This is a genomic window from Flocculibacter collagenilyticus (assembly GCF_016469335.1).
In the GTDB taxonomy this organism is placed as follows: Bacteria; Pseudomonadota; Gammaproteobacteria; order Enterobacterales; family Alteromonadaceae; genus Flocculibacter; species Flocculibacter collagenilyticus.
In genome coordinates this window covers 3,344,731-3,402,401 of sequence record NZ_CP059888.1, presented here as the reverse complement: position 1 = coordinate 3,402,401, position 57,671 = coordinate 3,344,731, and the positions used below count along the sequence as shown (strand labels likewise).

The following is a 57,671-nucleotide window of genomic DNA, read 5'->3' as shown; positions in this document are numbered from 1 at the left end:
CTAAGTAATCAAACAAGCAGGAATGTCGCTTTAAGGACAGCTTGTTATCATGGCTTTAAGGAAGATTTAAAACAAGCAAGTGGAGTGATTTGCAATACAGGGTTTGAGCTAATTAGCGAGTGTTTACATCTTGGCTTACCTATACTTACACGGCCACTGGCAGGACAAATAGAGCAATTATCTAATGCTGAAGCTTTGAATCGGCTAGACGTTGCTAATACAACAACCAACATTAATAGCCAGATTATTGGTGCTTGGCTACGTGAACATGCTTTGAAACAACCTAAACAGTCTGGGAATTTCAACGGAAACAAGAGGGCTCGTCACCATATGCTTTGGCCAAATGTGGCTTATGAAGTAGTTCATTGGCTACAAGAAGGTGATTGGGACAAAGCGGAACACTTAAGTAATCGATTATGGCAACGGTATCAAGATGCTCAATATACCGATCAAGCAGCTCATAAGACGGTGACGAATGACACGGTTCAACCCTTCCATCAGAGTAATAATTCCTTTAGCATCAAACGAGTAATATAAATACAGCTTGTGAGAAGGACTAATCATGCGTGGACAATGTCTATGTGGTGAAGTTGCATTTGAAATAGATGAAAATACAACGACAACAACCAATATATATCAATGCCATTGTAGCTTATGCCGTAAAGTTACTGGCTCTGCGTGCAATTCAGGTGTTTTGGTTACCACTGGTGGGTTTCAATGGCTGAGTGGGCAAGGGGCTGTCTCTTCATATATCAAAGACTCTGGCTATCGCTCAGACTTTTGTAAATATTGCGGTAGCCCAACCCCGAATGAAATGCGTGACGGCAGCGGTTACTGGATCCCAGCTGGTGCATTGGAAGATACCACCACATTAAAGGTAACAGCTCATTTATGCACGCAATCAAAAGCAGGTTGGGATCACTTTACATCTTCAAATGAGAATTATGATTCCATGCCTTCTTTGCAACAGCTAAAAGATGCAATAGCACGCCCAAATAAAATCAAATAGGTAAAAGTCGCAATAAATGAGACTGGGCGCTAAACACAGCCACATTGCGACTTGATACATCTAGTGAGTTGTTGAATAGTTGAGCTCAAACTAATCGAGAAACGCCGAAAAACTATCTTGGAACGACAAATCGATATTGTTTTTAAACTTAGTTAAGCTCAGTTTTTCCTTATCTATAGCGACATCCTGCTCAGTCATTACTTGCTCGCCAAACTGGTAAACAACTTCAATGCCTTCATTTATTGCCTTTTCATCATATTGCTTTGCGGTAGCGGATACATGCTGATTTTTCTGTTGCCACTCTGCCATGGCTTTCTCACCGTGTTTGCGCGTAAGCATGGTTTCGGTTTGTGCAGGAGAAAGTACAAGTGCCGAAGCATTATTACCGCCAAACCCTTTCGAGTTAACAATTGCGGCAAGCATTTCACTGCCTTTCTCACCCACATAATGATGATCGATTAAGATGTTAAGGTTATCTTGAATTACATCATCAGCGACATATTCAATGGTTTTGATGCCAGGAATATAACCGTGTTGCCATACCCCTAATGTGGGTGCTAACTGGTCAGCAGCAGCCGGGCCTAATGAATGGCCGACATAGGCTTTCATTGCAGTCACACTCCAATTTTTAATGCCGTACGTTTCAGCTACTTGGTTAAGAATGTGAGACTCACTTACGCGGTTTTGAGGGGTGCCAGTACCGTGCGCTTGAACAAACGTACGTTGTAAGCCATCTTCACCCAGAATGCGTTTGGCTAACCCTGTGGCTTTTGCCATCGTAATATAGTTACCCACACCAGGGCCTGAAATAGACTTCTTATTTGCATCAGCATTTACAAATACATCAGGCACTGAGCCAAGAATATTTGCTCCTAATTTAACGGCCAGTTCGTCATCCATTAAAATAAAGAACTGTGCAGACTCGGCCATTGTAAAGCCTGCGTTATCTGAAAATGGGCGACATGCACGACGATTATTCACATTGTCAGTGCCATCTAGCTTATTCAAGTTTTTATCAGTGGCTAATGCGCCCATGACTGAAAAGCCTTCCATAATCTCAGGCACGACAGGCGCTTCTGAACTACCAACTATAGCAACGCGAGCGCGGCCACTTTGTATGTCGTTTACACCTTGGCGTAGGTTATATAAAAATGTGGCACATGCACCAACATTAGTTCCCGTGTTACCAACGCTATTTACAATGTAGCTGTTGATAAAATCTGCAGCCATTTCCGGCAGTGAGAGCGGCATCATTTTCGAGCTAATACGGCTACCATTAAGCGGATTTTGATATAAACCACCAGCACCATATTCATCTGCTTGGAATACAGCTGTGCCAGCATAAACAGAGACTAAGTCTGGATTAATGTTATCCATGACGGTATCCCACTCAATCCCCATGCTTTGTAGCGCATCTGACGCGCCAAACACGGTCATGGTCAGTCCACGCGGATGATATTTAGAATGGTAATACTGACTTGGATCAAAGCCGCTAGGTAGCTGTCCTGCACTTGAAACTTCCATTTTGTAATGTCCTGGCAATAACACATCTACGTGTTCTGGGCAGTTCACTGACACCATTCCATCATCTAACTCAGTGATTTGCCATTCGGTTGGAATAACTTCGGGAAGTTGGCGTTTTTTCAAGCTGAATTCGAAACCGTTCTCATGATGTAACGATGCAGATCGTTGATAGTAAACATTAGCAGGGTCGAAGTGTTGAGACTCTATACGACGAATAAGCGTACCGTCTTTAATTTTTTGAATAGTCTCTTGAGTTAATTCAGTTTGTTCAAGCTTCATCAGTCGTGCTAAATCTTGCCAAGTAGATTGCATCGTTTCATCGTCTAATACCTCGTTAACTAAGCGGCGGTAAGCATGATGAAAAGAGGTTCGGCCAGCGGCATTAATACCACCCATAGACACGATGACAGGTAACTTGTTCATTGAAAAATAACTCCATATCTTTTTTATGAAGAGCAGTGTAGAGGAGAAACAGGCAAGCCGCACTGGACATTTCAGCCTTAATCTATGACAATTCAGCCATGTTGACGATTGCTTTTCCTTTATTTGAACAGATGCTGGTCACTGGCGTAAGTGGGCCGACAGAAATGTGGCAAGCTGCTGAAGATCTTGCGCGCAGCCACCGCCAGTCAATTGACCCTTCAAATATTTGCACCTTTTCACAGCAGCAAGGGCTGGTAAAGGGCCATGGCGGTATTAAGTTATATGCAGATCATGCTTATCATGATGACGTGCAATGTGACTTAATTGTAGTCGCACCGATGTGGGGCAACCCGAGGGTTGGGGTAAAACGTAACCCAGAATTAAGAGAATGGCTGAGCAAACAGTACAGTGGTGGCGCAAGAATTGTGGCCACGGGTACAAGTGTATGTTTTTTGGCAGAGTTAGGGTTACTCAATGGCTTAGTGGCAACTACCCATTGGTATTACTTTGAGCACTTTAAACGTTTTTATCCTAACGTTGAATTAAACACCCATCAATTTATTACGCATGCTAAAGGTTTGTACTGTGCTGGGAGTATTAACTCGCTTTCGGATTTAGTACTTTATCTGATTCGTGAGCGTTACGGTCAGCACATAGCAGGCATTGTTGAGCGTCACTTTTCTCACGAGATAAATCGTATCTTCGAGCAGCCTTATTTTACAAAAGGTGGTTTACAGCATCATGATGAAGAAATAATCGCAGCACAAGAGTGGGCGATGTCATGTTGGAATGAAGATTTTTCGCAAAAGCGCTGGAGCGAACAGGTAGGCATGTCTGAGCGCACATTTAGCAGGCGTTTTAAGCAATCGACAGGGATGACACCACTTAACTGGCTTAGAGAAGTGAAAATGCAAAAAGCACGAGAATTATTGCGTGCCACTAACCTCACCATCGAAGCCATCGCAGAACACACCGGCTTTTTAGACGCCGCTTACTTTTCAAGGCTATTCAAAAAACTGGTTAGTATTTCTCCTAAGCAATACCGAAAAATGGTGCGAGATAAGCTGTTTATTGCGCAGCAAGAATATGACGAAGGTTAAATAACAGATATAAAAAAACCTGCCAAAAGGCAGGTTTTTCAAATAGCTAGGCTAAATAGCTGATATTAGAATCTGTATCTAACACCCACTTTTAAGCGCCAAGTAGATTGTTCTGCTTTGAACTCATCCCAGTTAGCTACATTATCAGTACCTAAACCATCATATACATACTTACCAGTGTCAGGGTCGATAGTACCATCGATTAACTGAATATTGCTGTACTGTGAAGTAAATACTTTACCTTTCGAGCTATCAATTAAGTTTAATAAGTTATCGATTGTGAAGTAAATAGTACCTTTATGATCTTCCATGAAACCAGGGATTTCTTGTTGGAAGCTAAAGTCTAATGTATTTGTCCAAGGCGTACGAATAACATTTTTAGGTAAGTAACCGCCAGCGTAACCTGATAAACCTAGGTTCTGTACAGCAGCCAGAATTTCAGCTTCAGCTTCAGGGCTAGAGTAAATCACGTTAGGATCGTTCGCTACAGGAATATAAGGCACTAAATAGTCGCCTGTTAAGCCTGGGCTAACTAAATCATACGGGTCGTTGATACGGTTACCGTCGATAGTTACTCGAGTTCCATCCATTACGTAAGAAATTGGCTTACCTGAACGACGCTCGAAGAATAAGTTCGTAGTGGTTTTATAACCGTCGAACAATTCAGTTTCATAACCTACAGAAAGTACAAAACGGTGCTTAATTTCGTAAGCCGCAGTACCTACTAATGGTTGGTTACGGTCTAAAGCAACGTTGTAACGATAGTTACTTTTCGCTGTAGAACTTGTTCCTGGGTTAGCTTCAGTAATGTCTTGGTGAGTATAAGACATGTTCATGTTGAAGCCATTATCGAAGTTCTTAGCTAATGAAGAACTAAAGATAATAGAACGACCTGAATCTTCAGCGTTAGTCAGCATAATGTCATACGTTCTGCCAGTAGGATCGTTATATAACGAACGACCACCGTCAGCTGTTGTGCCAACTTTAAATTCGTCTTTTAATGATGCATCAACCCAAAACGCTGCGTCTTCTTTTTTCACATAAAGAAGTTCGTTGCTCCAGTTATAACCACTTTCAAAGTTATAATCTGCTGCTAACTGTACACGCCAGTCATTTGGTAAGTTGAAGTCAGGGTCAACAAAGTTTGTGCTACCGTTACCTTGAACAAGTGCATCTTGTGCAGCTTGAGGAATTGAAGTGATATCAACGCCTTCTAAAACAGATGGCGCATCGCGCTCATCCATATCAACGATTGTTACACCGTCATTTGAGTAACCGTTAGATACCCAAACTGTTGGTTGTCCACCAGTGTAACGACCAATACCACCACGTAGTGTTAATTCGTCGTTAAACATATAGTTAAAACCAAAGCGAGGTAAGAAAATACCTAAGCCGTCAAGGTTTTCAGTGTTTGCATAGCCAGTACGATCTAACGCATTTTGGTTGAAAGTAGGGCTGTCGCTAGAGTTAAGCATTTCATAACGCATACCAAACGTTAAAGTAAGGTCGTCAGTAGCTACCCACTCATCTTGTACGTATAGCGCATGCTCTTTACGAGTAAACTCAGCTGCACCATCATTTACTTGGTTAGTGTAAGCATTTTTATAATTGAAATCTGATGCTTTACGGTTTTCAAAGTCTTCAATACTTTCGAATACCCAAACACCTAAAGAACCATCAACAAACAGGTTGAATACTTCTAAGCTCTTAAACTGGTAACCAAAACTAATAGAGTGATCATCTAATAGGTACTCAGCGTCAAAGTTTAATGTCAGTGTATCGTTTTCAAGTGCATTAGCGTGACGGTATTGATCAGGGCCGAAAGATACATCACCACTTTCAGTTTCAACTTTAACATCACCAAAGCCTAAATTACTTGCTGCTTGAACCGTTTCAACACTCTTTAATGTTGCACCGATTTGAGTTGAGAACTCGTCTGTCCAATCTGAATACAATTGTAATGCGAAGTTATTTAACGTTTCTTCTTTATTGTACCAATGTGATGAAAGGCGTAATTCAAATGGCGCAGATGTAACATTACGCGTCATGTTGCCTTTATTATATTGATAAGTGAATGAAGAACGATGGTAATCGTTAATGTTCCAGTCTAACTTAACAAGTAGCTTTTCATCTTCTTCAGATGGCGCTAAGTCCCAGTCGCCAGCATCAACACCATAAACATCACGGGCAATGTTTTGTACTTTTGTTAAATCACTTTCTGTGATATCAGTTTGGTTTGGCGCATTGCTACCAGCAGGGCCCCACTCAACAGCTGTTGGAGATTCGTATGATTCAGCAGATACAAAGAAGAAAAGCTCATCTTTAATTAATGCACCACCTAAAGTACCACCGAAAGTAGTCTCTTCGAAATCAAGCTCAACTTCTTTGTAGATACCTTGGTCGTCATATGTTGCAGTACCAGCTAAGCTGTCATTCATTGTCTCGTAGAACAATGAACCAAACATCTCGTTAGTACCAGATTTAGTAACTGCATTAATCAATGCGCCACTAAAGTTAGATACTTTTGCGTTGAATGGAGATGTTTCAATAGACAGCTGTTCAATTGCATCAATTGAAATAGGAGAGCGCTGAGTAGGATAACCACTCGTATTTAGACCGAAATCATCATTTTGACCAATACCATCAACAGTAATACTGTTATAACGCGGGTTAGTACCTGCTACAGAAAGTTCTTGGTCGTTACCAGGAATTGAAACAGCAAGAGGGTTATTTCTAACAATTTCTTTTAAATCACGGTTAAACGTTGGTGTGTTTTTGATTGCATCTTCACCAAAGTAGCTGCTACCGCCAGCAGAAGCGAAAGAAGGAACTTGTGCAGTTACTTCAATACGCTCAATGTCTATGTGAGCTTCAAGCGTAGTGTTGAGCTTTTTCGTTTTACCTAACGTTAAAAAAACGTCTTGAAATTGCTGATCTTTATAAGTATCCGAGTCAACAGTAATTTGGTAAGGACCACCAACGCGAAGACCTTTCGCCATGAAGCTACCAGAATCATTAGTTTCAAGTTCACGTGTTGTTCCAGAAGGAATGTGCGTGATAATGATTTTAGTATTTGCCGCAGGTTGACCGCTAGGTGTAGAGATCTTACCGCGTAGGGCAGAAGAAGTGTCACTAGCCATAGCGATACTGCTAGAGCCTAAAGCTGCAGCTACTGCTAAGCATAGTGCGCTACGTTTTAGCATTGTTTTCATCAGATTTTTCCTGAGTGTTTATGTAAATAAAATTTTTAGGCATGAATATCATTCATGCCCTTGAAACTTTTTATAATTGTTATTTTTTTAGTGCATTGACTAAAGGCTTTGCCTTAGGGTCAAAAATTTGATTTAACAAGCCACCTAAGCGAATGCCAGCTTGTAATAAACGTTTTTTAACGGTTGGCGTATTCTTATAAATAAAGCCGTATTTAAACTCGCCATCACCGATATCGTAAACTTGTTCGCGAAGATCGAATGATTCTTTAATCCAATCTTCCATACTTGAATTTAAATATTCAGAAATGATTTTTTTGTCATCAGTAATAATAAAGTCTGCAAATTCGGTATATGACAAACTTTGATATTCAACGAGTTTGGTATCCCATACTGAATGTAAGTTTGTCTGTTCACCGAAAAATTCTACTTTAACTGAGTTGCCGCCGCGGTCGTCCGCCCGGCCTACATGAAGAGGTTGGTGCACGTCACCCACTAAGTGAGTTAAAAAGCGTAGGTAGAACTGCTTGTCTTTGTTAGATGCTTTTGGATCTTTTAACACATCAATGCTTTTGCGCATTGCGGTATAAATATTGGTGGCTTTATCGTGGTAGTCGTGAGGATTAAAGTCTTCTAATTTATCAAGACTAATATAATGCCATTTGCTCGACTTTTTACGCCAAAACTCTTCTGGAGAAGAACGCATTTCGTCAGCCCAAGTCGTCACTTCTGCTAACTTATCGCCAGCGAGTAATTCTTGTAATGCCGCTCTAGTTGTTGCAGTTAATTGCTCATCTGCTATTTTACCAACTATACGGTGGCCATTTTGCCCCCATGCGAAAGCGTTGCTTGTAGCCATTGTTGAAAAAGCAATCAAAGCAATACTGAACCACTGCTTAAATTGATTTGTAAGTTTGCTTTTTACAGTTGTTTTCATAGTCAAATGTTGCAACCTCTTAGTGCGTTTAATTTTGTATTTTTACAGATTAAAACGGGTGACAAATTTGGCAGAATTATATTTCATTTTTATGAAAAATAAAGGAATCATTTTTATTCATTTTTGCTAAATAAAAAAACATAAAAAACAATAGCTTAAGTTTAATAAGTAATTTTACCTAATGCATTAAGTAAAAGTAATAGTTACAATGTAGCTTCAATCATTAAGAGAAAACTGTAAATTTTGTTGAATCCGACCATATTTGTTCCAAAGCCCATTTTAGTTGGTGTTTTGATTATTAGCGCAATTTTGTTCTATTTAATGGGGAAAAAAGAGGTGGCCATTGAGCCAATAAATCTCGTACCCGTTTTCAAAGAATACCGTGTGTGTGACACTAACAATCAGTCAAACACAGAGCGCTTTATTATTTATGTGCCGACACAAAACGTGGCAGAGATGGTGCTGGATGAGTTTTGCCAACATTCAATTATTGAAAAGCAATTTGGTAAAGTGATTGCTTACTGGGGAGGCGGTGAGGCTAACTTAATTCAGTTTGTTGGAAAAGGCGTGGCAAATCTGTCGCTTGTTAGAACGAACATTATGTTGGCATTGCAGGCTGAGGCTACTCATGGGTATGTAGATGTGGCAGTTTATCCAGATTATAAAGCCTATTTAATTTCATTAAGAGAAAAGCCCCAACTAACGAAACAATATTTATGGGGAAAAAAGATTGGTTTGGTTGATTACCCGACAAGTCGTTCAGGCCATATCGTGCCAAAACATTTATTTCAAAAGCTTGGTTTGTCAGTTAACGATTTAACTATTATATATGCAAACTCACATACCCGTTTGCGTGAAATGCTGCTGCAAGGTGAGGTGGATATTATTTCATCGTATTGGAAAGAAGATGATAATGACCGCTTTTCAGATAACTATAAAGTTGAGATCAGTGAGCAAGTTAGTGGTAGTAGATGGTATATGCGGATGGACGCTGAAAATACAGATCTATACTGTGCCAGCCAGAAGATTTTAATTGATTCTTCAAGCCAACAATCATCGAGTTACTTTAACCGTATTTACGCAACAAATAGTCGCAATTGTAAGGCGGTCGAATGATATTCTCTGTCGCACTTAATAAAGCGAAAGTACTACAATACACGGCCATATTCTTTGCGTATTACTGTGTTTTTCAATTATTGTTTAGTATTGGCCATCACTTTCAGCTACAGCGCAATATCGATATGCAAGTAACTAATATTTCTACCCGTGTTGCTTTAGATTTGCCATATTTGCATATCGCGAATCCACTTACTCAAATTAGTGGTAATTCACAACGTTTAGCTAATTATATTAATGGATTAAACGAACAGCTAGCTGCTCAAAACGCAAATGTGTTTGTAAGCGCCATCGTCAATAACAGTGACTATTTCAATTTATATAAAACAGATGAAAATGCAAAGACGATTGTCGTTCCATTAGCAGCCCCGCAGCAAACATTGTGGTTAATTGCCACAGTAAATGATGTATCAATATTAGGTAGGGTGAGTTATTTAGCTATTTTTGTTGCCTTATTGCTACTAGATTTAACTAAAGTGCATATTCAAGGATGGCGAGTGTATAACGACGTTAAAGCCAGCAAAGAACCTGTTGTTACTGTATGGATGACGATAGACTTAGCACAGCGCCAAATTATTAATAATGTTACTGGGCAAAACGTTAACATGAGTAATAAGCCCTTTTGCTTTTATGCTGCCTTACTCGAGTTTAGTGGTAAATATCCTGACAACGCATTAAATCCTAATAAAGATTTACCTCAAGAATTAATTGAACTGTCAAATAAGTACTTTTATAGACTTATTGAGTTAGGCCACACCATTCGTAAACGGCCTGACTTTAATAGTAACTTAGATAAGGTGCTAAGTGAGATCCGTGCAGGGCTAGATGAATTATTCGCAGACATGCCTGAAATTAAAACGATGTTTTATCCGCCAAAGGCGATTGGAGAAGGTGCGCGCTCAAAAAGCCACAGTTTTACATTAGCAAATTTAGACGTTGGCACTTACGAAATCATTGGTAAATAACCTCGAAAGGTCAACACGCCCTAGTCTAGCTTGCAATAGCTTTTGATTCTGCGGGTTAAATTAATGATGTTTTCCTCTTGTCCTTCGTCGGCTAATTCTATCCAACAGCTACCGCTATACTCTTCGTAGTTTAAGCTGAACAAACAGTTATCGAAATGAAAGTGGATAATATGTTTATCCATGCCCGATGCCACATCAACCGGCGTTTCGCCGGTTAACTCCACCAATAAAGTTTGCGCGTCGGCGACAAATTGATCCCAATAAGGTAACTGCTTAAAAGTAAGTAGGATGACTTGGTGTTCAGGATCGTACTGGCATTGTTCTAACATTTTACTTTTCGCTTCTTTATTTAACCGTTATGGTTTTGCGTTTAGCTACTACAAGATATTTCGATGTTTTTAGCCCAGTCTGGCGGGCGTTGAGCTAACTTATCATGTTTATTTTGTTCATCATACGGCCGAGATAGCACGTCGTGTAATTGATGAATAAGCGAGTAGTCGCCTTGCTCAGCAGCTTCAATCGCATTTTGTGCTAAATAATTACGCAAAATATACTTAGGATTAGCCGCTAGCATTTGCGCTTTTCTTGCCTTATTACTTATCGATATTACACGATGTTGATACTGTTTAAACCAGCTATAGAATGCTTCTCGGTCAACAAATTCATCGGCAAGAGTAGGGCATTCATCCTCCATATTGAGATGCGAAAACTGCCTAAAAAACCAAGTGTAATCTAATTTGGATTGTAGCATTAAATCTAAGAGCTGTTTTAACAGCGCACCGTCTGACTGTCGCCATTCATCTAAGCCTAGTTTATTTGCCATTAATGATAAATAGTGACTCACTAATATCGGCTCATAATCAGCAAGTGTTTCTGCTATCTCATCTTTAGCAATGAAAGGCGATAATGCATGGCCAAGTGCATTTAAGTTCCACAGCCCAATACTTGGTTGCTCTTCAAACGCATAACGCCCTGTGTGGTCAGAATGATTACATATATAAGCGGGATCGTATTGCTCCATAAAACCATAAGGGCCATAGTCAAAAGTGATACCATGAATCGACATATTGTCGGTATTCATCACCCCATGCGCAAATCCAAAGGCCTGCCACTTAGCGATGAGTTCAGCAGTACTGTGAACCACATGAGCAAAAAAGGCCTGATATGGTGAGCGTTCAGTTAAACACGCTGGAAAATGGCGCGCTATAGTATAATCAAGCAGTTGCTTAAGCTTATCGTGTTGCTGTAAATAGAAATAATTTTCGAAATGCCCAAAACGTAAATGGCTTTGGCAAACTCGGGTTAACATGGCTGCTGTTTCTATACTTTCGCGTTGCACGGCTTCATCAGATGCAACTAAACATAGCGCTCTTGAGCTTGGAATACCTAAATAATGTAATGCTTCGCTGGCAAGAAATTCTCGAATACTTGAACGTAGCACGGCTCTGCCATCACCAAAGCGTGAATAGGGCGTTCTTCCCGCACCTTTAATATGTAAATCCCAATGTCGATTATTATGGCTCACTTCACCAATTAATAGTCCTCTACCGTCACCAAGTTCAGGGTTATAAGACCCAAACTGATGGCCGGCATATTTTTGCGCGATAGGCTGGCTGTTAGGCAGTTTTTTATTAAAAGAAAAATAGTGTGCAGCGTCTTCCTGTGCCAATAACGCAGTGGGAATGTTAAGTAAGCTGGCTACATCTTTACTGTAAATCACCATCTTAGGATTTACTAAAGGTTTAGGCGAGACAACAGAATAGAAAGTTGATAATTGATCAAAGTATGAGTGGGTTAAATCTAGCGAAAATGATTGGTCGTTCAAGGGCTAATCTAATTTTGAAAAGAGAATATTCTTAGTATAAAGCAGGTGCTTATTGTCCTCAATCAAGGTTTTAGTTTGATAATAGCTTATATTACCTTATGCCAGTTGGAGTTCTTGATTTACGAAATGGTGTAGCACTGTCTTATATTTGTATTAAATGTATGTTTTACAATAAGTTGTTATATCCATTATCCAGAGCTCAGCTTTGCTACTATACTTTTAAGCGTTTTAATAAAATTATAAAAAACAAATGTTAATGGCTAAATCGTTTATGCATATGAATTATTTAGGAGAGGTGATGGCTAAAACTGAACTTAGAAACAAATATTACCGTAATATTTTTTAGTCTACTCTATTTTTTATGTCATTTTGATTAAGTGATTGAGTTTACAAGCACATTTATAGAAGAGGTTATTATGAAAAGACTATTGCTAGCAAGCATGTTAATGGTGTCAGCTTCAGTGAGTGCAGGCGATGCTGCTGCAGGTAAAGCTAAAGCTGCAACCTGTGCTGCCTGTCACGGCGCAAAAGGAATTAGTGCAATTCCAATGTATCCTAATCTTGCAGGGCAAAAAGAACAATACCTAGTTTCTCAAATGAAAGCATTTCGAGATGGGCAGCGTAATAATCCAATAATGGCACCTATGGCAAAGACGCTCAGCGATGCAGATATTGATAACTTAGCCGCTTATTTTGCCAGCTTAGATTGCAAATAAGCCTAATCCAAATAACGCTTTACTGCGGTGATAAACGGGGCACCATATTTTTCTAATTTGGTGTACCCAACACCACTTATTTGTAAAAACGCGTGTTCCGACGTTGGCATATCTGACGCTATCTGCGCCAACGTAGCGTCACTGAACACAACGTATGGTGGCACTTCAGCCTCGTCAGCAATTGCTTTGCGTACTTGCCTTAATATAGCGAATAGTTTTTTGTCATAACTTAGCTTGCTCAGCTTATCTTTTACTTTGTAGCTTGCAGAGGCGTTAAGTCGTGGTACTGCTAAGTGCAATGTATGTTCGCTGCGCAGAATGGGGCGTGCCGCTTCCGTTAATTTTAGTACCGAGCTTTGAGTGATATCTTGGTAAAGCAAGCCGTAATGAATTAACTGCCTGAAAATTGATAACCAATACTCATGGGACTCATGTTTCCCTAAGCCGTAGGTAGAAAGTGCTTCGTGGCCATATTCTTTAATGCGTGCATTATTAGAGCCTCGTAACACTTCAATACAGTAACCTAAACCAAAACTTTGGCCTAACCGATATACACAAGACAATGCTTTTTGCGCGTCGAGTGTGCCGTCAAATGACTTGGGAGGATCTAAACAGATATCGCAGTTATTACATTGAGTTAAATTAGGCTCGGCGAAGTAGTTAAGTAATACGATGCGGCGACAGGTTTGCGTTTCGGCAAACGACGCCATTGCATTAAATCGTTGCACTTCTACACGCTGACGATGTTCATCAGGGATGCTATCAAATAAGCGCTTAACACGAGGAATGTCGGCAGGATCAAATAACAGTAAGGCTTCTGATGCTAAGCCATCACGTCCTGCTCGGCCAGTTTCCTGATAATACGATTCAATATTTTTGGGAATATCGTAATGAATAACAAATCGTATATTGAGTTTATTAATGCCCATACCAAAGGCAACCGTAGCAACGATTATTTGAATATCATCTTTACTGAATGCTTCTTGTACCGACTGACGTTCCGCTTCGTCTTTTCCCGCGTGGTATCCAGCAGCGTTGAATCCTTGCGATGTTAACGTATCAGTTAGCTCGTCAACTCTACGTCGACTAGAACAATAAATAATGCCTGCTTGGCTATCTTGCGCCTTTAGATAACGAATAATTTGGGTAACAGGCTTAAACTTTTCTTCCAACATATAGCGTATATTGGGTCGATCAAAGCTACCTATATACACTTCTGGGTTAGCTAAATTGAGCTGTTGCTGAATGTCTGAACGGGTGGCGCGATCGGCTGTTGCCGTTAATGCCATGACTGGAATGGTTGGAAAGTAGTGCTTTAGCACGCCTAATTTAGCATAGTCTGGGCGGAAGTCGTGTCCCCAATGGGATACACAGTGCGCCTCATCAATAGCAAACAGGCTAATCGGCAGCTGGTGCAAACGCTGTATAAATGCGTTGCTAAGTAAACGCTCGGGTGCAACGTATAGCAGCTTTATTTGTCCATTATGCAATTGGTTGAAAATGTCGTTAATACGCTCATAACTCAAACTGCTATTAATATAGGCAGCGTTTACACCACTAGCGAGCAATGCGTCTACTTGATCTTTCATTAATGAAATAAGCGGAGAAACGACCACAGTTACTCCTGAAAAAATCAATGCAGGCACTTGATAGCACAAAGACTTTCCACCGCCGGTAGGCATTAACACTACACTATCTTTATTTTGTAATGCAGCAGCGATAACAAGATCTTGGCCTGGACGAAAAGCATCATAACCAAACACCGACTTTAGTATAGTTTGTGCTTGTTCAATTGACGATGAAGGGGTAGACGAAGCGTCTACAGGCTGCGATACATTGGATACATTCATAATGAGCGCTATTCTAAATGAGTTAGGTTTATTTGTCGTTAGTAAAAGCTTGAATTTTAGCGGTTGACCACAATTGACATTAACTAACCTGAGCTAGGGATAAGCAAAGCCGCACCAAACGGCTATTTTTGAACTTCTTAGTTATTTGCAGCATTCATTATTTCGAGCTCAAGTTAAATAGAGTTAATACACTATTTTTATGATTAACCTGCTACAGTTAGCCTAAATAATAAAAAGCATAGAGTAAAAATATGGACAATATAAACCAAAAGCAATTGTGTGAAACCGCTGCCAAGTTATTTAACGCAATGCCATTTAACCAAATGCTGGGCTTTAACGTAGTTGATGTAAATGCCAGTTATGCCGAAATTCACTTCGACTGGCAAGATAATTTTATCGGTAATCCATTAAAGAAAATCTTACACGGTGGTGTAACCGCGGCCGTTCTGGATACGGTTGGTGGACTCGTGGCAGTGGCAAATGAAATTGAAAAATTTGAGTCATCATCACCTGAATATATCGCTAATCGACTAACCAATATGGGTACAATCGATTTACGCACTGACTATTTAAGGCCCGGTAAAGGAGACAAGTTTATTGCAACGGCGAAAGTCATTCGTAGCGGAAGCAAAGTGGCAGTGTGTAGAATGGAGTTGCACAACAGTGACGGAAAGCATATCGCTTTTGGTACGGGGACTTATATTTTAGGCTAATGTTAATTCAGAAAAATATACAAAACGAATGCCGCGTTTACCTGAGGTGAAACATTAATTAGCGATTAGTTTTTTTAACTTGAGTGTGACAAGGTTAGGCACTAAAATCGCGGCCTCAATAGTTAGGCTGAAAGCCAGTTTAATTACCTAATGTATTAACAGTATTTAATAAAGAGAGCCTTGATGTCGATTAGTGCGGAACAAAAAAAGGGTGCGATATTTGCCATTGCAGCATATGTGATGTGGGGATTGGCGCCAATCTATTTCAAGCTAATTGATAGTATTGATGCAATAGAAATTTTGGTGCATCGCGTTGTTTGGTCAAGTGCACTGTTAGTAGTGTTTATGCTAGTTGCTAAACATTGGTCTAAAGTTCAAGTTATGTTAAGGCAGCCAAAACAATTGGCGGTATTGGCACTAAGCGCTTGTTTGCTTGGCTTTAACTGGGGAATGTTCATTTGGGCCGTTAATAATGAGCATATGTTAGATGCAAGCTTAGGTTATTATATTAACCCCTTATTAAACGTATTATTGGGGATGATGTTCCTTGGGGAGCGTTTAAATGGCTGGCAAAAGTTTGCGGTATTTAGTGCGTTTAGTGGTGTTGTGATTCAGCTAGTTTCTTTTGGATCATTTCCTGTTATTTCATTTGCATTAGCGGGTTCGTTTGCCATTTATGGATTACTGCGTAAAAAAGTGTCTGTTGATGCTGTTACAGGGCTATTATTTGAATCTCTATTCTTACTTCCATTAGCGTTATTTTATTGGTGGGGTTACATCGATAGTAACACGTCTGATATCACTCAAAATAACTGGATTGTGAACGGGCTGCTAATTGCAACGGGGATTGTTACCACCGCACCGTTGCTGTGTTTTATTGGTGGGGCAAGACGTTTGCAATACTCAACCATGGGCTTTTTCCAATATATTGGACCTAGCTTAATGTTTATTTTAGGTGTGTTTGTGTATGGTGAAGTAGTAGGGCAAGATCGCTGGGTGTCGTTTGGCTTTATTTGGTTTGGCTTAATTGTATATAGTTTGGATGCTTACTTTAAATTGAAGCGAAAATAGCAGTTCATCATTGCTGCGCTATGGAGTTAGTCTTCTCCCTGATCGTCGTTGTTATCATCGATGGCAAGGGCGACCACTTGATTACGGCCTGCCTCTTTCGCTTGATAGAGGCACTTGTCTGCTTCTGAAATCAGCAGGTTAATATTCTTATTGCGACTACTGATTAAGCCAATGCTGATAGTTAAACAAATCTGATCTTTTTGGTGGCGTATTTGGCTGTTCGCGATGTCTGTGCGAAATGTGTCTAAGCGTGAATGTGCTTGTTCCATTTGATCTTGTTTAAAACAAACGCAAAACTCCTCTCCGCCAAACCGAGCAATGAACTCCTTATCAAAATGGCTAGCTAAAATATTAGCTACATGCTTTAGAGCCTCATCGCCTGCATCATGCCCAAATGTGTCGTTCACCGCCTTAAAGTGATCGATATCCATAATGGCAGTGCATACGGTGTTCAGCTGAGTATTTTTCATAAATTTTTCAGCTTTCGTAAAAAAGTACCGCCGATTAGGTAAGTCTGTTAAATAATCATAATTGGCTTGTCGTCTAATAGTGCGAATATTTTTGATATAGGTGATGTTTTGAAAAATACGGCAATAAAACTCTTCAGCACAAAACGGTTTGCGCAAATAATCGTTTGCACCATTTTTAATAAAACGAGCTGATAGCGAGTTATTATCTGCGCCAGATACGCCAATGATCACCATTCTTTCAATAGAATATTTTTGACGTATTTCTCTGGTTAATTCTATGCCACTTAACTTAGGCATTTCCTGATCTGTGATCACCACCGAGATATCAGGGTGTTGGCTTAACGCTATTAATGCATCTTCACCATTTTCAGCTTGAAGTACTTGAAAATACTGGCGCTCTAATAAACGTACTATGTGCATACGCGCAGGAAGCGAGTCATCGACCACTAATACTTTTATGTGTTGATTTTCAGGCAGTTGTGTCAACAAATGTTTTAAATAGTCGTAAACTTGTCGGTTTTCTTTTGGAATGTAATCAACAACAGGACGTTTTAAAATATCATCACGAATTTCATTGGATAACATACCTGTCATCACGATGCTGGGTATGTGTTTTTCAATGGTAAAGTCGATGGCCTCACCATTATTGGCATCGGGTAGGGCGTAGTCTACGATAGCAACAAAATAGGGGATGTCTGCTTTTTCATAAAGCTGCCGAGCTTCTTGAAGGCTAATCGCTATGTCGGCTTCAAATCCACATAATTTACAAATATGTTTTTGAATCTTAGCAATAGCGACACTGTCTTCAATAATTAAAACGCGTTTAGCATCCATAGTGTTGATAAAATGGTTCGTATTCGACAATCAGAATGATAAAAAGCATAGCTCAATTTCGGTGAGTTTGCTGAATGTGAATACCTTGAATAATATCTACTTACGAATGAAAATAGCGCTATGCATTACTGTAATGAGTACGGTTGGCAATCCAGCGTTGCATAATCCATTTGGCGTTGTCTGGATAATGTTGCCACAAATGATGCGCCAGTTTTTTTACTTGAGGTAATAAGTGGCCATCTCGCTGTAAATCTGCAATGCGTAATTGTGCTAAGCCCGTTTGTCGGGTGCCTAATACTTCTCCGGGGCCCCGAATCTCTAAATCGCGCTGCGCAATTACAAAGCCATCGTTACTATCGCGTAATACGCCTAAACGTTTTTGTGCAGTCACTGTTAAAGGGGCTTGATAAAGTAAAACACAATGAGAGGCAACTGACCCCCTGCCTACTCGTCCTCGTAGTTGGTGCAGCTGAGCTAAGCCAAGACGCTCTGGATTTTCAATAATCATTAAGCTCGCGTTTGGTACATCGACCCCTACCTCAATTACCGTGGTAGCCACCAATAGGTGTAGCTTTCCAGCTTTAAAGTCTGCCATGATGGCTTGCTTTTCTGCAGCTTTCATACGTCCATGCACTAATCCGATTTTAAGCTCTGGTAACGCTGTTTGTAAGCTTTGTGCAGTATCTTCTGCTGCTTGGCACTGTAAAACGTCTGACTCTTCAATGAGGGTGCATACCCAATATGCTTGTCGACTCTCTGTTAAACAACACTGTTTCACACGCTCAATAATTTGTTGGCGGCGATTGTCTGGCACCGCAACTGTGGTGATAGGTGTGCGCCCGGGTGGTAACTCATCAATAATTGATGTATCTAAGTCGGCATAGGCTGTCATAGCAAGGGTGCGCGGTATGGGGGTGGCGGTCATCACCAGTTGGTGAGGGAAATGTGCGCTAGTGCCTTGGCTTATATCAGTTTTGCCTTTTTCACGTAATGCAAGGCGTTGATGCACACCAAAACGATGTTGCTCATCAATAATAATGAGCGCTAAGTTCTTAAAAATAACGGACTCTTGAAACAATGCATGGGTGCCGACAATCATTTGTGCATCACCACTGGCCATGTCTTGGAGGGTTTGCTCGCGTACTTTTCCTTTGGTCTTACCGGCTAGCCATGCAACGCTAACGTTTAGTGGTGCTAACCATTGTTTAAAGTTATTAGCATGTTGCTCTGCCAGTAATTCCGTTGGGGCCATTAATGCAACTTGGTAGCCTTGTCCGATGGCGGTTAATGCAGCTAGGGCTGCAACCAGTGTTTTTCCAGAGCCCACATCGCCCTGCACCAGTCGCATCATAGGATGAGGCGAGCGCAAATCGTTATGAATTTCTTTTACAACACGGCATTGTGCATCGGTTGGGGTAAATGAAAGTTGTGCTAAAAACTGTTGTTCAAGCTTAGTGTTTATTGTTAGCGATACTGCTTGAAATTGAGTGGTTTGACTTCGCAGTTGCAGCATACTTAGGTTTTGGGCGAGTAGCTCTTCTAAAATTAACCGCTGCTGTGCAGGATGAAGTCCTTGCTCTAACGCTTGTACATTTGCATTTGGCGGTGGTCGATGGATAAAGCGTAAGGCATCGGTGATACTGAGTTGTTTGTCATAGAGTCCATCAGGTAATAACTCAACCAGCATGCCTTGTTGCAAATAATGCAGTGCTTCATCGGTTAGGTTTCGAAGTGATGCTTGTTTAAGGCCATCAGTGGTCGGATAAACCGGAGTGAGTGATTCTTCAGTTGAAGCGTTATCTGACTTAGAGGAAGCGCCAATAAACGAATACTCCGGATGAATAATTTCATATCCGCGTTGTCCTCGTTTAATTTCGCCAAAGCATTTAATGGTTTTACCTAGCGATAAGCTATTTTTTTGTGCAGCAGAAAAGTGAAAGAAACGTAGCTGCATATAACCTGTGTCGTCTTTAATGGTAACCAGCATGGTTCGGCGACGACCCTGCGTAACCTGACAACTTTCTATTTCACCACAAACCGCGACATGTAATCCGGGCAGTAACTTTGCAATATCACAGGTTTGTGTGCGGTCTTCGTAGCGCAACGGTAAATGAAATAGCATGTCCTGCACGTGCTCAATCCCTATTTTACGCAAACGCTCAGCCATTTTGGGGCCAACGCCTTTTAACTGAGTAATAGGAATGGCGGCAAGGCGTGAAGGGGCAACGCGTGGGGTTGATGCTACTTCATTCATAGTGTTCAAACATTAATGTATTACGCTAAATAAGTCTTACGTACCATCGTTTTACTCGTCATCAATATGTTGCCAAGCATCTTTATTCATCTGCATTTTTTTCCACCAGCTGTCATCTGCAATAATTTGTCCGTCATCATCAAGCTCAGGATAAGGAAGGCCTTTTTGGTTACACGCTTTTGCAAAAATGGGGTGACCACCTTCAAATAACACACGATCACGCTCTTTTTTGTCTAGTGTTGGCGTATCGTATAGACCAGCTAGCTGTCTTTGTCGCTGTGCTTCATAAAGAATCGTCGCATTCGCGACAGAAACATTTAGAGATTGCACCATGCCAACCATAGGGATGATGATATCTTGATCAGCCATTGCTAACGCTTCAGGTGTGATCCCAAACTTTTCTTGGCCAAGTAAAATAGCAGTAGGTTTGGTGTAATCAACCTCGCGAAAGTCGACCGCGGTGTCTGATAAGTTGGTTGCAAGAATTTGCATGCCTTGCGCTTTTAATTCAGTGATTGCTTCGATAACTGTGTTATGGCGCACTACATTGACCCAATTTTGACTGCCTGTTGCTGTGCCACCTGACATGCGCATTCTTTCTGTTGGCCATACAGCATGAACCCGATGAATGCCAATTGCATCGGCCGTTCTTACTATGGCAGAAAGGTTATGTGGTTTATGTACTTCTTCAAGACAAATGGTTAAGTCAGTTTGACGTTTGTCGAGCATATTATTCATGCGCTGCAAGCGTTCAGGTGTCATGTTGGTATCTCATCAATGTTAATTATGCGCTAGTTTACTTTTTAAAAAGAAATTTTGCCAAAATTATCTTAGTACCTAAAAAAATGCCGCTACACTGAGGTAATGAATATTTGAACTTATGGTGCTGGCCATATGATTGTCAAAATAATGATATTTTTGATAACACTTATCGGTCTTACTTTTTGCTGGCACTCAGCGAGTGCGCAATCCAATGAGTCATCTTCTAAGAAAATTTTAGTCTATCCAAGGCCTGAAGGTCACTTTGATAGAAGGCATGATTATACCCTTCAGCTTTTAGAATTGGCTATTTCAAAAGCACAACATGCATATGTATTGATCCCAAGTCGAATTGCCATGCCACAGGGGCGCGCATTTCAACAGTTAGAAAAAAATCGCGGTATTGATATTGTGTGGTCTATGACATCTATTGAACGAGAAGAAAAATTTCTTCCAATCAGGGTGCCTATTATGAAGGGGTTAATTGGTTGGCGTATTCCTTTAATCTTAAAAGCCAATCAGCATTTATTTACAAAGAGCACGACGTTAAATCAGTTGCGCAAATTTAGTGTGGGGCAGGGGCATGACTGGCCTGATACAGAAATTTTAAAACATGCTGGGTTTGATGTGCAATCTGCAAGTACTTATAAGGGGTTATTTGAAATGCTCATCAACAGGCGTTTTGATATGTTTCCTCGTAGTGTATTAGAGATTTGGTCTGAAGAGGAGCGGTATAAAAAAGAAGGGGTAATGGCAGAGCAAAACATCATTATTAAGTATCCCACCGCTACATATTATTTTGTAAATAAAGACAATACGCAATTACAAGAGGTTATTGCTAGTGGGCTGAGTATCGCGTTAGAAGATGGCTCATTCGATCAGTTATTTTATCGCTATTATCAATCGTTGATTAATAAAGCGAATCTCAATAACAGGAAGGTGTTGGTAATCAACAATCCACTCTTATCTGCTGAAACGCCATTAAAAATACAACGTTTATGGTATCAGCCTGTTCATTATGATGCTGAAACACATCCTATGCGCGTATCATATTTATCAATCACTAAACTTCGTTAATAGTCATGATGGTTCATCTAAATGGTCACCCTGCTCTTTGATGTGACGAGTTTACTTGGTTTAGCCAATCGATTCTTATCACATAGCGAGTAGAGGCCTGTTAACTTGAACAATACTCAAACGCGCGTACTTAAACGCGAATATTTACGCGGGAATATTCAAGCCCCCTTAGTTAGTAGAGGGAACTTCCATGATGCCGTCGATCTCAATTTGTGCGCCTTTAGGTAACGCTTTTACTTCAATGGCTGCACGTGCAGGATACGGCTTGTTGAAATACTGACTCATTACTTCGTTTACTGTAGCGAACTGCCCTAAGTCAGTTAGAAAGATATTCACTTTTACCATGTCATTAATATTACCGTCTGCAGCTTCACACACAGCCTGTAGGTTCTCGAAGACTTGTTTAGCTTGTGCTTCAAATTCCTCTGATACCATTTCCATAGTCGCAGGTACTAACGGAATTTGACCTGAAAGATAAACGGTTGTGCCAATTTTTACCGCTTGGCTGTACGTGCCAATCGCTTGAGGTGCGTTGTCAGTATTAATAATTACTTTTGCCATGAAACACTCTTATTTTAATTTTATTATTTACGACGATATACACGTTGAACGTCATCAATCACGCGGATCTTTCTCATTACATTCGCTAAATGTATACGGTTTTTCAACGTTAGTTCAATATCGATGACGTATAGATTACTCTCTTTTTCATCTGTACTTAAATGCTGAATATTAGCGCCAGTTGCCGCAATAACGTTGGTTAGCTTTGCTAAAGCACCTTGGTGATTAATAATCTCTACACGAATATCAGTGTAAAACTCTTTTTCGCCAGTATCTTCCCAGCTGACCGCAAAGTACTTGGCGGGCTCACGTTGCCAATCCCTGATATTTCTACATTCACCACGGTGGATAGTTAACCCTTTGCCCTGGCTAACATGAGCCACAATATCATCTCCAGGGATTGGACGACAACATTTAGCATAGGTTATCAACATACCTTCAGCACCCACAATAGGTGTGGTATGTTTACGTGGCATTGCTTCTTCAATCTCTTCTTTTTCATCGCCTTGTAAGCGACGAGCAATTGCAATACTGACTAAGTTACCTAGGCCTATTTCAGTAAATAAAGCGTCTAAATTAGGTTGTTTAAAGTCAGCTAAAATTTGCTCCACTTTCCCTAATTCTATCTCCTCCAACTTAGTATCACCTAATGCTGATGTAAGTAAGCGCTTACCTAACCTTAGTGCTTCGTCATGTTTTTGTTTTTTCAAATAATTCCGAATACCTAAGCGTGCTTTTCCGGTAACAACAAAGTTTAACCAAGTAGCGTTTGGCTTAACGCCTGGGCTGGTAATGATTTCTACTGTTTGCCCAGTATCAAGCGGTTTACTAAGTGGGTGAGGTTTACGGTCTACACGGGATCCCACACATGCATTACCTACATCGGTATGAACCGAGTAAGCGAAGTCAACAGGGGTTGCACCCATTGGTAATTCTACAATGCGGCCGTCAGGGGTGAACACGTAAATTTCTTCTGGGAATAAATCGGTTTTTACGTTTTCTATAAACTCAAAGGATGAACCCGCGCTTTGTTGTAGCTCTAATAGGCTTTGCATCCACTGGCGAGCACGTTGCTGGGCAGTTGTATCGGCATTATCACCGCTTTTTTTATAAAGCCAGTGAGCAGCGACCCCTTTGTCTGCCATGTGGTCCATTTCTTCTGTTCTAATTTGTATTTCAACCGGAATACCATGAGGGCCAACAAGGGAGGTGTGAAGCGATTGATAACCGTTAGTTTTAGGAATCGCGATGTAATCTTTAAACCGAGTTTCAATGGGCTTATATAAATTGTGTACTACGCCAAGTACGCGATAGCAGGTATCTAAATCGTTAACTAAAACGCGGAAAGCATAAATGTCCATTACTTCGTTGAACATTAGCTCCTTGTTTAGCATTTTGCGATAAATACTATAGCGGTGCTTTTCGCGGCCAGACACTTGGCACTCAATGCCTGCATCTTGAATGCGCGTTACTATTTCCGCTTGGATGTTGTTGATTATTTCGCGGCGGTTGCCACGCGCTTGCTTTACGGCTGATCCTAATGCGCGGTATCGCATCGGGTAAAGAGCCTGAAAACCGAGATCTTCTAATTCATTCTTTATATCATGAATACCAAGGCGGTTTGCAATTGGTGCATAAATTTCAAGAGTTTCACGAGCGATTCGTCGTCGTTTATCCGGGCGAAGTGATCCTAGCGTGCGCATGTTATGAGTACGGTCGGCAAGTTTAATGAGAATGACCCGGATATCTTGGGTCATTGCCATAATCATTTTGCGGTAGTTTTCAGTTTGAAACTCTTCTTTGTTTTCAAAATGAATTTTTTCTAATTTACTTACCCCTTCCACTAAGTCAGCAACGGTTGCGCCAAATAATTCAGCGAGATCCTCTTTGGTGTAATCGGTATCTTCAATTACATCATGCATTAATGCCGCCATTAACGTTTCATAGTCTAAATGCATGTCGGCTAAAATCTTGGTCACGGCAACTGGGTGCGTAATATAAGGTTCGCCACTTGAACGCATTTGGCCTTCATGGGCATCTCTGGCAACGACATAAGCGTGTTGCACTAATTCAATATGCTCAGTTGGCAAATATTGCGTGATTTGTTGTTTTAAACCTTCAAAAAGATACATTTAACTCTCAAATTAACGTTTACGGTCACGTATTAACTTATGTAAATCAGCGACACATAGAATACTGGTGCAAGTGTAAGGTTAAATAACGAAAAGTTGTTCGTTACTGTAATTGTAGACACTAACTGAATACAGAAAATTTTACAGCGACTTTTAGCAATGATAAAGCAGAACTTTATTATTAATTGTAAGACGTTGGAAGTAGCAAAAGCTTATGACGTGATTGTTAGTGTCACTTTGTAAGTGATGAAATAGGTTGTTGTAAGGTAGTGTTTAGAAATCTGTGTCATTCCAGTATTATCAAGAAAATAGGAATGATACATGACTTAAAACTAAATGTAATAATGGCGCAAATTTTTCCCAGCTATTTGCGCCAAATTAAGGCTTTATGAAAAAAACTATTGGCATTTTACTCATCTTATATCCAGTACTAATATTTGTTTTGTGCGGTGTATACAATTTAGATTTTTTTTGGTTGTTTCATGAGCAATATAAAATCTATGACTTGCTTCATTCTTTATTTTCTTTAACGGCATTTTTAGTAGGAATACAGTTAATATCTAATAGAAAAAATATATTATTTTTTTGCTATATTGTTGGCGCCTTTTCTATTTATCAAATTCTCACATGGGACTTCAATTCAAAACGATACCTTGATGTTGTAAAAATTAAAACAGGCTCATATATCGCACTAACTCCCTATGATGGAGGTGCTTTCACATCGACCAGCTTTGTAAATGTTGAGCTTTATAAAAGGGTATATGTTTTATTTATGAAGCCGACGGTACTCAATACATATGACTCTGTTAAAAGTGGAAAAATACAGCTTAAAAAGAACGTCACTGTGAACGTAGAGCTTAATTTATACTCCAATGAGATTATATCTGAAGATATTACTTTATTACTTAATAAATAAGAGCTCTCTATCAAGTACTGTATTTTTTCTGAGATCAGTTAATCTAGACTAAAATACGTCAAATGTTATCGATAACATATTATCTTAGTGCTTATAAACAATTAGTGGAACGAGTACAGTCAATAAGAGGTCATGTAAACTACAGTGTTTGAATGCCCAAATTGAGAAGTTTTTTGAGCTGAATGTTGACTTTCTCAAGTATTCGTCTGGTAGTACCTACAAAATTTTGTACCTTAATACTCTCTAGTTGTGACAGGCTTATGCAATCCTGATTATTTCTGGCAAAGGCATTCTGGCGCGCCCGACCTCTTTTTAGTTTTCCTTGCTCAAGCTGTTAAGCTTGCCAAAGAGGAATAAAAGTTGTGCAAAAAGCTCAGCTAATAGTTCATGCTAGGTTTCGTTCTTTCGGTTTAGTTAGTATATATGTCAATCTCCCATCCTGAATAGCGAGGGTTATATTAATAGAAGGGGAAGTGAGTTACTTGAAAATTATTATGAATGAGGAAAGTCGATAGAGGGTGATTTCAGAGCAAATGCAGAACATCTCTAGCATTTGCTCAAAAATAACTAATCACACATTGTGATTATTCTTCACCACCAACAATTGCCGCTACAGCCGCAAGTTCGTCAGCTTCTTTTTGTGCTTCTTGTTCACGATCTAATTGATCCATAGATGACGTATCAATTAAACCTTGCTCAATTTCGCGAAGCGCTAAAACAGTTGGCTTGTCATTTTCTTCTTCAACTAAGCACTGTTTTCCTTCAACCGCAATTTGACGCGCACGACGTGATGCGACTAAAACAAGATCAAAACGGTTGCCTACTTTATCTACTGCATCTTCAACAGTTACACGAGCCATTTAGCACTCCAAAATTAGTTCGAAATTTACAAATTTAACACTGAGTTTTTAAACTTAGTTCGCCCACTTAGCATAAATACTTGAGGCATAAAGTGTACGAACCGCGTAGTTTACTAAATGCTTAATCATTAGCCAACAGTTGTTTTAATAATTCTTCATGTTTTATTGCTTGATTAGGGCTGCTTAAACGGTGGCTAAACACAATACTTTCTAAATCGTATAGCGCCTTATCAAAGTCATCATTAATAATTACATAATCATATTCATTATAGTGAGACATTTCAGATTGTGCCTGCGCCATACGCTTGGCAATGGTTTCTTGGCTGTCTTGACCGCGCTTATTAAGGCGACTTTCTAGTTCTTCGCGAGACGGGGGTAAGATAAAGATGCTGGTAATATCAGATCGCTTGTCACGCAGTTGGCGTGCACCTTGCCAGTCAATATCTAAAAATACGTCAATGCCTGCATCCAACTGCTGGCCAATGGCAATATTTGATGTGCCGTAATAATTACCAAATACTTCTGCCCATTCTAGAAAGGCGTCCTGCGCGATTAAGGCTTTAAAGTCATCTTGATGCGTAAAGTGGTAATGAACGCCATTCTCTTCACCCGGTCTAGGCGCTCGTGTTGTATGAGAAATCGAGACTTGCATGTCGCTATGTCTTTCAAGTAGGGCCTTAATTAAACTGGATTTTCCTGCACCGCTCGGAGAAGAAATAATGAATAAATTGCCTTTAGTTGTCATATGAATGCCAGATATTGTGTTCAAGTTAAAAATACTAATGTGGGCAATTGTACTAGGGGAATGCCTCGATTCCTACGCCTTTGCCATATTTGCGTAATAAAGTATGCGCATTATTAAGCAAAACTCCATTATTTTACTATGCTCAGTGTTGATCATTGGCGAAAAGCGCACAAAAAGCATAAAATGCATGCGCGACATAAACTTAAGGGAATAGAGTGAGTTTGTAGAATGGGATTGTTTACCGCCACTAATAATACTTAACCATATATTTAATATCCTACATTGGACTGTTTTGTATGCGAAGTTGAGGTCGTTAACATGCCACAAAGAATAAAAAAGTCGCGCTTATTGTTGTTTAGTAAAGATGAGTGTAACGAATGTGTATTGCACCTGCGAAAACAAACGGTATCCGTTTCACCATCATTAATGTCTTGTAGTACAACATCATATAAAGAAAAATCAATGACTAATAAAAAAACTATTTCCACAGGCTCGCCTACACTGACGGCGTTATCGGTGGCTATTACCTCTTCATTATTACTTACTGCTCATCCATTGATGGCGCAAGAAACTAATCAAGCTGACGTTGAAAGCGAGCAAGATAAGTCAGCCATTGAAGTGATTCAGGTTACTTCGCAAAAGCGTTTACAAAACCAGCAGCAAGTACCGATTGCGATTTCAGCCTTTAATGAAAATAGTATCAAGCGTTTAGGTGCTAACTCGTTATCCGAGTTGCAAGTGGCCGCACCTAGTTTTAATTTTGGTGCTAATGACAGACCGTCACGAGGCGAAATCAGTATTCGCGGTGTATCCGACTATTCGCGCAATGTAGGCTCTAGTGCCCGTGCCAGTGTGTATGTGGATGGTGTGTACATGGGGCGTTCTATGGCCGCTGACCAAAGCATGAACGACATTGAACGAGTTGAAGTATTGCGTGGCCCACAAGGTACGTTATTCGGTAAAGATACGGTTTCGGGAGCGGTAAGTATTATTACTAAATCGCCGTCAGACTTTTTTGAAGTAGATGTACTGGCTGAAACTGGCAACTATTTAGATCATAAATTTGCAGCGCGAGTTAATATGCCCGTTGCAGATAAACATGCCTTTAGTATTTCAGTGACTGATATTGAGAAGCAAGGTTATATTTATAATAGCACTTTGGAAAAAGACACCAATAACCTTTCGCGTTCCGCCTTACGAGCAAAGTGGAAGGCAGATATTAGCTCAAGTTTTAATCTAGTGTTCGGGTTTGACTATTTAGATGATGAGTCGGACTGGGCCATAGGTGAAAATATCGCTCCAGGTGAAGAAGATACGCCTTACGAAATAGCCAGTAATGTCGACACGTTCGATAATAAAGAAATTCAAGGCGGCTCAATTACCGCTAATTACGATTTTGATAATGGATTTAGCCTTACCTCGATTACGGGCTACCGAGACGCTGAGTTTAACGGATTAAATGACGAAGACTATTCTTCAGACAATGTTCTTACGGTTGGCTTTGTTGATGGTTCTAATCAAATATCTCAAGAGTTGAGATTGCTGTCTCCTAAGCATGATAAATATGACTACGTACTTGGTTTATATTATTTAGATCAGAATAATTCAAGCATCAGAACTGGCACGTTCGGTACAGATATCGCTGGTGGTGCAATTAATGGTGTAGAAATTATTAACTCATCGCGTAGTGGTTATCGCTCGCTTGCTGCCTACTTGCACGGAAATTATTACTGGTCAGATAAATGGGCATTCAATGCGGGGGTTAGGATTAATGATGAGAAAGTGTCGATAGACTTTAAGCAACAAAACCCAATTGCGTTTGCGTTTCCGACCATTGGTGATGGATTGGATGAACAGCGCGAAGTCAGTGATGTAAACGTATCGCCTAAAATTGGTGTTAACTATTTTATGAATGACAACATTATGTTGTATAGCTCACTGTCACGTGCTTACCGTAGTGCAGGTTTTAACGCAGACTTTATTCCTAATGTTGACAAGTTCCAGTTTGATAGAGAGCAAGCAACCAGTTTTGAGTTAGGCACAAAAATTGATGCACTTGATCGTACCATGCGCCTAAATTTAGCTGCGTTCTATGGTGAGTTTGAAGACTACCAAGTATTCCAGTTTACGCCGAATGATGACGGCACAACGACATTAGGCACTAGCAATGCAGCGGTTGCAATTAGTCAAGGTATTGAGGCTGAGCTTAATTATAAGCCGGTAGAGGACTTACTACTTATATTTAATGCTGCTTGGATTGATGCAGAGTTTGACACGTTTAAAAATGGTGGCGGCATCAATGTCGACTTTGATGGTAACGACTTACCGTTCTCGCCGCAGTTTAACTATTATTTAGCCGTAAATTACGACATTTATACTGACATGGGCGACTGGCGTTTAACGGTGGATCATAGCTATGAAGATGAGCGCTATAGCCATGCTGATAATTCGGATAGTAGCTATATTGAAAGTCATCACGTTACCAATGCGCGTGCCACTTTACTAATGCATGAAGGTGAATGGGAAGTGTCAGCTTGGATTAAAAATATAGCTGATAATGATGCAGTAACACACCGCAACACTACGTTCTTAGGCGTGAACACTGGCGTTTATGAATTACCACGTCGCTATGGGGTTAGTGTGCGTTATCGCTTCGAATAATTTACTGCATTTTAAGTGATTATTTTTCACGTACAGGTTGAACGTACAGGCAAATCCCGTTAGCTTAAGCATAAATAATAAAAATGGAGAAAAGGGATGTTAAAGTCTATTGGTATTGGGTTGCTTTTATTAATAACTATTTTTATTGGTATTGGCTTAGTTTTGCCAGAGTCGACCCAAGTGTCGCGGTCAATTGTTATTGAACGTGATATAGATACTGTATTTTCAAAGTTAAATAATATGCGTGAATTTAACTCATGGTCACCGTGGGCGGAATACGATCCTAATACTCGCTACGAATTCGCAGGCCCAGATGCAGGCGTGGGCGCCATCATGACGTGGAAGAGCGAAAATCCAAGTGTGGGAGGCGGTCGTCAGGAAATAGTGTCAAGCGTTAAAAATGACAAAGTGTCAGTAGACTTAATGTTTGAAGGGCAGGGTAGTGCTACCGCATATTATTTGGTGGAAGAAAAAAGTAACAATCAGACCAAAGTCACTTGGGGATTTAACACTTTGCATGGTTATAACATCATTAGCCGCTACATGGGGCTAATGTTTGACGAATGGATTGGTGCGGAATACCAAAAAGGGTTGAATAAATTAAAACAGGTGCTGGAAGCTAAAAATCGCTAAAACCTTTATTCATATTGCTGGCACAATATTACGAGTATAGTAATGCTAGGAAGAGGAAGGGCGATAATGTGTTGAAGCCTGTGTCATTTCGCTATCATTGAGAAATGACACATGACTCAATTTAATAAAGCATTAGTTTGAACTTTAATCTGGCAAAGGTGTAGTATCATCATGAAACAAACAGCTCACCAAAGCTGCTCAAAACTGAGTTAGAGCAGTACCCTCAATTAATAAACACTTAACCAAGTCGCAAAATAGGCTTAAGTTCGTTCAACTACGGCAGCTTCGGTAACATCACCTGCTACAGCAGCTTAAACTCAGCACTAACCGTCTTTCAACATGCCGCATGTTGGATAAAAAGCGAAATCATTTCATGTTGGTGCTGGGGTACCGATGTTAAATGTTGGTAAATGAATGTTTAATGTTGCTTATGTTTTATTTGTGTGAATAATGTGGTTTTTTAAAATGAATTTTAGAGTTCAACACAGCATTATTTAAATAAGATATAAGCGAATCATATTATGGATTACATGGCGTTAGTTAAAGGTATTTTGGGGCATTAGGTAAAGCATACGCATTTGGAAATATTGTTTATAAGCAATTTATCGGAAATCAAAAAGAAGCCAATAAGGTGTATAAGGCAGTGTACCCAACTTTACGAACAACCTTTGCTAAATATGGAAGAAAGTCAGAAGAATTTGAAGAACTTTTAAACTTGCTTGCAGGGCTGGCGCCTATAGGGGCTAAAAGAAATAACTTTATTAGGCGTTATATAAAGAATGCCGATGGCTGGAGACAATTACCAGCAAATCCAGATCAAATCCCGTATGGTTTTTGGTGGTAGTTATGAGTAATATAAAATGGAAACTCGTCTTTTTAATAATGGCGGTGGCATTTCTCGCATCATTGTTCGAAGGGTTTAACACCCCTGAAATTTTACAGCCTACACACCCAGCGATTATTTCTATTTTACTTGTGTTAACAGATGCCGCTACGGTTATTGCTGCATTTTGCTATGCGTTTAAAAAGCGCTTTATTGCCAATAGGCTGTTTTGGCAGCGTGTGCTAGCGGTTTATTTCATAACTAATTTTATTGCACTGTATTACGAATATACTCGTCCTAATGGTTATACCTTGCATGAAGTATTTTTACATGCGAACTTTACAGTATTATTTGTGATTGCCTTTGCTATGCCTACTTATTTTTATTATTCCAGTGATTTAGCATCTTCTGACGGCCGTACCTCGAATTAATTTGTCGGGTGGCGCTTCGCTTAACCGACCTACGCTTAACGTTTATGTTGTGTAGGTTGGAAAAGCCGTAGGCGCCTTCCGACATGTTGTATGGTTACTTGTAGGCTACTGTCCCATCACTTCTTTTAATGCACTTAAACAAAGTGAAATATTCTCTTTGCGCGCAGCGTAACCCATTAATCCAATGCGCCATGCTTTTCCTGCAAAATTTCCTAGGCCTGCACCAATTTCTAAATTAAATTCATTTAACAGCTTACTTCGCACCTTTGCATCTTCGATACCTTCTGGAATATAAACAGCATTTAACTGCGGTAATCTTTCATTTTCAGGCACAATAAATTCGATACCCAATTCAGTCAGGCCGTCGGCTAACACTTGATGCAACTGCTGGTGGCGTTTCCAGCTATTTTCTAATCCCTCTTGATACAGCATAACCAGTGATTCGTGTAGCCCATATAGCGCATTAACTGGCGCAGTATGGTGATAGCTGCGTTTACCTTCACCAGCCCAATAATCCATTACTAACGATTGGTCAAGGAACCAGCTTTGCACGTTAGTTTTGCGCATTTTTATTTTTTCTACCGCTGCGCTACTAAAACTAACGGGGGATAATCCAGGTACGCAGGATAAACATTTTTGGCTGCCTGAATAAATCGCGTCAATTTGCCAGTCGTCAACACGTAGCTCAACTCCGCCTAGTGAAGTGACCGCATCAACCAGTGTTAAACAGTCATACTGTTTAGCAATAGCACACAACGTTTGTGCGTCTGATAATGCACCCGTTGATGTTTCGGCATGAACAAAAGCAACAATTTTAGCATCGGTATTTTCTTTTAATGTTTGTTCAAGCTGATCAGGGTTGACCGCGCGCCCCCATTCTCCTTCAACTAGCACAGCTTCACCACCACAACGTTCAACGTTTTCTTGCATGCGATGGCCAAATACGCCGTTGATACAAATCACTACTTTATCGCCGGGTTCAACCAAGTTAACAAAACATGCTTCCATACCCGCAGAACCGGGTGCAGAAATGGCTAAGGTCATTTCATTTTCAGTTTGAAAGGCATACTTAAGTAAGTATTTCACTTCATCCATCATATTGATAAAGAGAGGATCTAAGTGACCAACCGTTGGACGAGAAAGTGCATTAAGGACTTGAGGAGAAATATCAGATGGACCTGGCCCCATAAGAATTCGACGCGGGGGATTGAATGAGGAGATGTGCATAGATGTGTCCTTATTATCGGTAATAATCAATAAATGTTGAGATGTAACCATATTAGCAAGGAATAAAATAAAAGAGGGAAATAACGCCCATTCGTTTAAATGATTTAGTAGAATGCTGAGTTAACACGCCTTAATCATTACAAAGAACTTAAGTTGATAACTATGACTGACACTACGAAAGTTGAGATCCATACCGATTACATTGAGCTTAACAAGCTATTGAAATTTGAAGCCATCGTGGCAAGTGGCGCTGAAGCTAAGCAGGTTATTAGCGCAAAAATGGTAATAGTAAATGGCCAGATTGTTGAGCAAACACGTAAAAAAGTGTTTCCGGGAGACATTGTCGAAGTGCAGGGGCAACTATTAGAAGTTGTAGCACAAACGGCATCTTAAGTTATTGTTTTTCGTAATATCACATGTGCTTAGCCTTTTGTTAGTTTTAATGCGTCGATCATGGTGTTGGCGGCTTTAAAGCCTAAGGCTCGGTATGCTTCATATTGCATCTCATCAAAAAACTGATCAGAAGTTGGTTGCTGTGGAAAGCGCGGGTAGCCTTTTTTATAGCTATAAATATCTTGAGACAGGCCATCTATCAAGGTGGGCTTAATCACGATTAGCGTGCCAGTGGTAGGTGATGAAGCCGCATTATTTTTGGATGCATGATAAGTAATTTTAGCCACAGCAAAGGCGCGTGTTGCAAGGTTGATTCCTAGCTTGTTTTTATCTTCGTTTGGTAATGTGTCCTCCAACGGGTACTCAGAACTAAATTGAATGTTAGTGTCGAAGTCAAGGCGCGCTTTTTCAATTAAATTACCTAAATCTTCAAACTGGTAATTAGGATCTGCACCGCCATCTGTGGCAATAATTAAAGGGCATTGGCGTCTAATTAGTTCGTATACTCCTGTATTTTCGAAATGGCCGCCATCTGTTAACTCAATACGTGAATTTTTTTCAGTAAACCCACTGCCAAATACTCCTTTTAACCCGGGCAAAAAGTAATTGGGTATTTGCCACAACGGTGCTTTATTTGGGTGCGTGGCCCAAAAGCCTAACCGAATATTTAAAAAACCCATTAAAAACGAAACGACAATATTGCGAGTGATACCATGTCCAGCCACGCCTGTATGAGGGTTGACAGCTGCGCCAGATATCGCCATTGCTGTTGATAGTGTCATTTTATTGCCCATATACTTAGCGGTCTTTTGCCAGCCGGTGGCGTTACTGCCACACCGTTTTGGCGATAAAATAAAATTATCACCACCGCGTCCTCGGTATTTAGCATTTTTCGAATTCGTAAGCACTAATGTGGTATTAACAATATGGTAAGGTTTGGTTTTTATATCGCTGAGTTTAAATTTATTCGCATCGGTTGCAGGGCGCCAACGATACATATTCTCTTCAGCGCTGTTTGCTTTTAATGGTTCGGCTTGTGGCATAAACGCTTCCATTAAGCGGTCACGGTACATTCTATGTAGCGACACATTATTTAAATTAACCAATAAACCTACTACAAGTGAAAACCCCAGAGTCCAATACCATAACTTAGGATCAGACTTAATGGCGATAACATAACAGAGGAGTAATATTGCTAAAATCATGGCTGCCGCAGCAATGAATGCGATAAGTTCACTGTGTTTGCCACTTTTTTCTGAACCATGAATTTGTGCTTTCACATTTAGCAAAGCCGTTATACTACTGCCGCCAATAGTCAGTATTGAAATCAATACGCTCTCGCTTTTTGAGTCGACGATAAGTTTATCAAGTAATTCATGAAGAGTAGGCAACAGCGCAATTACAACAAATAATGTGGCAAGCATTAGTAAAATGCCTTGTATTACTTGCAATGTTAATCGCCACAAATACGGTTTGCCAGCGGCGCTATGTAGCCACGACGACAACAAGGTATATACTGAATAACTGATTGATAAAAAACAGAATAATGCCAATAAGCAAATTGCAAGTAGTCCAAACATATTGATTTGGTTATAAATTAGGTCGATTGTTGAGCTGTCGCTGGTAAGTTCGTTGGAGACGAGCAGAGGTTGAAACCAGCCATTGAATACTGCTAATTGTAAGAGCGCAGTAGTAAGAGGAATATATACTAATAAAGAAAGCAGCAGGGTGCGTAAAATAACACTAATTAATGCAGAGGTGTTTAATAACTGAGTAGGAGTAAGGTAATTGGCATTTTGTCTAATAAAATTAAACATCACGCCATCTGAGATACCTTGCTGTTTTGCCCAAGTTACCGCTGCTCCACTATAGCCACCACCAGAAACAGTAGATAGATAATCAAGACAATCATATAACTTGCACGTTTTTAGTGCCCTTAGCACGCCTAGCGTAAATGCAGCAGAGCGAATACCGCCGCCGGAAAGAGCAAGCCCAGAAGGGTATTGTTTATTACCATTCAGATGCAGGGAAGAATTAGCCTGATTGTTATTGAAGTCAGCCAACTCTTCTTTATTTAAATTGGCCTGAATCAGATCGATATTTTGCGGTTCCATTGCTTGTGATCCTTTAGCTCCATATTTCCTATAAGTTTAGGACGGAATGCTCGAAAAACAAGCAATGACAGATTGTTCAAGGTGTGTAGGATCATATAAGCCATACAATATGACTTTCGCTAAAAGAGCTGCCAGATATATAGCTTAGGTAGTCAGTCCCGCACTATGCCTAAATCAAATGCTCAATTGAAGCGTTAATCTGGTAGAATCTGGTATGGTATACGCAACCTAGATGTGATTATTGATATGTGGCACATAGCGCCCAAGAAGTGACAGTCTCAATCAGTTTATTGAAGGTGAAAAATGGAAAGGCAGCAAATTAGTATTGTGGTGGGTTCTCGAAACCCTGTAAAGATAAACGCAACTCAGCAAGCATTTAGTGATCACTTTCCTGAGTGTGACATTATCTGTAAAGGAATAGATGCGCCTTCAGGTGTTGCTGCTCAACCTATGACAGAAGCTGAAACATTGCTTGGTGCGCAAAATCGCGTGGCATTTTGCCAAGCGAATGCAGCGGCGGACTATTATGTTGCGATAGAAGGCGGCGTAGAACATTTTTCATATGGTGTAGCTGCATTTGCATTTGTTGTTATTACCAATCACCAACAATCATCTGTTGGTAGAAGTTCAAACTTACCACTGCCACAAACTGTATATCACCAGCTTGATACAGGTATAGAGTTAGGCAGTGTGATGGATAAATTGTTTAATACTAACAATATTAAGCAAAAAGGTGGAGCCATGGCCTTGCTCACAAATAATCGTGAAACCCGCCAAAGTACATACACACAAGCATTAACCTTAGCGATGGCACCATTTTTACATCGCCAATTATTTAACCAATAACATGTGTGCTTATTAGCACTAAAACCTAGGATATTGAATGAAGTATCAGTGGATTTTATTTGACGCAGACGAAACCCTATTTCACTTTGATGCATTTAGTGGGTTGAAGCACTTGTTTAATCAGTATGATGTGACATTTTCGGCGCAAGACTATAATGAGTATCAGCAAACCAATAAGCGATTGTGGGATGAGTATCAGAATCACACCATTGATGCTGCGCAATTACAACATACACGCTTTAAGATTTGGGCAGATAAACTAGGTGTAGATACTCAAGTATTAAACAGTGGTTTTTTAAATTCGATGGCAGAAATTTGTGCTTTACTGCCAGGCGCTGGTGAATTACTTAGCTCACTATCTGGAAAAGTAAAAATGGGCATTATCACTAATGGGTTTACTGATTTACAGCAAATACGCTTACAGCGAACTGGCTTAAATAAAATGTTTGAGCATATTGTGATCTCTGAACAAGTTGGCGTCGCGAAGCCACATATCAATATTTTTGAGCATGCCTTTAAGCTCATGCAGCACCCAGAAAAAGACCAGATACTGATGGTAGGCGATAATCCTCATTCAGATATTAAAGGGGCAAATAATGCAGGCATTCATTCATGTTGGTTTAATCATCGCCAAGAACCAATGCCTGAAGGCATTAAGCCGCACTATCAAGTAACTAGCTTGGCTGAGCTGCAACAACTATTACATGCACCGACTAGATAAAATAATTTATGCACATTAAAAGGGTTACCCAATGACAGAAAAAAATAACCAAACGCCTGAACTTAGCGCGTTTTTAACCACAGTAAAAGAAACACAGCAAATATGGGCATTACAAGAACCCGTAAGTGGCGATTGGGTTATTGTAAGCTCGGTAGATTTTGAAGATACAGATGTAATGCCATTGTGGTCATCTGAAGAGCAAGCAAAGCTACAGTGCACCGAAGAATGGAAAGATTACGCTCCAGCCGTCATTTTATTGCAAGACTGGTTCGAATTTTGGATTGAAGATTTAGCTGAAGATGGTGTGATGATAGGTATAAACTGGCACGACGAAGCAAGCTATCAAGAAATAGACTTGGCTGATTTTTCCCAACAACTCGCTGATGTTGAAGTGTTAAAATAATTTAATTGCTTAAAAGCGCGAGTAAAGCCAGTGCCATGCAAACAACGTTATAATTTAATCAAGCTGTTTGCATGGACTGAGACTTAATCAGCCTCAGTAATGCAGATCTTTCTATTCTTTATCTACTAATAGTTGTTCAAACCGCTCTGATCCTTTTAAATGCTCAAACGATTTCTCAATAAGTATTTCTTCTCGTAATATTTCTGAAAGCTGAATGGCGATTTGTATATCGTCGATTGCATCGTTGATATTGCCAAGCTCGGCATTTGCACAGGCTCTTTGCCAAAAAGCAAACGAGTATTGACTGTCTTTATCAATTGCTTGGTTAGCTAAAGAGAGTGCCCACTTTTTCTCTCCCATATCGAGTAATACATCAGCTTTATAGGCGATTGCTTCAACTTCATCAGGGCGTAATTCAAGTATTTGGTCATAAATATGAATTTTTTCTTTATCACTTTTTTCAAGAGCGGCACGCATCCAAAGTGAATGAATTTGGTTTGTGATGGAGATGTTTTCTTGGTTTGCGAGAATTTGTTCTGAACGCGATTTCATCTTGTTTTCTATTTCACTTAATCGCGCTTCATATACTTCTGTCAGTGTGGATAGCTTTTCAGACGTAATGGTTTCAATGGTTTCACGCATATCTTTAAGTGAACGCCAACCCATAATAACCAATATTGAAGCGGCGGCAGTGATGATATAAAAAATCACGTTAGTTGTATCTGCGGTGTATCTAATGGCGCGATCAGAAGCTTCAAGTTTAGCATCGGCAACACGGTCTATTACTTCGGCGCGCAAATGCTGTTGTTCCTGCCTTAGGTTTTTTAAGTCATCCAAAATATAACGCTCAATAAAAGGTTTAAATAACGGCTCTTTAAAGTCGGGCTGCGCCACTGCTGGAGGAGTTTGCTCGTTATTCGTTTCAATGTGTTGCGAGTTGTATTGCTTGTTCTCTTTTTCTGCTATAGGTGCTTGCTCAGCAGTTTGTGCTTGTGTGGAAAATATATGAAAACAGCACATCATTAAGAATGCAACATGGATGCTTTTAACTATGGTATTGGACATTTAGGGCTCTATTATTTATTCGTTTGTTATAATGTTGTCTGGAGGGGCTACAACTTTTAAAGCTTGAGGAGCAATTCTTATTTCAACCTCGTCGCTTGAAAATTCTTCTCCGTCAATTACATAGTCTAACTTGTCTTGCGCTTTAATACGAATGCTAGATGCTCGGGTATGATTGGTGACATTATTTAAAGGCTGTTGGGTGAGCCCTTCAATCATTAATTCAGCTAAGCCGATAAAGTGTTGACCGCCATTTTCACTTGGCGAAAGCCATGTAATATCTAAATAGCCATCTTTTAGGTTAGGCTCTCCAGCACCTTGCGCTAATAGTGTGGTAAAGGGGGATGCATTGGCAACAACGAGGCTTCCCGTGACTATTTTCTGTTCAGGTTGATCGTCAATTTGTATCGTTAAATCTAGCTGTTCATTATTACTAATTGCCTGTAATAGCCCTTTGATGTACGCAAATTGGCCTAATAAGTCTTTTTGTTCACGAGTAGCAAACTCAATCATTTTTTGTTCAAAGCCAATACCGACCAATAGTAATACTATTTTATCGTTGCAATATCCCACATCAATCGTATGAAGATGTCCTTCTTTAATGCTTTGGCAGGCACTAGCGATAGGTGCCAACTTAGATTTTGTACCCCAAAGAACATGGCTGAGCGCATTGGTCGTGCCGATAGGAATGATGGCCAGTTTTGTTTTAGTATTCGCAACTTGTGAAGCTACTTCAGAAACGGTGCCATCACCGCCACAGGCAATGACTATTTCTGCACTGTCTTGTAATGCTTGTTGAGTTAATTCAGTCGCGGTGGTATCTAAATCTGTTAGCTTGATGGTTAAGTCTAAGTATGGAGAAAGCTCTGCAACAATTTCCTCTTTATGAATATCCCATTTACCACCACCAGAGACTGGATTGGCAATTAACCATACATTTTTTGTAAGTTTGAAATCTTCACTGTTGCGATATTTTTCAAACTTCTTCAATTGCTTTTTATTTAGCCCCGCTGTGCGACGTACCTCTTTAATTTGCTGCATAACTTGATTAAACGTTTTGTCTTCTTCTTTGGCGAGTAAATAGGCGGCTGCCATTAATACTGAGCGACCTCTACCCAGTGCGCAATGCACGATAACGTTTCGGTTATGGCTAACGTGTTGATGGATCCAATTAATGCCTTGTAAAAGTTGGGCTTTTGTTGGGGTTGAGTGATCGAGTACGGGGATATTTAAATAATCAATATCTTCGTCCGTTAAGCTCCAATCTAGCGAATTAAATTCCGCTGTGACATCCAGTACACCGCCAATTTCTAGAGATTTTAGCTCTTCAATATCAGAAGGGAATAGGCGACAGGCAACAAATAAGTGTTCATCAATTTGTTGAATAGCAGGCACTTTATCTGTTTTTCTTGCCCATGAGTTATATAACTGACAACCGATAAAAAAAGGAAAAAATAGCCAGCGAATATAAATTGGAATTGTGCCATCTTCACGCTTTCTAAAGATGCTTGCACTATTTAATTGATAAGCCGAATAGACTAGTAATAGTGAAGCGCCAATCCAACCGACAATAAATTGAGAGAAAAAAGTGTCGAAGTACCCCAGTGAAAGAATGCATAGCAATCCGAAAATAAGATAAAAATTTATTATAATCATGTAATTGCCTTTATTGAACTGGATTTAAGTGAAGTTACAGCTTTGCATCCAGTCTAGTACAAATGATTTAATAATCAACATGTTAAATTTATGGCACTGTTACCTGAAAAACGTTAGTACAATAGGTTAACGAGAAAATATTCATTAATGATGAATAAATACATATTTAGTTCCTAAAATAGGTTTGCTTTCAACGTTTTAACTGGTTAAAATATGATTAGATTGTATTTTGTAAAAAAATATTTCATTGTCTCTTATTGGATTTGGTCGTGTTATGTCGTTAAAGTTCTATGCCTGCTGCTGGCTAGCTATCATCTTAATATTTTCATCTAAATCGCAGGCAACAGAAAATGCGCTCAAGCCTCAAGTTAAGCAACAGCCAAGTACGTTAATCTTTTCACACATTCCATTTGCCGATGCAGTTAAAAACTATGCGCCTATAATCAGGGAAGCTTATCAAGATATCGGTGTAAAGGTGCAACTCGTCGAGATACCTGGGATCCGAAGTGTAAATACGAAAAAAGCAAAAGAGTATGATGGTGCATTAATGTTACTGAATACCTCTGAAGATCTTAATTTATCATTTATTCGAGTGCCAGTGGTGCTTAGCGAAGTAAACATGTTTTTGATTTGTGCAAGCCATGTGTGGTGCAGCGAGAACATCTTGCATGATGAAACTAATGTGATTGGGGTGGTGAAGGCGAGTACGGCATATCGATTTTCAGAAAACTATCCAATTACCAAATACCTGATAAATGATTATGCAGTGTTGAAAAAAATGCTGTTACGAAAACGTTTTAATTACTTCATTACTTACCAAGATAGGTTTGCATTATATCAAGCTCCAACTAAATATCGTGCCATTAACTTATCTTCTTCTCCTATGTATTTATATCACTATATTCACCAAAAGCATCACAAGTTACTTCCTAAAATAACCGCTGCGTTAGCAAATAGAGTCGGCAAGCTTAAGCAATACTCTGTGGTTCGATGAATGCCAAAAGCTAGGTAAAAACTATGATATCCTTACCTAAATCGGTTCATTATTTTTTGTCTATATGTATATAAATCCAAACTGGCGAGTTCTTACGGTAGGTGACGGAGACTTGTCATTTTCATTGGCGTTGTCGCAACAACAATTATGTCGAGAGTTAGTTGCTTCGATATATGATAACCCTGATCAATTAATCGAAAAGTATGGCGAAGATCAGCATTTAAGTGCGCTGCATAAGCAAAATGTTTCTGTATTAACAGCGTTCGATGTTACCAATGAAGCTTGTTGGCATAGACTTGATAATACTAAATTTGATCTCGTTATTTTTCAGTTTCCGCTACTACCGGGATTTACCAGTAAGCAAGCTTATCAGTCGCAGTGCAATAAGTTGGATGTAAACACCTTAAACCGCCGCCTTCTACGCACCTTTTTAATTAATGCTGAACGCTTTGCATTAGACAGGCATGGGGCTCAGTTATGTTATATCACCTCTAAAGATGTTAAACCCTATAACGAGTGGGATATTGAGCGTTCGATAGCACAAAAAACAGCGATGAAGTATGTAGGGCTAATGGCATTCGATGCTAGTCAATTTATTGGTTATCAGGTCCGTAATGTGGATCGAAATAAATATGTAAAAGATACCAGTGGTAAAACTTACGTATGGACGCGAGAAAGCAATCAGCAATTGGAGCCGAGCTTACAATTAACAATCACGTCATCGCAAAAACGAGAGTTAATGGTTGACGAACATAATAGTGATAGCTGCATAATATGCAACGCAGGCCCGTTTCAATCGGCGAAAGATAAGCAAGCACATTTAAATACGAATAAGCATAGCAGGTTACAACGATTTGATCAGCTTTGGCGAATGGAACTTGCGTGTAGTGATTTAGACGGTAGTGAAGAAGGGGAAGGTTGCTAAGTAGCTAGGACGGTGATGAAACTTTAAAAAGTAATACGATTTAAATTTAATAGGTGACATTTTTGCATTAAAACAATACATGGCTGCGAAAACACAGCCATGTATTCATCGGTTATTTATATAACCTTATTTTGCTTCGCGGCTTGCACGCTTACGTTCATTTTCAGTAAGTAACTTCTTACGAATACGAATGCTTTCCGGTGTAACTTCAACAAGCTCATCGTTATCAATAAACTCTAGTGCTTGTTCAAGTGACATTTGAATTGGTGGCACAAGTGTTTGTGCTTCATCAGTACCAGATGCACGTACGTTGGTTAGCTGCTTACCTTTCAATGCGTTTACAGTTAAGTCATTATCGCGGCTATGAATACCAATGATCATACCTTCATAAACTTCAACACCGTGACCGATAAATAAACGACCACGCTCTTGCAAGTTAAAGAGTGCATTGGTTAATGCTTTACCAGTAGCATTTGCGATTAATACACCATTTTTACGTTGACCAATTTCGCCACCTTTGTGTGGACCATAGTGATCAAATGAATGGTACATTAGGCCAGAACCAGATGTCATGGTCATGAAGTCAGTTTGGAAGCCAATTAATCCACGACTTGGAATAGTAAAGTCTAAACGCATACGACCTTTACCGTCTGGTGCCATATCGGTCATTTCAGCTTTACGTAAACCAAGCTGCTCCATTACTGAGCCTTGGTGTTCTTCTTCAATATCAATTGTTAGGTTTTCGATAGGCTCTTCAAGTTGACCATCTACTTCACGTAAAATTACTTCTGGACGCGATACGGCTAATTCATAACCTTCACGACGCATGTTTTCAATAAGGATACCTAGGTGTAATTCACCACGGCCTGATACGCGGAATTTATCTGGATCAGGTGTTTCTTCAACGCGCAATGCAACGTTATGTACTAACTCTGCTTGCAAGCGTTCAAGGATATTACGTGAAGTTACATATTTACCTTCTTTACCACAGAAAGGTGAATTGTTAACTTGGAAAGTCATGGTTACCGTTGGTTCATCAACTGAAAGAGGTGGTAACGCTTCAACAGCGTTTTGATCACAAATAGTGTCAGAAATTTTCAGTTCGCCCAGACCGGTGATTGCAATTATATCACCAGCAGTAGCCGTAGTTACTTCATGGCGGTCTAAACCTAAGTAACCTAATACTTGGCCAACTTTACCATTGCGTGTTTTGCCGTCAGCACCTACAACAGTTACTTGTTGATTCGTTTTTACACTACCACGCGTAATACGCCCAACACCAATTACACCTACATAAGAGTTATAATCAAGCTGTGAAATCTGCATTTGGAATGGACCTTCTGCATCAGCGTCTGGTGCTTCTACCTGCTCGACGATAGTTTCGAAAAGGGCAGTCATATCTTCTGCTGGTTGATCTGCTTCGTGAGAAGCCCAACCATTCAAAGCTGAAGCATAAACAACTTGGAAGTCTAACTGTTCATCAGTTGCGCCTAAGTTATCGAACAAATCAAATACTTGATCCATAACCCAGTCAGGACGTGAGCCAGGCTTGTCGATTTTGTTAATGACAACGATTGGTTTTAAACCTTGTGCAAACGCCTTTTGTGTTACAAAGCGCGTTTGAGGCATAGGGCCTTCCTGTGCATCAACTAATAATAATACAGAGTCAGCCATTGACATTACACGCTCAACTTCACCACCAAAGTCGGCGTGTCCTGGTGTGTCTACAATATTAATGCGGTAGTCGTTCCACTTTATGGCAGTATTCTTAGCAAGGATCGTGATACCACGTTCTTTTTCAATGTCATTTGAATCCATCACGCGCTCTTCAGCTTCGCCACGGCTCTCTAACGTGCCTGACTGCTGTAATAGCTTGTCAACTAAGGTTGTTTTACCGTGGTCGACGTGCGCAATAATTGCTATGTTGCGTAGATTGTTGATATCACTCATTTATTTCTCACTCATGTACCATTTTAAGGCGTGCTTGGTGGTTCAAACTGGGTTAGCAAATGCAATTGCTAATTTGCCATGAAAACCTTTAACAGCCTATCAACTGTTAATTTAGGGCGCGTATTGTACAGGTAAAACCGACAAAGGGCTAACGAAGTTATAGTATATTTTTGTTTATTTTTTACGCTAATTCGTTAATGCGGTAAAAGTGATTGTTAACGCAGGTTTTTTCAAGAAAGTGAAGGGCGAGTTAAGAATGGAAATATTTGAAATCTGTACTAATTTTTATGTTACGTACTTTATTGTTGCACGGTTTTGGTGCTTACTATATTTAGTGGTGCACTATATTGGTGCAGTGGGTGTGTGATATTTTAAGGGGTGGAGTCAACCTATTGATAATTAAATAAAATATATATTGGCGTGGTATTCGCATAGAGAAAACAACTAACTTACGTACAGTATTGTTCGTAACATCAATATTTATTGTTAGAGATATCAATAACCGTGGAGGAATCAATGTCTCATTCAGTGTTAGAGTTCATCAAGGAAAATGAAGTAAAGTTTATTGACTTACGTTTTACAGATACCAAAGGTAAAGAGCAGCACGTAACTATACCTCATCACCAAATTGATGAAGACTTTTTTGAAGATGGCAAAATGTTTGATGGCTCTTCAATTCTAGGATGGAAAGGTATTAATGAATCTGACATGATTTTGATGCCTGATGACAGCACCGCTGTATTGGACCCATTCTCTGAAGAGACAACCCTGATAATTCGTTGTGACATTGTTGAGCCGACTACAATGCAAGGCTATGAGCGTGATCCGCGTTCTGTGGCGAAGCGAGCAGAAGATTACATGCGCTCTGAAGGTATTGCAGATACGGTTTTAGTTGGACCTGAACCAGAATTCTTTGTATTTGACGATGTAAAATTTAAAACGGATATGAGCGGCTCTTCATATAAAATTGATTCAGCAGAATCTGCATGGAACTCTGATAAACATTATGAAGACGGTAACTTAGCGCATCGCCCAGGCGTGAAAGGGGGTTACTTTCCTGTTCCACCAGTTGACTCTGCACATGATTGGCGTAGTGCAACGTGTTTAGTAATGGAAGAAATGGGCTTAGTTGTTGAGGCTCATCACCATGAAGTAGCAACATCGGGTCAAAATGAAATTGCTTGCCGTTTCAACACGTTAGTCAATAAGGCTGATGAAGTACAAATTTATAAATACGTTGTGCATAACATGGCGCATTTATACGGTAAAACCTCTACTTTTATGCCTAAGCCTGTTGTTGGTGATAATGGCTCAGGTATGCATGTGCATCAGTCTTTAGCAAAAGATGGCGAAAATTTATTTGCTGGAGATAAATACGGTGGCCTTTCTGAAATGGCACTTTACTATATCGGTGGCATTATTAAACATGCTAAAGCGATTAATGCTTTTGCAAATGCGACAACAAACTCTTATAAGCGTTTAGTACCAGGCTTTGAAGCACCTGTTATGTTAGCGTATTCTGCACGTAACCGCTCTGCATCAATTCGTATACCTGTTGTACCATCAGCTAAAGCACGTCGTATTGAAGTGCGTTTCCCTGATGCGGCAGGTAACCCATATTTAGCATTTACCGCAATGCTTATGGCTGGGCTTGACGGAATTAAAAACAAAATCCATCCAGGCGATGCAATGGATAAAGACTTGTATGACTTGCCTGCTGAAGAAGCGGCGGAAATTCCTCAAGTTGCTTCATCACTAGAAGAAGCGCTTGATGCGTTAGACATGGATAGAGAGTTTTTAACTGCTGGTAATGTAATGACGGATGACATGATTGATGCGTATATTGCGCTTAAGCGCCAAGATGTTGAAACATTGAATATGACTACGCACCCAATTGAATTTGAAATGTATTACAGCGCATAACGTACTTGATGTATACCCACTGTAATTAAAAACTACAGGTCAAACCAATTTTAAAAAGCCCGTTTTTAAACGGGCTTTTTGCATTTTAGTCGACTTTAGTCGATTCCAGTAAGCAGGTTCTACTGGTATTTTTTAAGCAAAAAAGGTAAAGTGCCTACGTTTAAATATAGGTAGTATAGGTTTGTTTATTTTCATGAAGAAAATACTTTTTATTTTGTTGATAGGGTTTGTCACGTCATTGCATGCAGAGCCAAAAAAAATCTTTGTATGGCAAGATCCTAATGGTGTGTTAGTGTTTTCGGATACGCCAAAGCTTAATGCGGAAGAAATTAAACTTAATACTAATCCAAACATTATTAAGTCGGTTAGCGCTGCTATTTTCGACGCTAGTAACACTGAAAAAAATGCGAAAGAAGAATATAAGATTTCTATCGAGCAACCTAAAGAGTTAGGTACAGTTCGTGATAATACTGGTTCAGTATATGTGTCAGGAAAAATCGAGCCTGTATTTGAGCGAGGCTTAAAAGTTAAGCTGTATTTAGATGGCACGCTGTATGGCGAAGCTAAGAATTCTTCAATTTATATTTTGCGAGATGTAGACCGCGGAGAACATCGAATATACATGGAGTTGCTTGATAAATCAGGCAAGGTTATTGCAACAAGTCCTACCAGAACGTTTTATTTACATAAAAACTCTATTATCAACCCAAATTAGTGCACTTATTCTAATCAGCATGTAAATTCTGTTGAATGATTGCACTGTTTTGGTGCATGGTCGGCAGTGATGAATAATTTAAACACAACACAAATTGTAGATATTGATATTATTAACAGCCTGTCGGTTGCAGTAGTGACTGTAACGGCTGACTTAAATATTGTGCAAATTAATCATGCAGGCGTTGCGTTATTTCGGTGCAGCGAGAAACGTATATTAGAGCGCCCATTATATGCGTTTTTTCAACAATGTGATTTTGATTTAGATCGCATCTCTAAGATCATTGAAGACGGTAGTAGCTTTTCTCAGAGTGAATCTCAGCTAATATTTCACGATTCACGGCCTGTACTGGCTGACATAAATTGTAACTCGATTAATCAATATGCAGTTCTCGAAATCAAGCAAATTGATATGCAAAAACGTATATCACAAGAGAGTTTGTTACATCATCAGCATACTGCTTCACGAGAGTTAATACGAAACTTGGCTCATGAAATTAAAAATCCATTAGGTGGCGTAAGAGGTGCGGCGCAACTATTAGAGCGCAACCTTAATGATATAGAGTTGAAAGAGTATACCCAATTAATTATTGAGCAAGCTGATCGATTAAAGAACCTAGTCGATAGGCTATTAGGACCTAATAAGTTGTTGCAGCGTGAATGGGTTAATATTCATCAAGTACTTGAATCAGTTAGAAAAGTAATACAGGTAACAATGCCAATGCAAGCGAGTATTGTGCGTGACTATGATCCAAGTGTACCTGATGTATTGATAGATGCTGAACTGGTTCATCAAGCAGTGCTGAACATTGCTCAAAATGCACAACAGGCTATTCAAGAGGATGGTATTATCAAACTTAGTTCACGCATTATGAGTCAAGTTGTTCTTAATGGTAAAAAGCATGCGCGTGTACTCGCTATTGGCATTTCAGATAATGGTGAAGGCATCCCTGATGAGCTAAAAGGTACTTTGTTTTTCCCTATGGTCTCGAATAAAGAAGACGGTAACGGTTTGGGATTATCGATAGCCCAAACACTTATTCATCAGCACGGTGGTCGGATAGACTGCGAGAGTTGGAGTGGTCAAACAGAGTTTATTATCATTCTTCCTATAGGAGAGTCACAATGATGCAGGTCGTATGGGTTGTAGATGACGACAGTTCTATTCGTTGGGTATTAGAAAAAGCATTGAAAGGGGCACATATTCACTGTGAATCATTCGTCTCAGCAGAGTTGATGCTTCAACGGTTAGCTTATGAAAAACCTGACGCGATTGTATCAGATGTTAGAATGCCGAAAATTGGTGGGTTGGAGTTAATTGATAAAGTTCATAGTCAGTACCCGCATATACCTATTATCATTATGACCGCACACTCTGATTTAGATAGTGCGGTTAATGCCTACAAACATGGTGCTTTTGAATATTTACCCAAACCGTTTGATATTGACGAGGCGATTCACCTCATCGAGCGTGCTTTTGAACATAGCAAACAATGCCAAAATCAACCCGAGCCTAATAACGAGCAACACACGGTTTCCGAAATAATCGGAGAGGCGCCCGCGATGCAAGAAGTATTCAGGGCCATCGGCAGATTAAGCCGCTCAACCATAAGTGTACTCATCAACGGGCAATCTGGTACCGGTAAGGAACTAGTAGCTAGTGCGCTGCATAAACATAGCCCACGCGCACAAAAAACATTCATAGCACTTAATATGGCCGCGATTCCAAAAGATTTAATCGAAAGTGAGTTATTTGGCCATGAAAAAGGTGCATTTACGGGGGCGGCGACTGTAAGACGTGGTCGCTTTGAGCAAGCTGATGGTGGAACACTTTTTCTAGATGAAATTGGTGACATGCCGCTCGATGTTCAAACTCGACTGTTACGTGTTTTAGCAGAAGGTCAGTTCTATAGAGTTGGAGGTCACGAACCGAGAAGTGTTGATGTAAGAATTATTGCGGCAACCCATCAAAACCTAGAGTTGTTAGTGCACGAAGGAAAGTTTAGAGAAGATTTATTTCATCGGCTAAATGTGATTAGAATTCATTTACCCTCATTAGCGGAAAGAAGGGAAGATATACCTGCATTGATCTCGCACTTTCTAAAAGTTGCCGCAAAAGAGCTTAATGTTGAACCAAAATCAATGAAGGCGGATACATTAGCTTATTTATCTCAATTAACTTGGCCTGGTAATGTTCGACAACTTGAAAATACTTGCCGCTGGTTAACTGTTATGGCGAGTAGCCAAGAAGTACATTTACAGGACTTACCTCAAGAGTTACAAGCGGCCAAAGATAAACTACAAGATACACATTCAGATGAGCAAGGTTGGCAGCATGCATTTGCCCTTTGGGTAAATTCTCATTTAGAGCAAGGGCATGAGAGTATTGCTGATAAAGCGCAAGAAGAAGTTGAGAAAATATTGATTGATCAAGCTTTACATTTTACTCGAGGTCACAAACAAGAAGCTGCAAAAAAAATTGGTTGGGGAAGAAACACACTAACAAGAAAATTGCAGGAGCACTCCATTGCTACAATTGATCTTAAAAATTTGCGTTTACGTAAAAACGATTAATTCAGGTATAAATTAAGCGGTATGTTGTTGTGCATTCATTTGATGATGAGCAATAATTTGACTATCAAACGATGCGGCAGTTGCCTCATAAAATTCAGGGGCATTCGCCATTAATGCATGTTTTATCTTCTCTTTGCTGATGGCAAAAGCAGCACGCTTCCCCTTAAAGTCGATAAAGTTACTCACTTGTTCAAACTCAATGCCTACTTGTCTTAGGCGTCGATGTAGTCGCTCTTCCATAAGCGCATAGGATACACTGATATCTGAACAGTGTGCTATATATGAAAATACACCGAAATACAGAGCATTAGAAAACAATCTACCTACTTTATCTGGATGAGGTTGACCATTATTGATCAAGTTTAGGCCATCAATATATTTAGGAACCGCTAGCCTTGAAAACTCACCAGCAACATGCTCTGTTGAGTCCACTTTTTCAGATAAACCACAGTACATTTTTTTTGCTTGAAAGTATCGCTCAAAAGGGAGCCCTAGATTTTCACTGCCTAGTACCGTTCGAATAGTGCCGATATAATTACCAGACGCTTTATGCTTAACAAGTATAGGAATCGAGTTAACATCAAATTCATCTGTTTCCATATGATCTGGATAACGTAAGGAAGGTTCAAGGTGCCACTCTTCGCAGTACACTTGATAACGGATTTTATAGCTCTCTTTTTTGGTTTCGCTATCTAATCCTAAGACAAGATCGTAGTTCTCATAGAAGCTACTCAAATTAGTCATATTCATGGTATTGTCTATTATTTTATTTGTCCGGCTATAAAGTTCAGCGCCAAACTCCTTATCAACACCGTACAACTGAATAATGCCACTAATCCGGCTTTGTTTAACTATTGTGGACCACAATTGAAAAACATAAAAGTATTAGTTACAAAATATTTTCTTTTTTTTTAATATTTAGAATAAAAATGAATCTAAATATTGACACATTTACACATACAACTGTTCACTTTATGTAAAAAGAAATACTTATTACATAAAGGCATAACTTAACTAAGAGCGTAATCTTATTAACGACTTAGATGAATAATTCTTTAGGAAAATCTAATTTATATTCAAGGCCAATGATTCTAGCGGATAGTGGTAACTTATAAAAGCTATATTTTTCATTAATATAATATTTTTTCGATGGCTTTTTTATTCATTATTGGTTTTATCAAAAAGCGAAGAGTTAATATTAATGTCAAGTTATTTTTACAATAAATAAACCTTCATGGTGTTAATTATTAATGTGCTTTCCTTAGAGTATTAGCCATTAATATGCGAGTATATTGGCTGATATTATTTATTTGTTACATTGATTTACATTAAGTGTTTTTGGCTGCCCATACTCTTTTTTCAATCCCTTTCACCACTAACTCACTGACTGCTTTTTCAATAGCTTGTTTTACGCAAATATGCATAGGTTCATTATCAGAAAAGCCGCCTTCAGCTTCTGCTAACCGTTTAAAGCTAACATAGCGAAAGAACCCCGCCCGTAACTCTTTACTTAATACTTTTTTACTGGTTGAAACGGAAATAAGTACTTGGCCTGTTCTAACATCAACAGCTCGCATATAGATAGAAATAATATCTTCGCGATATAACTCCGATGCACTAATGCCAAAGTATTCAGCGCCAAACCCTCCAGTTTTCACATTGGAGTCATAGCTAATGATCCCACCCTCTATCAATATTTTAGCTGTCGCTAGAGGGGGTAATTCTTGTTTATCGTCATCTTTTTGTGAGGCACGTATGATTTTTCTCTCAGTTAAAATATTTTGCAAGCCTTCACGTTCCATTGGCAAAAACCAGTCGGAATCGCTTAAAGTTTGCATCAGAATAGAGGTTGCCCCTTGAGTCACGGCTGTTGAAAAAGAGCTAACATTGGTTTGTGGTTTATATTGGCCAGTTTGATCTCTGAATGAATAAACGGAAACGGGGATTCTGCCTTTAGGTTGAGGCAAACCTTCCAGCTCTTTATATGTTTCGGTAACTTCCAAAACTTCCGCATTGGTTAATTCAGGTGAACTAAGCTTAGATACTGTAGAGCACCCTGAAATAAAAATACTAATAAGAAAAAATAATGCATACTTCATTTTGTGGACTCAATAAGTGATTAATAAAAGACTAAAATTTAAGGAAAATCTATTCCGCCAGCGCCGATGCCGCTACCGTTTGTCTCAAACCTTGGAACAACAATTATCGTTGTTTCGGATGACTCAAGATTAGTGAGTTCGACTGTAATACTATCGGAATCACTTGTGATAATTGTAATTTGATAGCCTCCACTTACAAATGTTTGATCTTGTCCGAAAATACTATCTTCTGGTAGGTTTTCACCGAAGGCTTCATCAGTGATTTCTCTGACCATTTTATTAATGTAAGCTCGCTCAAGAGATTCTTGAAAGCGATCTGCGTAAGTTTTTTCTAATTGAGGCGCTTTATGCTTATTTTGTGATTGAGCCTTACTAAGTAAAAAACTACCATTTATAGGGTTTCCGCCAAAGCTTGGGTTAGTTGGTGTGTAGACCAATTCTGATGACTGGCTAGGTAAAGATAATAAAAATAACACTGAGACTAATAAGCGCTTTTGCATGACTACCACCCATTTTCTGCAATATCTGGATTTTTTACACTGTATTGGGATTGAGCGATTGCATCAATTAATACTTGTGTAGCCTGTTCTACTTTTTCTTGGACCGGGGAGTATCTCCGTCCAAAATACGTAACATAAATAACTTTATTGTTCATTTTCATCACTAAACGTGTTCCAGCGTGTGGAACTACCTGCTCTATTAATGCCACATTAATACTCTGAGTTCTAGGGATGTCGTACCACAATTGACTAAACTGGTAATAAAAATCTCTACCAAAGCGAGAAATTGTGTTGTCGAGCAGTAGTCCACCAACTTCAACTTCTTGCTTAGCTGGTGCTTGAAACGAAGAGAGTAGTAGAAAAAGAATACTTAATTTTTTTAGCATGAAACTAACTTAACAAAATAAAGGGGCAAATGCCCCTTTAAAATATTAATTATTTTTACTGCTGGTCAATTGTTGCGTGGTTCCAATCACCAACCTGGTCAACAAAAATAGAGCCTGCACCACTAATGATATTACCTTCAACAATATTTCCATTACCATCTTGGTAGATTGTTAACGAAATACCATCTCCGCCAACTAACATAGAGTTACCATCGTAACCCGTAACCATATTCTCGTTACCAAATTGATTAATGTTAATTGAATGATTATTACCTTCCACTAACATATCAACACTGTTGTCATCACCCAGTTGTGAAAGAGAGATAGTGTTAAGACTAGTTTCTAAAATAGATGCAAGTCCAATAACTGCGTCATTAAAGTCACCATCTTGCATAATGTCTATGTCATTGCCATCAGAAGGATTCCCTTGGCTTTGAACAACTGAAGTATTGCCGTCGCCCGTCTGAGTAACATCTATGTCGTTCATATTTCCGTCAAAATTAGCGATGTGGCTTGAGTTTTCACTTCCAATTTGAGTAGTAGTGAATTCGTTACCTACGCCCATGACGCCAGAGTATGCAGCGTTAGAGTCACCATTTTGATTAACTGTCTGTTCATTGTCATCTCCAACAGCATCAATATCAATATGGTTTGAATCTCCAACTTGATTCATAACCATACTGTTACCGTTACCCATTAACATAGGAGAACCAGCCCAGTTATTATTGCCTTCTTGATCAATTGAAATGCTATTTTCATCGCCGTTCATTTCAAAGATATTTGCAACGTTGCGGTCACCGCTTTGTTCTGCTTCAAACTCATTATTATTGCCAGTGATGCTTGTAACACGAGTAACGTTCCAATAGCCATCTTGCTCTAATACGATTTCATTTGAGTCGCCCTGAACACTTTCAAAGTGAGCTTCTTGCCAATCACCAGTTTGTTCAGCTGAAATTTCATTATCGTTACCATTCATATCACGGTTAAAAAGCCAATGGCCACCGCCATCCTGCTCAACTATGATTAGATTGTCATCACCTTCAATGTCATTAATTATTTGATTACCCAGCCCTTGGAATCCAGAACCTGACATGCTTAATTCAACGATGTTTCCGCTACCAGTTAGAGTCGTGTCAGACTCGTTCATGTCGCCATCTTGATTAATTATCAACGTATTTACGTTACCAGTGATCTTTCCAAGTGCAATATTATCTGCACCATTTTGCTCTATTTCTGTGATGTTATCTTCGCCTATTACGATAACTTGCAAGCCGTTTAAATCACCGCTTTGGCTTAATTTAGCATTACTGGCTACACCACCATTGGCGTTTTGAGAGAGTATCACAACGTTACCAGTTGCATTTGTCATGATGTCAGATTCAACTAGTTGAACACCTGCTCTTGACTCTGCATTTACGCCAACACTTGCTGTACCTAACGCGATAGCGATAGCACTAGTTAATATAGATTTATTGAGTTTCACTGTATGCTCCATCTAATTTTTTGTCATCAATATTGAGTAATATTGACCACCATTGAGTTTCCTAACTGGTGAACAGTAAATTGTTGTTCGCCCAATTGAGTTATATTCGCTATGTTGGCATCGCCCTGTTGAATGACAGTTCCAAGGTTGTGATCCCCATACTGTGCAAGATTGACAATATTACCTTGACCGTCTTGCACAATATGAGCTTGATTAAACATCCCTTGCTGCATAATATCGGTTGAGTTTGCCGCATTAGCTGCTTGGTTAACCGTTGCTGTGTTATATATTCCGTACTGCGTTATCACAAGTTGTTGGTTTGTAATAGACGCTGTAGTTGAAAGGCTCAAAGAAAGTGGAGAGTCCTTTAAATCGATATCACTAGAAGCAGCAGGTGAAATCATACAAGTAGAAAGAAGGCAAAAAAATAGCCCTTTAATAACCAGTGCTTGACTGGTGCTAAAGGTTTTTTTGGGCGTTCTATTTATGTGTATGGGTTTCATTGATTACTACTACCTAATAAATATCAAGTTGCGTAAATGACTCTATAGAGTTGGATTATTCTTAGATATCCCCAGAAAGTGTGATATTTAAAATTTCAATGTAAATCATTGCATTGCGCTTTAATTGAGAGTGAATCTCGTTTGTATTGGTAATATTTTAATGAAAAGGTATTACTTGTGATGACTTGCAGCTGTTTACTCATATGGCTAGTTAGATTGATGATTAGATAGTATAAAAAGGTGGTTTTATGCGATTGTTAATCCAGTAATTAATCCATAATTCGTATTTTTGAATTTAGTACTAGCTTTATTAACTATTTTTTGAGTAGAGTGTTCGGGTTGCTTATATTCCAAAATGTAGTTGTTATGTTCAAATGTGGAGAATCTATAGGGTATCCAGAGAAATCTGGGTATATAAAGTGTCTGAATTAGGATTCAAAACATGAAAACCAAATTATCAGTATTATCGATGGCTTTATTGCCTTCTTTAGCGATGGCTTCTATCCAAATAGAAAATACAAAAGAGCCAGCGTTCAAATCAGATTCAATTATTGTTGTATATAAAGATAATGCATCAGCATTACAAAAACGTGAAGCTAGACAATTAGTGCTTGGTAAAATCTCTGATCTTAATAAAGATGAGATTGATGATAAGTTCCGCAATATTAACGGCGGCAGAATGGCTAATTATAAGTTATCTGGCATTTCTGCAAAAGACGCAATTGCAAAACTGAAAAATCATCCAGCAGTTAAATATGCTGAACCTGATTATATTGTTAAAGCGCAAGTAACTCCTAATGATCCTTCTTATGACAGCCTATGGGGCTTGCACAATGAAGGGCAGACTGGTGGTACTGCAGATGCTGATATAGATGCGCCTGAAGCTTGGGAAATTTCAACTGGTAGCAGTGATGTAATTGTTGCAGTTATTGATACTGGTGTAGATTATAGCCATCCTGACTTAGCTGCTAACATGTGGGTCAACCCAGGTGAAATTGCAGGAGACGGTCTTGATAATGACGGTAACGGCTATATCGATGATGTCCATGGTATCAACGCTATTAATAGTAGCGGTGACCCAATGGATGATAATGCCCATGGTACCCACGTTGCTGGTACCATTGGTGCTGTAGGCAATAACAATGAAGGTGTAGTTGGTGTTAACCACGAGGTATCAATCATAGGTTGTAAATTCCTTGATGGTGCTGGTTCAGGTTCAACATCTGATGCGATCGAGTGTTTAAACTACATGGTAACGTTGAAAAACAGTGGTGTTAATGTACGTTTAACAAATAATAGCTGGGGCGGCGGTGGTTCTAGCCAAGCAATGCAAGATGCAATTTCTGCTAACGAAGCAGCTGATATCCTGTTTATTGCTGCAGCTGGCAATAGCTCTGTAGACAATGATTCTAGCCCACACTATCCATCTAGTTATGAGAATGAAGGTGTGCTTTCAGTTGCTAGTACAACACACACTGATTCAATGTCTTCTTTTTCTAACTATGGACTAACTAGTACCGATTTAGGTGCACCAGGTAGCTCAATATTATCAACTGTACCAGGTGGCGGTTATGACTCATTCTCTGGGACATCAATGGCTACTCCTCACGTAGCTGGTGCAGCTGCTCTAGTTCTTTCAGTTAACCCTGATTTAACGCATTTAGAATTAAAAGATATTCTAATGACTAGCGGTGACGATAATGCTGCGATGAATGGCACTACGGTTTCAGGTAAGCGTTTAAATGTAAACAATGCATTAGATGCTGCTGATCCAACTCCTGGCTTTAAGTTCAGTGTAACACCAGTTAACACAACAGTTATTGCAGGTGAATCAGCAGTTTATACATTCGAAGTTGGCTCGATTGCAGAGTGGAATGGTGATGTTACACTTTCATTAGATGCATCTTTAGAAACTGCAACATTATCTGATACTACTGTATCTCCTGGTGATACATTTACTTTGACAGTAGATACTACTAGTGAAACTCAGTGGGGTAGCTATGACTTCACTGTAACAGGAACAAGTGGTGAATTAGTTAAAGAAAAGACAGTAGGTTTATATGTATATCCACAAGGCCTTACAGACTTTACTTATGCTAACAATACACCTGTAGATATTCCGGATAATACTCCAGAAGGCATTACTTCTGTAATTTCTATCCCTGATGATATTACTGTATTTGGTTCAAGTACGTACGTAAACATTACTCATACATGGATTGGTGACCTTGTTGTTACATTAACATCTCCAGCTGGAACAACAGCTACACTACATTCAAATGCTGGCGGTAGTGATGACAACATTGATCAGAGCTTTGCTTCTGCCGCATTTAATGGTGAGTCTGCTGCTGGTGATTGGACGCTGCATGTGTCTGACCATGCAGGTCAAGATACTGGTAGTTTAAATAATTGGGCACTAACGGTGACTGGTGTTGGTGAGGTACTTCCTGCTGCACCTGAAGCTGACTTCACAGCGGAAGTTGATGGCCTACAAGCTACTTTCACAGATGCAAGTACAGATAATAACAACGATATTACTACATGGGCTTGGGACTTCGGTGATGGTGCTTCATCATCTGATATGAACCCTGTTCATACTTATGCTCAAGCTGGTAGTTATGAAGTTGCATTAACTGTAACTGATGCTGAAGGTCAGTCAGATACTAAAGTTATGATGGTTACAGTAACTGATGTTGTGATTGAGTTAGATGTAAAACGTGCTTATAAAACGCGCTTAGGTAGAATGCGTGTTGATATCGTTTGGGCTGGCTCATCTGCAGATATGGTTGATATTTACCGTAACGGCGAGAAAATTGATACGGTTGAAAACAATGGCATCTACCGTGATCGCGAACGTCGTGTAACTGAAAATACTTTCGTATATAAAGTATGTGAATCTTCAGGTGCATGTTCAGAAGAAGTAACGGTTAACTTTTAATACCGATTACTACTTTGACATAAACATGTATTAGTAGAACCCATAAGTCGCCAATTTAATTCAATTTAAGTTGGCGACTTAATTTATGCAGGTATATGAAGCGATATTAACTGAACTACAGCCTTAAATTGATTTCAACCCATATACTGTTGAACTTTGTCTAATCTAAATAATATATCGTTCTAATCTCACTAGAGAGCTAGTAATAAGCTTTAGGAAAATTGCGTTATTAAAACCTCAGAGGGTAGCCTCAAGGGCAATAGTTGCAGAGCATTAAATCAATGACTTAAACGCTGTTGTGGTTAACAAACAACCGAACAAACAAAAAAGATAAAAAAGTACTTGCGCTGTTTTTAAATCTCCCTATAATGCGCCTCCACACCAACGGGGAAGCAAGCAACATCAGCCAAACCAAACGGTTTAACAAGCACTAAGTTCAAACGTTAAATTAGGTGTCAAGGTTAACCAGTTAATCGAATTTGAAAGAGTGAAGTTTTAAAAAAACTTTTCAAAAAATAAATTAGATTAACTGCTTGACTTTGAAAACGGAAAGCGTAGAATGCGCATCCCGCTTCGAGCTAAACGGTAACAAGTTACCAACCAGCACCAAGCACTGTTCTTTAACAATTTGTAATCAATCATCTGT

General features: G+C 39.5%; 49 protein-coding genes (1 of these 49 running past the window's edge). 25 read left to right on the top strand and 24 right to left on the bottom strand.

What is annotated here, in order from left to right; translation table 11 throughout:
• Positions 1 to 537, top strand: the final stretch of a protein-coding gene (locus HUU81_RS15100; protein WP_233520522.1) for an MJ1255/VC2487 family glycosyltransferase. It extends 690 nt beyond the left edge of the window; the window shows 537 of its 1,227 coding nt (coding positions 691-1,227); its start codon lies beyond the left edge, outside the window; it ends in the stop codon at positions 535 to 537.
• A gap of 25 nt (positions 538 to 562) precedes the next feature.
• Positions 563 to 1,009, top strand: coding sequence for a GFA family protein (locus HUU81_RS15095; protein ID WP_199609741.1), 447 nt, complete (start codon positions 563 to 565; stop codon positions 1,007 to 1,009).
• A gap of 90 nt (positions 1,010 to 1,099) precedes the next feature.
• Here the strand turns inward: HUU81_RS15095 and HUU81_RS15090 are convergent, their stop codons facing one another.
• The gene (locus HUU81_RS15090; protein ID WP_199609740.1) at positions 1,100 to 2,956 is read right to left on the bottom strand and encodes a beta-ketoacyl synthase; all 1,857 of its coding nucleotides are present in this window, start codon (positions 2,954 to 2,956) and stop codon (positions 1,100 to 1,102) included.
• 98 nt (positions 2,957 to 3,054) lie between these two features.
• On the opposite strand from HUU81_RS15090, the gene HUU81_RS15085 reads away from it, so the two are divergent.
• On the top strand, positions 3,055 to 4,056 hold the full coding sequence (locus tag HUU81_RS15085; RefSeq protein WP_199609739.1) for a GlxA family transcriptional regulator: 1,002 nt from the start codon (positions 3,055 to 3,057) through the stop codon (positions 4,054 to 4,056).
• A 65-nt stretch (positions 4,057 to 4,121) separates the two neighbouring features.
• Here HUU81_RS15085 and HUU81_RS15080 read toward each other — a convergent pair whose 3' ends face one another.
• Both HUU81_RS15080 and HUU81_RS15075 read right to left on the bottom strand, forming a co-directional pair.
• Positions 4,122 to 7,268, bottom strand: a complete 3,147-nt coding sequence (locus tag HUU81_RS15080; protein ID WP_199609738.1) for a TonB-dependent receptor — start codon at positions 7,266 to 7,268, stop codon at positions 4,122 to 4,124.
• Positions 7,269 to 7,347: 79 nt separating this feature from the next.
• Positions 7,348 to 8,202 carry a S1/P1 nuclease gene (locus tag HUU81_RS15075; protein WP_199609737.1) on the bottom strand — a complete coding sequence of 285 codons (855 nt, stop codon included), beginning with the start codon at positions 8,200 to 8,202 and terminating at the stop codon, positions 7,348 to 7,350.
• A gap of 243 nt (positions 8,203 to 8,445) precedes the next feature.
• Here HUU81_RS15075 and HUU81_RS15070 point away from each other — a divergent pair, with 243 nt between their 5' ends.
• Both HUU81_RS15070 and HUU81_RS15065 read left to right on the top strand, forming a co-directional pair.
• On the top strand, positions 8,446 to 9,318 hold the full coding sequence (locus HUU81_RS15070) for a PhnD/SsuA/transferrin family substrate-binding protein (RefSeq protein WP_199609736.1): 873 nt from the start codon (positions 8,446 to 8,448) through the stop codon (positions 9,316 to 9,318).
• Positions 9,315 to 10,283 (top strand): hypothetical protein, encoded by a 969-nt coding sequence (locus HUU81_RS15065; protein ID WP_199609735.1) that lies wholly within the window; start codon positions 9,315 to 9,317, stop codon positions 10,281 to 10,283. The genes HUU81_RS15070 and HUU81_RS15065 overlap by 4 nt, the downstream gene beginning before the upstream one ends.
• Before the next feature lie 20 nt (positions 10,284 to 10,303).
• Here HUU81_RS15065 and HUU81_RS15060 read toward each other — a convergent pair whose 3' ends face one another.
• A complete protein-coding gene (locus HUU81_RS15060; RefSeq protein WP_199609734.1) occupies positions 10,304 to 10,612 on the bottom strand; it encodes a DUF3630 family protein in 309 nt (102 codons plus the stop codon).
• A 41-nt stretch (positions 10,613 to 10,653) separates the two neighbouring features.
• On the bottom strand, positions 10,654 to 12,108 hold the full coding sequence (locus tag HUU81_RS15055) for a protein adenylyltransferase SelO (protein WP_199609733.1): 1,455 nt from the start codon (positions 12,106 to 12,108) through the stop codon (positions 10,654 to 10,656).
• Between the two features lie 416 nt (positions 12,109 to 12,524).
• Here HUU81_RS15055 and HUU81_RS15050 point away from each other — a divergent pair, with 416 nt between their 5' ends.
• Complete coding sequence (locus tag HUU81_RS15050) at positions 12,525 to 12,824, top strand: c-type cytochrome (protein ID WP_199609732.1); 300 nt, start codon at positions 12,525 to 12,527, stop codon at positions 12,822 to 12,824.
• Between the two features lie 2 nt (positions 12,825 to 12,826).
• On the opposite strand, the gene recQ is transcribed toward HUU81_RS15050, so the two are convergent.
• On the bottom strand, positions 12,827 to 14,674 hold the full coding sequence (gene recQ / locus HUU81_RS15045; protein WP_199609731.1) for a DNA helicase RecQ: 1,848 nt from the start codon (positions 14,672 to 14,674) through the stop codon (positions 12,827 to 12,829).
• Between the two features lie 260 nt (positions 14,675 to 14,934).
• On the opposite strand from recQ, the gene HUU81_RS15040 reads away from it, so the two are divergent.
• On the top strand, positions 14,935 to 15,387 hold the full coding sequence (locus HUU81_RS15040) for a thioesterase family protein (protein ID WP_199612095.1): 453 nt from the start codon (positions 14,935 to 14,937) through the stop codon (positions 15,385 to 15,387).
• A 183-nt stretch (positions 15,388 to 15,570) separates the two neighbouring features.
• On the top strand, positions 15,571 to 16,458 hold the full coding sequence (rarD, locus tag HUU81_RS15035; protein WP_199609730.1) for an EamA family transporter RarD: 888 nt from the start codon (positions 15,571 to 15,573) through the stop codon (positions 16,456 to 16,458).
• Between the two features lie 26 nt (positions 16,459 to 16,484).
• Here the strand turns inward: rarD and HUU81_RS15030 are convergent, their stop codons facing one another.
• From HUU81_RS15030 to trmH, 3 genes are all read right to left on the bottom strand, one after another.
• Positions 16,485 to 17,792, bottom strand: coding sequence for a diguanylate cyclase (locus HUU81_RS15030; protein ID WP_325071745.1), 1,308 nt, complete (start codon positions 17,790 to 17,792; stop codon positions 16,485 to 16,487).
• Positions 17,793 to 17,880: 88 nt separating this feature from the next.
• A complete protein-coding gene (gene recG, locus HUU81_RS15025) occupies positions 17,881 to 20,016 on the bottom strand; it encodes an ATP-dependent DNA helicase RecG (protein ID WP_199609729.1) in 2,136 nt (711 codons plus the stop codon).
• A 51-nt stretch (positions 20,017 to 20,067) separates the two neighbouring features.
• The gene (trmH, locus tag HUU81_RS15020; RefSeq protein ID WP_199609728.1) at positions 20,068 to 20,778 is read right to left on the bottom strand and encodes a tRNA (guanosine(18)-2'-O)-methyltransferase TrmH; all 711 of its coding nucleotides are present in this window, start codon (positions 20,776 to 20,778) and stop codon (positions 20,068 to 20,070) included.
• Between the two features lie 132 nt (positions 20,779 to 20,910).
• Between trmH and HUU81_RS15015 the strand changes: the two genes are divergently transcribed.
• The gene (locus tag HUU81_RS15015) at positions 20,911 to 21,852 is read left to right on the top strand and encodes a substrate-binding periplasmic protein (RefSeq protein WP_199609727.1); all 942 of its coding nucleotides are present in this window, start codon (positions 20,911 to 20,913) and stop codon (positions 21,850 to 21,852) included.
• A 168-nt stretch (positions 21,853 to 22,020) separates the two neighbouring features.
• Here the strand turns inward: HUU81_RS15015 and HUU81_RS15010 are convergent, their stop codons facing one another.
• The gene (locus tag HUU81_RS15010) at positions 22,021 to 22,413 is read right to left on the bottom strand and encodes a RidA family protein (RefSeq protein WP_199609726.1); all 393 of its coding nucleotides are present in this window, start codon (positions 22,411 to 22,413) and stop codon (positions 22,021 to 22,023) included.
• Between the two features lie 23 nt (positions 22,414 to 22,436).
• Positions 22,437 to 24,545 carry a bifunctional GTP diphosphokinase/guanosine-3',5'-bis pyrophosphate 3'-pyrophosphohydrolase gene (gene spoT, locus HUU81_RS15005; RefSeq protein WP_199609725.1) on the bottom strand — a complete coding sequence of 703 codons (2,109 nt, stop codon included), beginning with the start codon at positions 24,543 to 24,545 and terminating at the stop codon, positions 22,437 to 22,439.
• 388 nt (positions 24,546 to 24,933) lie between these two features.
• On the opposite strand from spoT, the gene HUU81_RS15000 reads away from it, so the two are divergent.
• Positions 24,934 to 25,461, top strand: a complete 528-nt coding sequence (locus tag HUU81_RS15000) for a hypothetical protein (protein WP_199609724.1) — start codon at positions 24,934 to 24,936, stop codon at positions 25,459 to 25,461.
• A gap of 584 nt (positions 25,462 to 26,045) precedes the next feature.
• Here the strand turns inward: HUU81_RS15000 and rpoZ are convergent.
• Positions 26,046 to 26,321, bottom strand: coding sequence for a DNA-directed RNA polymerase subunit omega (gene rpoZ / locus HUU81_RS14995; protein ID WP_199609723.1), 276 nt, complete (start codon positions 26,319 to 26,321; stop codon positions 26,046 to 26,048).
• A 121-nt stretch (positions 26,322 to 26,442) separates the two neighbouring features.
• On the bottom strand, positions 26,443 to 27,066 hold the full coding sequence (gene gmk / locus HUU81_RS14990) for a guanylate kinase (RefSeq protein WP_199612093.1): 624 nt from the start codon (positions 27,064 to 27,066) through the stop codon (positions 26,443 to 26,445).
• A gap of 318 nt (positions 27,067 to 27,384) precedes the next feature.
• Here gmk and HUU81_RS14985 point away from each other — a divergent pair, with 318 nt between their 5' ends.
• From HUU81_RS14985 to HUU81_RS14970, 4 genes are all read left to right on the top strand, one after another.
• On the top strand, positions 27,385 to 29,727 hold the full coding sequence (locus HUU81_RS14985; protein ID WP_199609722.1) for a TonB-dependent receptor: 2,343 nt from the start codon (positions 27,385 to 27,387) through the stop codon (positions 29,725 to 29,727).
• Positions 29,728 to 29,823: 96 nt separating this feature from the next.
• Positions 29,824 to 30,360, top strand: coding sequence for an SRPBCC family protein (locus HUU81_RS14980; RefSeq protein WP_199609721.1), 537 nt, complete (start codon positions 29,824 to 29,826; stop codon positions 30,358 to 30,360).
• A gap of 643 nt (positions 30,361 to 31,003) precedes the next feature.
• A complete protein-coding gene (locus HUU81_RS14975) occupies positions 31,004 to 31,204 on the top strand; it encodes a hypothetical protein (protein ID WP_199609720.1) in 201 nt (66 codons plus the stop codon).
• A 2-nt stretch (positions 31,205 to 31,206) separates the two neighbouring features.
• Complete coding sequence (locus HUU81_RS14970) at positions 31,207 to 31,614, top strand: hypothetical protein (protein WP_199609719.1); 408 nt, start codon at positions 31,207 to 31,209, stop codon at positions 31,612 to 31,614.
• Positions 31,615 to 31,719: 105 nt separating this feature from the next.
• Here the strand turns inward: HUU81_RS14970 and HUU81_RS14965 are convergent, their stop codons facing one another.
• Positions 31,720 to 32,841 (bottom strand): pyridoxal-phosphate-dependent aminotransferase family protein, encoded by a 1,122-nt coding sequence (locus tag HUU81_RS14965; RefSeq protein ID WP_199609718.1) that lies wholly within the window; start codon positions 32,839 to 32,841, stop codon positions 31,720 to 31,722.
• Between the two features lie 162 nt (positions 32,842 to 33,003).
• Here HUU81_RS14965 and HUU81_RS14960 point away from each other — a divergent pair, with 162 nt between their 5' ends.
• Positions 33,004 to 33,234 (top strand): RNA-binding S4 domain-containing protein, encoded by a 231-nt coding sequence (locus HUU81_RS14960; RefSeq protein WP_199609717.1) that lies wholly within the window; start codon positions 33,004 to 33,006, stop codon positions 33,232 to 33,234.
• 29 nt (positions 33,235 to 33,263) lie between these two features.
• On the opposite strand, the gene HUU81_RS14955 is transcribed toward HUU81_RS14960, so the two are convergent.
• Positions 33,264 to 35,348 carry a patatin-like phospholipase family protein gene (locus tag HUU81_RS14955; protein ID WP_199609716.1) on the bottom strand — a complete coding sequence of 695 codons (2,085 nt, stop codon included), beginning with the start codon at positions 35,346 to 35,348 and terminating at the stop codon, positions 33,264 to 33,266.
• Positions 35,349 to 35,651: 303 nt separating this feature from the next.
• On the opposite strand from HUU81_RS14955, the gene yjjX reads away from it, so the two are divergent.
• The 3 genes from yjjX to HUU81_RS14940 are packed head-to-tail and all read left to right on the top strand — an operon-like array spanning position 35,652 to position 37,318.
• Complete coding sequence (yjjX, locus tag HUU81_RS14950) at positions 35,652 to 36,194, top strand: inosine/xanthosine triphosphatase (RefSeq protein WP_199609715.1); 543 nt, start codon at positions 35,652 to 35,654, stop codon at positions 36,192 to 36,194.
• A gap of 37 nt (positions 36,195 to 36,231) precedes the next feature.
• Positions 36,232 to 36,915, top strand: coding sequence for a pyrimidine 5'-nucleotidase (yjjG, locus tag HUU81_RS14945; RefSeq protein WP_199609714.1), 684 nt, complete (start codon positions 36,232 to 36,234; stop codon positions 36,913 to 36,915).
• A 31-nt stretch (positions 36,916 to 36,946) separates the two neighbouring features.
• The gene (locus HUU81_RS14940; RefSeq protein WP_199609713.1) at positions 36,947 to 37,318 is read left to right on the top strand and encodes a DUF2750 domain-containing protein; all 372 of its coding nucleotides are present in this window, start codon (positions 36,947 to 36,949) and stop codon (positions 37,316 to 37,318) included.
• A gap of 111 nt (positions 37,319 to 37,429) precedes the next feature.
• Here the strand turns inward: HUU81_RS14940 and HUU81_RS14935 are convergent, their stop codons facing one another.
• Both HUU81_RS14935 and HUU81_RS14930 read right to left on the bottom strand, forming a co-directional pair.
• Positions 37,430 to 38,383, bottom strand: a complete 954-nt coding sequence (locus HUU81_RS14935) for a tetratricopeptide repeat protein (protein ID WP_233520521.1) — start codon at positions 38,381 to 38,383, stop codon at positions 37,430 to 37,432.
• A 15-nt stretch (positions 38,384 to 38,398) separates the two neighbouring features.
• Positions 38,399 to 40,036 (bottom strand): diacylglycerol kinase family protein, encoded by a 1,638-nt coding sequence (locus HUU81_RS14930; RefSeq protein ID WP_199609712.1) that lies wholly within the window; start codon positions 40,034 to 40,036, stop codon positions 38,399 to 38,401.
• Positions 40,037 to 40,310: 274 nt separating this feature from the next.
• Here HUU81_RS14930 and HUU81_RS14925 point away from each other — a divergent pair, with 274 nt between their 5' ends.
• The gene (locus tag HUU81_RS14925; protein ID WP_199609711.1) at positions 40,311 to 41,030 is read left to right on the top strand and encodes a hypothetical protein; all 720 of its coding nucleotides are present in this window, start codon (positions 40,311 to 40,313) and stop codon (positions 41,028 to 41,030) included.
• Between the two features lie 64 nt (positions 41,031 to 41,094).
• On the top strand, positions 41,095 to 41,955 hold the full coding sequence (locus HUU81_RS14920) for a class I SAM-dependent methyltransferase (protein WP_199609710.1): 861 nt from the start codon (positions 41,095 to 41,097) through the stop codon (positions 41,953 to 41,955).
• Positions 41,956 to 42,081: 126 nt separating this feature from the next.
• Here HUU81_RS14920 and typA read toward each other — a convergent pair whose 3' ends face one another.
• Entirely contained in the window at positions 42,082 to 43,905 is a 1,824-nt protein-coding gene (gene typA / locus HUU81_RS14915) for a translational GTPase TypA (RefSeq protein ID WP_199609709.1), read from the bottom strand.
• 516 nt (positions 43,906 to 44,421) lie between these two features.
• Here typA and glnA point away from each other — a divergent pair.
• The 4 genes from glnA (at position 44,422) to glnG (ending at position 49,116) form a co-directional block, all read left to right on the top strand.
• Complete coding sequence (gene glnA, locus HUU81_RS14910) at positions 44,422 to 45,828, top strand: glutamate--ammonia ligase (protein WP_199609708.1); 1,407 nt, start codon at positions 44,422 to 44,424, stop codon at positions 45,826 to 45,828.
• Positions 45,829 to 46,021: 193 nt separating this feature from the next.
• Positions 46,022 to 46,543 (top strand): DUF4124 domain-containing protein, encoded by a 522-nt coding sequence (locus HUU81_RS14905; protein ID WP_233520520.1) that lies wholly within the window; start codon positions 46,022 to 46,024, stop codon positions 46,541 to 46,543.
• A gap of 69 nt (positions 46,544 to 46,612) precedes the next feature.
• The gene (gene glnL, locus HUU81_RS14900) at positions 46,613 to 47,671 is read left to right on the top strand and encodes a nitrogen regulation protein NR(II) (RefSeq protein ID WP_199609707.1); all 1,059 of its coding nucleotides are present in this window, start codon (positions 46,613 to 46,615) and stop codon (positions 47,669 to 47,671) included.
• Positions 47,668 to 49,116, top strand: coding sequence for a nitrogen regulation protein NR(I) (gene glnG, locus HUU81_RS14895; RefSeq protein ID WP_199609706.1), 1,449 nt, complete (start codon positions 47,668 to 47,670; stop codon positions 49,114 to 49,116). The genes glnL and glnG overlap by 4 nt, the downstream gene beginning before the upstream one ends.
• A gap of 12 nt (positions 49,117 to 49,128) precedes the next feature.
• Here the strand turns inward: glnG and HUU81_RS14890 are convergent, their stop codons facing one another.
• From HUU81_RS14890 to HUU81_RS14865, 6 genes are all read right to left on the bottom strand, one after another.
• Positions 49,129 to 49,866, bottom strand: a complete 738-nt coding sequence (locus HUU81_RS14890) for a PEP-CTERM/exosortase system-associated acyltransferase (protein WP_199609705.1) — start codon at positions 49,864 to 49,866, stop codon at positions 49,129 to 49,131.
• A gap of 578 nt (positions 49,867 to 50,444) precedes the next feature.
• Complete coding sequence (locus HUU81_RS14885) at positions 50,445 to 51,215, bottom strand: CsgG/HfaB family protein (protein WP_199609704.1); 771 nt, start codon at positions 51,213 to 51,215, stop codon at positions 50,445 to 50,447.
• A 38-nt stretch (positions 51,216 to 51,253) separates the two neighbouring features.
• On the bottom strand, positions 51,254 to 51,715 hold the full coding sequence (locus HUU81_RS14880; RefSeq protein WP_199609703.1) for a curli assembly protein CsgF: 462 nt from the start codon (positions 51,713 to 51,715) through the stop codon (positions 51,254 to 51,256).
• 2 nt (positions 51,716 to 51,717) lie between these two features.
• Positions 51,718 to 52,101, bottom strand: coding sequence for a CsgE family curli-type amyloid fiber assembly protein (locus HUU81_RS14875; protein ID WP_199609702.1), 384 nt, complete (start codon positions 52,099 to 52,101; stop codon positions 51,718 to 51,720).
• Positions 52,102 to 52,156: 55 nt separating this feature from the next.
• Positions 52,157 to 53,584, bottom strand: coding sequence for an autotransporter outer membrane beta-barrel domain-containing protein (locus HUU81_RS14870; protein WP_199609701.1), 1,428 nt, complete (start codon positions 53,582 to 53,584; stop codon positions 52,157 to 52,159).
• 26 nt (positions 53,585 to 53,610) lie between these two features.
• Positions 53,611 to 54,087 (bottom strand): curlin subunit CsgB, encoded by a 477-nt coding sequence (locus HUU81_RS14865; RefSeq protein WP_199609700.1) that lies wholly within the window; start codon positions 54,085 to 54,087, stop codon positions 53,611 to 53,613.
• 442 nt (positions 54,088 to 54,529) lie between these two features.
• On the opposite strand from HUU81_RS14865, the gene HUU81_RS14860 reads away from it, so the two are divergent.
• Positions 54,530 to 57,025 carry a S8 family serine peptidase gene (locus HUU81_RS14860; RefSeq protein WP_199609699.1) on the top strand — a complete coding sequence of 832 codons (2,496 nt, stop codon included), beginning with the start codon at positions 54,530 to 54,532 and terminating at the stop codon, positions 57,023 to 57,025.
• The last annotated feature ends 646 nt before the right edge of the window (positions 57,026 to 57,671 follow it).

Bases quoted from the DNA above. Each gene is read 5' to 3' on its own strand.
- HUU81_RS15000 (WP_199609724.1), top strand. From the start codon at position 24,934: ATGAAAAAAACTATTGGCATTTTACTCATCTTATATCCAGTACTAATA.
- spoT (WP_199609725.1), bottom strand. From the start codon at position 24,545: ATGTATCTTTTTGAAGGTTTAAAACAACAAATCACGCAATATTTGCCA.
- HUU81_RS15015 (WP_199609727.1), top strand. From the start codon at position 20,911: ATGATTGTCAAAATAATGATATTTTTGATAACACTTATCGGTCTTACT.
- HUU81_RS15090 (WP_199609740.1), bottom strand. From the start codon at position 2,956: ATGAACAAGTTACCTGTCATCGTGTCTATGGGTGGTATTAATGCCGCT.
- HUU81_RS15065 (WP_199609735.1), top strand. From the start codon at position 9,315: ATGATATTCTCTGTCGCACTTAATAAAGCGAAAGTACTACAATACACG.
- HUU81_RS14930 (WP_199609712.1), bottom strand. From the start codon at position 40,036: ATGATTATAATAAATTTTTATCTTATTTTCGGATTGCTATGCATTCTT.
- gmk (WP_199612093.1), bottom strand. From the start codon at position 27,066: ATGACAACTAAAGGCAATTTATTCATTATTTCTTCTCCGAGCGGTGCA.
- HUU81_RS14960 (WP_199609717.1), top strand. From the start codon at position 33,004: ATGACTGACACTACGAAAGTTGAGATCCATACCGATTACATTGAGCTT.
- HUU81_RS15085 (WP_199609739.1), top strand. From the start codon at position 3,055: ATGTTGACGATTGCTTTTCCTTTATTTGAACAGATGCTGGTCACTGGC.
- HUU81_RS14935 (WP_233520521.1), bottom strand. From the start codon at position 38,383: ATGTCCAATACCATAGTTAAAAGCATCCATGTTGCATTCTTAATGATG.
- recQ (WP_199609731.1), bottom strand. From the start codon at position 14,674: ATGAATGTATCCAATGTATCGCAGCCTGTAGACGCTTCGTCTACCCCT.
- HUU81_RS14970 (WP_199609719.1), top strand. From the start codon at position 31,207: ATGAGTAATATAAAATGGAAACTCGTCTTTTTAATAATGGCGGTGGCA.
- HUU81_RS15080 (WP_199609738.1), bottom strand. From the start codon at position 7,268: ATGAAAACAATGCTAAAACGTAGCGCACTATGCTTAGCAGTAGCTGCA.
- HUU81_RS14940 (WP_199609713.1), top strand. From the start codon at position 36,947: ATGACAGAAAAAAATAACCAAACGCCTGAACTTAGCGCGTTTTTAACC.
- rarD (WP_199609730.1), top strand. From the start codon at position 15,571: ATGTCGATTAGTGCGGAACAAAAAAAGGGTGCGATATTTGCCATTGCA.
- rpoZ (WP_199609723.1), bottom strand. From the start codon at position 26,321: ATGGCTCGTGTAACTGTTGAAGATGCAGTAGATAAAGTAGGCAACCGT.
- HUU81_RS15095 (WP_199609741.1), top strand. From the start codon at position 563: ATGCGTGGACAATGTCTATGTGGTGAAGTTGCATTTGAAATAGATGAA.
- glnL (WP_199609707.1), top strand. From the start codon at position 46,613: ATGAATAATTTAAACACAACACAAATTGTAGATATTGATATTATTAAC.
- HUU81_RS14925 (WP_199609711.1), top strand. From the start codon at position 40,311: ATGTCGTTAAAGTTCTATGCCTGCTGCTGGCTAGCTATCATCTTAATA.
- glnG (WP_199609706.1), top strand. From the start codon at position 47,668: ATGATGCAGGTCGTATGGGTTGTAGATGACGACAGTTCTATTCGTTGG.
- HUU81_RS14860 (WP_199609699.1), top strand. From the start codon at position 54,530: ATGAAAACCAAATTATCAGTATTATCGATGGCTTTATTGCCTTCTTTA.
- HUU81_RS15010 (WP_199609726.1), bottom strand. From the start codon at position 22,413: ATGGCAAAAGTAATTATTAATACTGACAACGCACCTCAAGCGATTGGC.
- HUU81_RS14905 (WP_233520520.1), top strand. From the start codon at position 46,022: ATGAAGAAAATACTTTTTATTTTGTTGATAGGGTTTGTCACGTCATTG.
- HUU81_RS15050 (WP_199609732.1), top strand. From the start codon at position 12,525: ATGAAAAGACTATTGCTAGCAAGCATGTTAATGGTGTCAGCTTCAGTG.
- HUU81_RS14865 (WP_199609700.1), bottom strand. From the start codon at position 54,087: ATGAAACCCATACACATAAATAGAACGCCCAAAAAAACCTTTAGCACC.
- yjjG (WP_199609714.1), top strand. From the start codon at position 36,232: ATGAAGTATCAGTGGATTTTATTTGACGCAGACGAAACCCTATTTCAC.
- HUU81_RS15075 (WP_199609737.1), bottom strand. From the start codon at position 8,202: ATGAAAACAACTGTAAAAAGCAAACTTACAAATCAATTTAAGCAGTGG.
- HUU81_RS14920 (WP_199609710.1), top strand. From the start codon at position 41,095: ATGTATATAAATCCAAACTGGCGAGTTCTTACGGTAGGTGACGGAGAC.
- HUU81_RS14890 (WP_199609705.1), bottom strand. From the start codon at position 49,866: ATGAATATGACTAATTTGAGTAGCTTCTATGAGAACTACGATCTTGTC.
- yjjX (WP_199609715.1), top strand. From the start codon at position 35,652: ATGGAAAGGCAGCAAATTAGTATTGTGGTGGGTTCTCGAAACCCTGTA.
- recG (WP_199609729.1), bottom strand. From the start codon at position 20,016: ATGAATGAAGTAGCATCAACCCCACGCGTTGCCCCTTCACGCCTTGCC.
- HUU81_RS14980 (WP_199609721.1), top strand. From the start codon at position 29,824: ATGTTAAAGTCTATTGGTATTGGGTTGCTTTTATTAATAACTATTTTT.
- HUU81_RS14985 (WP_199609722.1), top strand. From the start codon at position 27,385: ATGCCACAAAGAATAAAAAAGTCGCGCTTATTGTTGTTTAGTAAAGAT.
- HUU81_RS14955 (WP_199609716.1), bottom strand. From the start codon at position 35,348: ATGGAACCGCAAAATATCGATCTGATTCAGGCCAATTTAAATAAAGAA.
- HUU81_RS14965 (WP_199609718.1), bottom strand. From the start codon at position 32,841: ATGCACATCTCCTCATTCAATCCCCCGCGTCGAATTCTTATGGGGCCA.
- trmH (WP_199609728.1), bottom strand. From the start codon at position 20,778: ATGACACCTGAACGCTTGCAGCGCATGAATAATATGCTCGACAAACGT.
- HUU81_RS14875 (WP_199609702.1), bottom strand. From the start codon at position 52,101: ATGCTAAAAAAATTAAGTATTCTTTTTCTACTACTCTCTTCGTTTCAA.
- HUU81_RS14880 (WP_199609703.1), bottom strand. From the start codon at position 51,715: ATGCAAAAGCGCTTATTAGTCTCAGTGTTATTTTTATTATCTTTACCT.
- HUU81_RS15060 (WP_199609734.1), bottom strand. From the start codon at position 10,612: ATGTTAGAACAATGCCAGTACGATCCTGAACACCAAGTCATCCTACTT.
- glnA (WP_199609708.1), top strand. From the start codon at position 44,422: ATGTCTCATTCAGTGTTAGAGTTCATCAAGGAAAATGAAGTAAAGTTT.
- typA (WP_199609709.1), bottom strand. From the start codon at position 43,905: ATGAGTGATATCAACAATCTACGCAACATAGCAATTATTGCGCACGTC.
- HUU81_RS14885 (WP_199609704.1), bottom strand. From the start codon at position 51,215: ATGAAGTATGCATTATTTTTTCTTATTAGTATTTTTATTTCAGGGTGC.